This is a genomic window from Undibacterium umbellatum (assembly GCF_014284125.1).
In the GTDB taxonomy this organism is placed as follows: Bacteria; Pseudomonadota; Gammaproteobacteria; order Burkholderiales; family Burkholderiaceae_D; genus Undibacterium; species Undibacterium umbellatum.
In genome coordinates, this window is sequence record NZ_JACOFX010000002.1 from 1 (window position 1) to 57,671 (window position 57,671).

The following is a 57,671-nucleotide window of genomic DNA, read 5'->3' on the forward strand; positions in this document are numbered from 1 at the left end:
GGATATTCGCAAAAAGCTCCAATTCTGCACCTCGACGTTCAAATCGAGACCAGATAAAAACATCAATTTGTGCAAACAAATCATTGACTTACGAACCCCTGATGTGAAAACGTTGGGACACTAGTGATGTGGACTATGTCTTCAATTGCAGAGATTGTGGCACAGTGCAAATATGGACAGCCAAGCAACAGAAGTGGTGGTACGAGATTATGCAAGGCAATATCAATAGCGTCGCTGTACGATGTCGATCTTGTCGCAAGACAGAGCAACAAAGAAAGAAGCAAGCCCGGGACATTCATTTGAGTGGCCTGGCAGAAAAACACAAACAATAGAGTTTTCAGGCGAATGCTCGTGAACGTGCAACGGTCCTAAGGTGGTGAACAGATGCAATATGGCCTGGTGTAGCCTGGGTACTGACTCTGACAAGAGTCTCCCGGCCGTCAGTTTCACGAACCCTTGTCGCCGCAAGTAATTGTAAATGAAGGAGTTTGTGTTGTGAGTAAAAGTTCAGGCGAATGCTGGTGAAATTACATCACTTTTAATGAGGCTGTCGCGGGTTCGAAGCCCGTCACGAAATCTCGGTTTCGTGTAGCTCAGTTGGTAGAGCACCTGTGGGTAACCACATACATTTCACCGAATATTGTCGCCACCCCAAAATGGCAAGTCGTAAAGTAAGAGAAGTAAGGCAGCAGTTAATAACTTTGCGGTAAAAAAGTTTAGGCGAATGCGGATGAAACTACATCGCTAAGGACGAAGAGGTCGTGGGTTCGATCCCCACCACGGGGTCATCTGGCACCGTGTAGCTCAGTGGGAGAGCGCTTGTGGGTAACCACAGATGTTTCATCAACCCTTGTCGCCACCAAAGAATTTAATAATAAAGAGAAAATATGAAGCACGAAGATTATGATGTAATACAGTACAAAGATGGTCGTCCTATCAAGATGTGGACCAAAGGTGTTCCTGTTGAAGAAGAAGCCAAGCAGCAGTTGGCGAATACCTCTCGTTTGCCTTTCATCTACAAACATATTGCCGTGATGCCAGACGTGCATCTGGGTAAAGGTTCTACCATCGGTAGCGTGATACCTACCCTGGGTGCAGTGATCCCGGCTGCGGTCGGTGTGGATATCGGTTGCGGGATGATGGCTGCCAAGACCACTTTGTTTGCTCATGATTTGCCTGATAACCTGGGTCCTTTGCGTACTGCGATAGAAAAAGCCATACCGCATGGTATGTCACCAAAGACCCGTAGCTTCAAAGGCCGTGATAAGGGTTCATGGGAAACACCACCATCTGCTGTGGATAATGCCTGGGCAGAATTGAAAGTTGGTTTCGATGAAATTTGCTTGAAGACACCGCGTTTAAAAAACACCAATAACTATCGTCATCTGGGGACTTTGGGTGGTGGTAACCACTTCGTTGAAGTATGCCTGGATGAAGCCAATGCAGTATGGTTCATGTTGCATTCCGGTTCACGTGGAGTAGGTAATGCAATTGGTAGCCATTTCATCGAACTGGCCAAGCAGGATATGCGTACCCATTTCATTAACTTGCCAGATCAGGATTTGTCCTATCTGCCAGAAGGTACCGAACATTACAAGGACTATATCCAGGCAGTGGGGTGGGCGCAGAAGTTTGCCCGCTTGAACCGTGAAGTGATGATGCAGAACTTGATTGCTGCCGTGCGTACTGTGATCAGCAAACCGTTTGAGACCCATGTTGAGGCGGTTAATTGTCATCATAACTATGTGCAGAAAGAACATCACTTCGGTAAAGATGTATTGGTAACCCGTAAAGGTGCAGTATCTGCGCGTGCCGGTGAATTGGGGATTATCCCTGGTTCCATGGGCGCGAAAAGCTTCATCGTGCGTGGTAAAGGAAATGAAGAAAGCTTCAATAGCTGCAGCCACGGTGCAGGACGTACCATGAGCCGTACCGCCGCGAAAAAGCTATACACCGTCGCCGATCAGATCGCCGCAACCGAGGGTGTGGAATGCCGTAAAGATGCCGATGTTATTGATGAAATCCCTATGGCATATAAAGACATCGACGCCGTAATGCTGGCCCAAAGTGCGCTTGTAGATGTGGTGCACGTTTTGAAGCAGGTAGTGTGCGTTAAGGGTTGATTTTTAAATTCAAGACATCTCAACACAGAGGCACAGAGACACAGAGGAAAAGCAAGAGGGATCTCTTTTTCATAAAATTCGAGACAGTCAAATTTCCAAAAGATTTTTTCCTGCCTTTCTCTGTGTCTCCGTGCCTCTGTGGTTAATGGTCTTGAACTTGTTTGAATTGAAAATAAAAATAATGAATAAGAAAATGATAGAGCTGGATGGCTCTTTGGGTGAGGGTGGTGGACAGATATTGCGTACGTCTTTGAGTCTGTCCATGATTACCGGGCAACCGTTTCGTATCATCAATATCCGTGCTGGCCGCGCCAAGCCTGGTTTGCTGCGCCAGCATCTGGTGGCAGTGCAATCAGCTGCTGCCGTCAGCAGTGCGCAGGTTACTGGCGCAGAACTGGGTTCGACTACGCTGGAGTTTATTCCATCGGGCATCTATGGCGGCACTTACCAGTTCGCCATAGGTAGTGCCGGTAGTTGTACCCTGGTGTTGCAGACCCTGATACCTGCCTTGCTTTATGCCGACAAACCATCGACCATCAAGATCACTGGCGGTACTCACAATGACATGGCACCGCCTGCACAGTTCTTGCAAAAGGCCTATGGCCGTGTATTGCAGCAAATGGGGGCAGATGTCAGTTTTGAATTGAAGCGTTACGGCTTCGTCCCTGCTGGTGGTGGTGAAGTTATCGCCCAAATACACCCATGCAAGCAGTTGAAGCAACTGGACTTGCTGGAACGTGGCGAAAGAATCAAAGGCTACGCCGAAAGCTTTGTCGCTGGTGTACCTGTCGATGTCGCCAAACGTGAACTTGAATGCGTAGGCGCAGGCATGGGCTGGACTGCCGATCAATTACTGGTACGTGGCCTGAGCAATGACCAGGGGCCAGGCAATGTACTGTTGATTACTCTGGAGCATGAACATATTACCGAAGTATTTTGCGGTTTTGGTGAAAAAGCCGTCAAGGCAGAAAATGTCGCCAAACGTACTGTGCAGGAATTGCGTGAGTATGTCGCATCTGGTGCAGCACTGGGCGAGCACCTGGCAGACCAGGTCATGTTGCCCTTTGCCCTGGCGGGTGGGGGAAGTTTTACATGCAGCGTCATATCGCAACATGCGAAGACTAATGCGGATGTGATTGGACGGTTCTTGCCTGTGAGTACAGAGTTTACACCACAGGATAAGCGCTTCGTCTGCACGATGAAGCAAAATTAAAAAGGAGAACAAGATGAAGCTTGCAGAAGCCTTGTTATTGCGAGGCGATTTACAGAAAAAACTGGCATCCATGCGTGAACGCATAGTGCGCAATGGACTGGTACAAGAAGGCAATACGCCACAGGAAGATCCTGAGGCTCTATTGCTGGAAGCCTATGCCGTGACCACAGAGCTGGAAAAACTGGTATTGGCGATTAATGCCGCGAACATGAGCAACAAGTTGCCGGATGGCCGTATCCTGACAGCCGCCATCGCCGAGCGCGATAGTTTGATACAGCGCCATGGCTTGTTGCAGGCAGCCATAGGATCAACACAGAAAGAACCAGATCGCTATAGTGCTCGTGAAATAAAATGGGTGTCCGTATTTGATGTGAAGAAATTGCAGAAGCAGTCAGAAGACCTGGCCAAGAAATTGCGCGAATTGAATGCGAAGATTCAGGAAAGTAACTGGCAGGTAGTGTTGTAGCTGAGCTTGTAAAGTTTTCGGAACATAGGGTGAGCGTGGAACCCCGGCCCGATGACAGGGGGTGGAAAATATACTGGGATCGCTAACCGAGCGCGATGGGCAGCGCCAACAAATGACAACTCAGCCCATCACATCGCACTGTTGAAATTGCATACTGCAAACTTAACCACCACACGCTGGCTATGTTCCATTTTATTTTTTTTATTTACGATGCCTTGAATCGAGCGTCAAAAGTACTTATACGTATATTTCTCTCAACATGAAAATAACTGTCGAACCAAAATCTAAATCGTATTCAGGAAAAGTGTTCACTGGCGTTAGTGAGTTATCGCTCGGCGCTACTGGTCTTCGCATTGTTGTTGCTGCTACTGATGAGACTAATGAGAAGCGTACCTTGATAGAAATTCATTTTGAGGAGGCGAGAGGTTTTCGAGTTCTTGACGAAGGCGATCTTATTCCTTATTGGCAAAGTAAAGTATTTGAGTCTGGATACTGCCTGTTTGAAATCAAGTCTGGTGGTTGGCTAGAACAAGAAAGGCAATTTCCAGGGATGTTGGCAATTACAGAAGCGGTAGGCGATTTCAGGGAATGGTTTATTTGCACTGAATACAATTGCGTTAATGTTCTAGCTGTGAATCCACCATTGATCAGAGAATTTTCTTGATGCGATGCGCGTCTGATATTTATCTATAATCCCTGATAGCCAAGCTTTTGCTGAACTGAGTGTCAATTTTTTTTTGAATTCTATTGACACAGTAATTTAATCTCGTGCAGAATCGAGTCTCTCCGATATGCAGCAATTTAAAAATTCTCTGCAATTCGATTTTTTCATCAACACCCAATTCAAGAAAGGAACGGCCATGCCACGGAATACGGCTAGTAAGAACAATCAATACTTTTAGCCCCGTGCACGACGCTCGGGGTTAAGGCAAATCGCCAACCCGAGCCGGTCTTTTTTTTCGAAAACCCCGGTGAGGAAACTCGTCGGGGTTTTTACTTTTCAGCCGCTGATTTTTTGTTGGAACGCCAGAACTTGCATTGCCTTGCGCCATGCGGGCAGGGATGGTGTTCGCCAAAAAAATGCGCAGCCTTATTTGCAAAGAAAAGCAGCAAGATGTGCCTCATGCCAGCAGCACGATTTGCTGACGTGGCGAAAGCAACTCGCAGAAAAAACACCGGCATGACAAGAAGGAAAATTGTATGCCTATAGCTCAAAGTTTGCACAAGGCCAAAGTGCCAGTGCATATATTTACCGATGATGTTGATCACACTGCGATACAGCAGTTGCTCAATATCGCTAATTTAAACATCGTCCATCCTCACGTAGCGGCCATGCCTGATGTGCATGCGGGTGTGGGTGCTACGGTAGGTAGTGTGATACCTACCCGTGCTGCCATCATCCCTGGTGCTGTAGGTGTGGACATAGGCTGTGGCATGAATGCTGTGCGCACGACCTTGACGGCCAGCCAGTTGCCTGACAACCTTGCGAAACTGCGCAGTGCTTTGGAAGCTGAGATACCTGTCGGTTTTAGCCAGCATGCCTGGAACAGAATGCGCGGGTCTGCGCTGGTCAGGGTGGGCAAACCCTTGAATGACAGGCTGGACAAGATCGTCGCCAAGCACAAGAGCATCATGAAAATGCTGCCGAAGTTTTACCAGACCTGGATATGCCAGTTGGGTACCCTGGGTGGTGGTAATCATTTCATTGAAGTGTGTATTGATGAAGAGCAGCGCGTCTGGATCATGTTGCATTCTGGTTCGCGTGGTGTGGGCAATGTCATCGGCAAGCATTTTATCTGGGCTGCCAGGAAAGAAATGTGGCGGCACCAGATACATTTGCCGGACAAGGACTTGTCTTACTTCACTGAAGGCTCGGAACTGTTTGATGATTATGTCGAAGCAGTACAGTGGGCGCAGGATTATGCGCTGGCTAACCGGAGTGAAATGATGCGTCGGGCACTGGCTGTGCTGGAAAAAGAAGTCACCAGCTTCAAGCTTGATGGGGAAGCCATCAATTGCCATCACAATTATGTGTCGCAAGAAACGCATAATAATGAAAATCTCTTTATTACCCGCAAGGGAGCAATTTCTGCCCGCATGGGTGAGATGGGGATTATTCCTGGCAGCATGGGCGCACGTAGTTATATCGTCAGGGGCAAGGGTAATCCTGAATCATTCTGTTCCTGCTCTCACGGTGCAGGGCGCAGGATGAGCCGGGGTGAGGCCAGGGAGACATATGATGCTGATGACCTGGCAGCACAGACTCAGGGTATAGAATGTCGCAAGGATAAGGGCGTGGTCGATGAAATTCCGGCTGCCTATAAGGATATCGATGCAGTCATGGCGCATCAGCGTGATCTGGTCGAGATCGTCCATACCTTGCGCCAGGTTGTTTGTGTAAAAGGATAAAGAATGAAGATCAATATCAAATTACCCAAACCGCGCAACCCGCTGGCTGTGCTGGTCAAACAGCGCAATGCCGGTGTCCATGGCGCACTCAATCCCAAGCGTACTGAGCGCAGGCAGGAGAAGCAACGCCTGCAGCAACTCAAGGGCGGGCGACTCAAGGATGAAGAGTAAGCACGGAAATTGTTTTAATCCAGGCGCTCATTTGGCAACAAATGGGCGCTTTTTTATTTCCCTGGCTTGAAATGCTTTGCTGCCAGCAGCGGGTGCTGGATAGAATTGGTGCATTAAAATAAAACTGCGCCTGGTCGCAGATGGGGATACACCATGATGCGGCAAAACCGGCTACAAGCCATAGACCTCTTGCGTGGTCTGGTCATCGTGCTGATGGCACTGGATCATACCCGCGACTTTTTTGCTGTCACTCCATTCGATCCTCTGGATTTACAACAAGGCTCGCCAGGCTGGTTCTGGACGCGCTGGATTACGCATTTATGTGCACCGATCTTTGTGACCCTGGCTGGCATGTCTGCTTTCTTGCGCTCGCAGCAGCGTGATAAAAGGGATATGACGCGCTATCTGCTTAGCCGCGGTGCTTTGCTGGTGTTGTTGGAATGCACCTGGGTCAGCTTCAGTTGGCAATTTGGTTTCAATGTGTTCATCTTGCAGGTGATCTGGTCGATAGGGATGGCGATGATGGCGCTGGGCTTGCTGATCTGGTTGCCGCACTGGTCGATCGCACTGGCCGCCGCTGCCTTAATATTGCCGCATAACCTGCTCGATGGCATGCATGCCAAAGGTAGCCATGTCTTGTTCATGGCCTGGCATCAGGGTGGTTATTATCCCCTGACTGACAAATTGGGCATCGTCTTTGCCTACCCGCTCATGCCATGGATAGGTTTGATGGCGGCTGGTTATGCGCTGGGGCCGGTGATGTTGTGGGACGCTGACAAGCGCCAGCGTTTCATGCTATCAGCGGCGGCCATCCTGTTTGTGAGTTTCGTGATTTTGCGCAGCGGAAATTATTATGGCGACCCTGATTTTTGGTCGGCACAGGGCAAGGGCTGGTTTTATGACCTCATGTCTTTCGTCAAGGTGCATAAGTATCCGCCTTCTTTGCTCTATCTGTGCATCACGCTCAGCATAGGTTTGAGCACGCTGGCCTTGATGGATAAATATGTGCAAAAACCTTTGCCGCTATTGATGTTGTTTGGCAAGACACCGATGTTTTTTTATCTGGTGCATATCGCGCTCATCCATGCGCTGGGCTGGATTTATATGCAACTGCGTTACGGTCAGATCGTTGATTTTCGCAAACCAGAGGCGACGCCAGCGTATGAGGCTTCGCTCCTAGTCTGCTATTTGGCCTGGTTGTTTGCTTTGACTTTGATGTGGGGACTGACCAAACTGTGGCTGGCACACAAGCCGCGAGCAGTGGTGACATCAGACACGGCCTAGGGCTGCATTTTTTTTCTGGTCGATGGATGCAATATAAGTCCCAGCAAGCTGATACATGCAAAAACGGCACCAGCATAAAAGGTAAAGGCAGATCCAAACTCCTGCCATAGCAAGCCTGCGACGACGCTTGCCAGTAAAAGACTGACACCACTGGCGAGATTGAAAAAACCAAAGGCCGTGCCACGTAAATCAGCCGGGGCACTGCCGGCAACCATGCTGGACAACAAACCCTGGGTCATTCCCATGTGAACGCCCCATAGGGCAATTCCCGCTGCCAGGCCATACCAGTTCTGGCTATACCCCAGTACTACATCCGAGGCGATCAGTACCAGCAAGCCACAGGCAAGTAATAGAGGGTGCGATACCCTGTCAGACAGTTTGCCGAAAGGGTAGGCTGTCGCTGCATACACCAGGTTCATCGTAACCATGATGAGGGGTACATAAGCTATGGGTATCTGCATTTGCTGGGCGCGCAGTATCAAAAAAGCTTCGCTGAAACGGGCCAGGGTAAATATGCTGCCCAGTGCCACCACCCACCAGTAAGCCGTACCCATGCGGCGCAGATTATGCATGCTGATCGGGTTGCCGGGTCTCAGCGCAGTTTTGTTATCCGGCTCTTTTACGCCGACGAAGAGCAAGACCATTGCAGCCAGGCCGGGGATCACGGCTAGCCAGAATATGCGCCGGTAATCATTCATCCACAGCAGCATCAGGGCGGTTGCCAGCAAGGGGCCAACCACGGCACCTATGGTATCCAGAGATTGCCGCAGACCGAAAGCCGCACCGCGTATTTCGGCTGGTGTAATGTCTGTGATCAGGGCGTCACGCGGTGCGCCGCGTATGCCTTTACCTATCCTGTCCATCATGCGGGCTGTCAACAGCATGCCCATGCCCTGGGCGATGGCAAACAGGGGTTTGGTGAAGGCACTCAAGCCATAGCCAAACACAGCCAGGGCCTTGCGCTTGCCCAGGCGGTCACTGAGTGCGCCTGAAAATACCTTGACGATGAGGGTGGTTGATTCGGCGATGCCATCGATCAGGCCAACGGCAAACACGCTGATACCCAGCGTGCCGACCATGAACATGGGCAGCAGGCTATGTATCATTTCAGAAGAAATATCCATGAGCATGCTGACAAAGCCAAGTACCCAGATACTTTTAGGCAGTGCAGGTTTGCTCATGTGGGCATCTTCCCGTGAAGGTAATGATGGGAGTGTGCCCTAATTTGTGGATTGTGGGAATGCTGTCTTGCTTGTTGCAGCGCAAGGCTGCTTCGGGAATGACCCGAAGCAGGTTTTATGTAGATATTATTTGCCAGCGTCTTGGGCAATCTGGCGCAGGGTTTGCAGTGTTGCACCTGGCGTGATCAGGTTGCCGTCATAACGCAGTTCTATCAGGGTTGGCAGATTGTGCTGGCGGCTGTGTGCCAATGCTCTCTCCAGCGCGGGTGCAAATTCTGCCGTGGTATTGACGACCTCACCACTACCACCAAAGGCGCGGGCCAGGGCGGCAAAGTCAGGGTTGTGTAATTCTGTACCAGATACACGCGCCGGGAATTCTCTCTCCTGATGCATGCGTATGGTGCCATACATGCCATTATTGAAGACGATGATGACCACGCCTGCCTTGTATTGCACGGCAGTTGCGAGTTCCTGGCCATTCATCAGGTATTCACCGTCGCCAGCGAAAGTAATGACGGTGCGCTCAGGGTCTATGATCTTGGCAGCAACACCAGATGGCACGCTATAGCCCATGGCACCGGAGGTAGGCGCCAACTGGGTGCGCATGCCGCCGTAAGGGAAGTAACGGTGCGCCCAGGTCGCGTAATTGCCTGCACCATTGGTGATGATGGTGTCTTTTGGCGCCAGGCGTTTGATGTCCTGTACTACTTGCCACAAGTTTAAGGGAGCGTTCTCCTTGGCAAAAATCGCTGGTTCGGTTTGCCAGGCCAGCAAGTCAGCTTTGGCTTCACTGACAGTTGCCTGCCATTTGGTGGCTGCATCCAGGCCTTCCATTTCAGCCAGTGCTTCGGCAATTTCCTTCATGCCGCTATTGATCATCAGTTCAGCCTGATAGACACGGCCCAATTCCAGTGCATCGCTGTGGATGTGTACCAGCTTCTGTTTAGGTATCGGCGCTTCCAGCACGCTATAGCCGCTAGTGGTCATTTCACCCAGGCGCGGGCCGATGGCGATGATCAGGTCGGCATCTTTTAGCCTTTGCGCGAGTTTGGGGTTGATGCCTATGCCTACGTCACCTATGTAGTTGGGATGGGTATTGTCCATCAAATCCTGGAAGCGGAAGGCGCAAGCTACAGGCAGGTGGTTGCTGGTGGCGAATTCGCTGATGTGCTGGCAAGCTGTCTGATCCCAGCCGCTGCCGCCCAGCAACAATACTGGGCGTTGTGACACAGCCAGCATATTACGCAGTTGTGCCAGTTGTTGCGGCGAGGCCGATGCCTGTACAGGTGTGTAGTGACGGGTATCAGCGACTTCTGCCACCTGGGCCAGCATGTCTTCTGGTAATGCCAGCACGACCGGGCCTGGGCGGCCGCTGGTGGCGACCTGGAAGGCGCGGGCGATGTATTCAGGCACACGGTCGGCGCGGTCTATCTGGGCTACCCATTTCGCCATCTGGCCAAACATGCGGCGATAGTCAATCTCTTGAAAGGCTTCGCGTTCGACAAAATCATTGCCGACCTGCCCAATGAACAGGATCATTGGTGTCGAGTCCTGATAAGCCGTATGTACTCCGATAGAGGCATTGGTGGCACCAGGGCCACGGGTGACGAAGCAAATGCCAGGTTTGCCTGTCATCTTGCCATAGGCGTCTGCCATGAAAGCTGCGCCGCCTTCCTGGCGGTTGATGATGAAGCGTATGGGACTATCATGCAGCGCATCCAGGACGGGCAAGTAGCTTTCGCCAGGGACACCGAAAATGGTGTCGACACCGTGGACTTGCAAGGCATCCACAATCAACTGGCCGCCAGAACGTGATTTAAGCATGATAGACAATGATAAAAAAGTAAAAGCAGTACGCTACCAGAAAGCCTGCTTAATTTGCACCGTATTTGAGCCTCTTGCACGGAATTATCATTGAATAGGTTAGATTAACTAACCCCGAATGAGGTAGAATAGCGCCCGAAGCAGGCCAGACAATCGCTGGTTGCCTTGAGTAATCAAGGTGACGGGAGGAAGGTCCGGACTCCATAGAGCAGGGTGACGGCTAACGGCCGTACGTTGAAAGCCAGGGCGAAAGCTTTGGTATAAGACGAGGAATAGGGCCACAGAGACGAGCGTATTAAGTTACGGTGAAACGCGGTAACCTCCACCTGGAGCAATTTCAAATAGGCACGCGTTGATGTTGCTCGCGGAGCGTGCGGGTAGAAAGCTTGAGCGGCGGAGCAATCCGTCGCCTAGAGGAATGATTGTCATAGCAGACGGCAGCAATGTCTATGCCGTAACAAAATCCGGCCTATCGGCCTGCTTCAATTTATTTAGATTTGCACAAAATCGCCTTAGTTGTGCTCAGTTCACTATTTAACTCCCCCTTTACCTTTCCTTGTACAAAATACTGTCTTGGCCGCTAAGGTGGAGTCGGGGTTTCAGACAATAGATTGTCTGCCGACGTAACGAACCGCCCTTACTGTGCGGTTTCCTCAAGCACGGCCTTGCTGGGACAATTTTGTGTAAGTCCTACTATTTAATTTGCACATTTCTTTGGTTCCGTCCCAAACGTCCTCTCAATATGCCGCAGTCTGTGTCAGATTGTCGCCGTCAAGCATCATTCCTTGAAAGCAAGTCCTTGTTCTGAAAATACCAGTGGTACACTGGTGCAATGAGTTCTCATCGACGCTGTATCTACAACATTGCAAACGCATGGAGACTGGCGGTCTGAAAAAAGAGCGCGATTTGCCACTGATGGCTCTCGCATTTTGCATCTGCCTGATTGCAGCAGCGATCATAGGGCAGAGCTGGTGGTCTATAGCCCAAGATAAGACGTTGACCATCAATGCTGCGCAAGAGCATAATTTCCTGGCGGTACGCATACTCGACGAGCATGTCAGTGAGGTGGTGCGCGGCACCTTGCAGGTGATGAGTGTTGCTGGTGAAGAAGTGCTCTCGGAAACCAGGCTGGCATCCAGCGAGGAAAAACAACTGCAACAGATCCTGGCAATGCAAAGGCAGGATTCTGAATTCATTTATGCACTTTCGCTATTCAATCTCAAGGGTGAACGACAGGCTTCCAGCCTGTCCATGAATACCGGACCTGGGCAGATACAAGATCAGCAACACATCAAATTCTTGCTGGACCGCCCTGACGACAGCAAAGTCGTGCTGGGCCAGGCTTATCAATTGCCACGGACCGGGCAGTGGATTTTGCCTGTGGCCAGGAATTTTTTTGATCAGGATGGTCGGCGCGCTGGCTTGATACAGGCTGACATACAACTGCGCTATCTTTATGATTTCTATGAGCGCATCGCCCTTGGTAGTGGTGCCAGTATTGCCTTGTACGATGAAGCTGGTAAAAAACTGGCCGGGGCGCAGGCCGGAGTGGTACAGAACGAGCGTGAATTCACGCGGTCTGTGGTCGATAGCATCGTGCGTAATAAATCGGATGAGGGTGCTTTACGCGATGAGCGTGGGGATGGTAAAGGCTGGTTGATCAGCTATCGCCGTATCAATGGCTTGCCACTGATTCTGGTGTATGCCAGGGAAACCAACGCCATACTCGCAGACTGGAATATCAGGGTTGCGCAAAAAATCATGGTCACAGCAGTGACTGCCGGCCTTATTATTATTTTGGCATTATTGCTACTATGGCAAATTCGTCATTTGCGCGATTCCAAAAATCGTCTGGAAGCCAGTGAGAGCCGTTATCGGCTCTTGTATCAGGGTGCGCAAGATGCCATCCTGCTCATTAGTCGTGATTATATCTATGTAGATTGCAACCCTGCCGCAGTCGCTTTTTTTGGCGTCACTAGCCAGGATGAAGTCATAGGCCGCAAGGTTGGCAGCTTTTCTCCCAGTGTGCAGACTGTTGCCGGTTATGCCACGCAGGACAAGGATGTGCTGGTGGCCACCCTGATAGATCAGGCTTTCAAGGGGCAGGCGCAGCGCTTTGAATGGGTCACCATGCGCAACGACCAGATACAGCACAGTGAGATATCGCTGAGCCGGGTCGAGGTCGAGGGCGAAATGCTCTTGTTTTGCGTAGAACGTGATATCAATGCGCGCAAATACTCTGAGTTGTTGATCGCCGGACAAAATCGTCTGTTGAAACTCATCGGTGGCGATGATGACTTGTCTTCGATACTGGAAGCGATCAGCAAATTTGTTGAAAATCTCTGTCCTCACTGGCGCTGCGGAATACAGTTGCTGGCCGAAGACAAGCGTAGCTTTGCCCAGGCTACGGGTATTCACTTCCCCGAAATCCTGCTGGCCCAGATACCGGGCATGACAGTCACGCATGGTAGTGGTATCTGGTCCGAGGCGGTACTTGGCATGCAGCAAGTCTGGCTGAATGATTTCTTGCGTGCACCCGCCATGCAATTTGTGAATGGTGTAGAAACCTTGACCGAATTTTCTTCTTGCGCTGCCTGGCCTATCATAGGCAAGAATGGTCAGTTGCTGGGTAGCTTCAGCCTGTTTTCTTATAGTCGCGAACCACTCAGTGAAAAAGACCAGGGTTTGATCAGGATCACTGTGGATATTGCCGGGATTGCCATCGAGGGCCGTCGTTCTGAAAAGAAAATCATGCAGCTCGCCCATTACGATGAGCTGACTGGTTTGCCTAACCGCTTTTTGTATAACCAGCATCTGGCCCGTTCACTCGCCATTGCGGAGCGTAACCGCAGCCAGCTCGCGGTGCTTTTCCTCGATTTGGACCGCTTCAAGAATATCAACGACACCTTTGGTCATGATGAGGGTGATCATGTCTTGCGCACGGTGGCGCGCAGTTTCCGGCAGTGTTTGCGCGAATCCGACATTATCGCCAGGATAGGTGGTGATGAATTCATATTGCTGATCGACCAGTTCAGCGAAGCGCGTGATCTCGGCGATGTGGCTGACAAGCTTTTATATGCTGCTGCCCAGCCTTTTGAAATAAACGGGCAGGAATGCCAGCTCAGTGCCAGCATTGGTATTGCCACTTTCCCCGCCGATGGCAGGGATGCCCAGACCCTACTGAAGAATGCCGACATCGCCATGTACAAGGCGAAAAACAAGGGTAAGGATAATTACCAGTTCTATGCTTCCGAGATGAATACCCACACCGTGGAAAGACTGGCCTTTGAGGCGAGGCTGCGCAGGGCGCTGGAAAGACGGGAATTCGTCGTCCACTACCAGCCCAAACTGGACGTGATGACTGAGCGCATCGTGGGTGCCGAGGCTCTGGTGCGCTGGAACCATCCTGAGCGCGGCTTGTTGTCACCAGTAGAGTTCATCTCTCTGGCCGAAGAAGCTGGGCTGATAGCCCGTCTGGGGATGTTGGTGCTGGACATTGCCTGCCGTGACATCCTGAGTTTTCGCAATGTCGACAAAAACTTTGGGCGTGTGGCCATCAATTTGTCTGGCGCCCAGTTCAATGATGTACATATGTTGGAAGAAGTAAAAAGCGTCGTGGATTTTTGGCGTGTCCCATCCAATTCCATTGAATTTGAGATTACCGAAAGCATGGTCATGCATAACCGCGAGCAGGCAATCTTGCTCATGGATGGCCTCAAGGAAGCTGGATTTACACTGTCCATCGATGATTTTGGTACTGGTTATTCATCGCTGGCCTACCTGAAACGTTTTCCTGTCGATAGTGTCAAGGTTGATCGTTCCTTCATCAGGGACATACCTGATGACCCGAATGACACTGCCATCGTATTGGCCATCGTTGCCATGGCACACACGCTGGGTATCAAGGTGATTGCCGAGGGTGTCGATTCAGCCACGCAACTGGAAACCTTGCGTGAATGCAAGTGTGACGAGTTTCAGGGTTTTTACTTCAGCAAGGCCGTCGCTGATAAGGAGTTTTTGCAATTATTGCAGCGCCAGAACAGAGGGGCTTGACTTCTTCATATCGTCAGGCAGCGTGGTCCATGAATTGTGCCGAAAAATCGCCTGAGTAGCTATAAATTCAGCGATAATCAGGCCCCTTGTCTATTTTCCTCAGCACATCAACGTTTATTAATTGTCACTTCAGCGGCTAAAAAGCGGCGAACTTCTCTTTCCTGCAGGCATTTCTCCTAAGTTTCCCATCCCAAAACGCAACATCAGGGATAAACACATGGTTATATGTAAGGCGCTACTTTCACTATGGTGCGTAAGTGCCTAATTTATCAGGATAAATTGTTGGGAGTTGTCCGCGCTCAACCTCAAGTGTTCGCGCTAAGTCATTGACTTCATTAGAAATTTTCCAAATTTACCGAGCAAATACGCTTGACCACGCTCAAGTCATCCTCTAAAGTGGGCATTAGTGTGAAAAAGTGTAATTTTGTGGAACAGAATAAGCAAATTCGCTTACATTCCATGCTTGGTCGGACATACAGATTTTCAGGAAGAAGGTAGATAGCGTGTTTCAGGGGGCGTCCTCACTTAATCTCGATGCAAAAGGCAGGATGTCCATTCCTGCCCGGCACCGTGACGCGCTCAATGTACAGTGCGAAGGCCGGATTACCCTGACCCGTCACCCTGACGGTTGCCTATTACTGTTTCCGCGTCCTACCTGGGAATCCCATCGTGAACAAATCGCAGCCTGGCCGATACAGGCGCGCGACTGGAAACGTATTTTTCTGGGCAACGCTTTTGATGTGGAAATGGATAGCGCCGGCCGTATTCTGGTTGCGCCTGAATTGCGTAGTGCTGTAGGCATGCAGCGCGATGTCATGTTGCTTGGAATGGGCAGCCATTTTGAGATATGGGATGCTGCCAAACTGGCGGAAAACGAAGCGAAAGCCATTGCTGGCGGCGCTCCTGATGTATTAAACAATTTTTCTTTCTGATCGCGGGCAATGGGCATTCAGCAAGCGGCAGATTTTACGCACCAGACTGTGCTATTGCATGAGGCTGTAGACGCTCTCGGCATCACTGATCAGCGTGCCAGCGGGATTTATGTAGACGGCACCTTTGGCCGTGGCGGACATAGTCGCCTGCTTTTGTCGCAACTGGGCAGCAATGGCCGCCTGATTGCTTTTGACAAGGACACCCAGGCAATCGCCAGTGCAGCAGAAATACAAGACCCGCGTTTTCATATCGTACATGACAGTTTTGCCGCTATCGGTGAAGCCTTGCCTGAGCTTGGCGTGAGCAAGGTTGATGGCATCTTGATGGATTTAGGTATTTCATCCCCGCAAGTGGATGATGCCAGTCGGGGTTTCAGCTTCAGGTCGGATGGCCCGCTTGACATGCGCATGGATACCACGCGTGGCATTTCTGCAGCCGAATGGCTGGCAACTGCCGAAGAAGAACAAATTACGGAGGTTATAAAAAATTATGGGGAAGAACGGTTTGCTTTTCAGATTGCAAAGGCGATTGTTGCTCGCAGGAAAACAGACGCCATTCGTGGAACACGACAGCTCGCAGAAATCGTCGCACACGCCGTCAAAACTCGCGAGAAGGGTAAAGACCCGGCAACTCGCACCTTTCAGGCTATACGGATTTTCATCAATAAGGAGCTTGAAGATCTCGAAATAGGTCTGGCGGCAGCATATCAGGCCCTGGCTCCATATGGGCGCATGTCGGTGATCAGTTTTCACTCTCTGGAAGACCGTATTGTGAAGCAGTTCTTTGCTTCCAAGGTCAAGGTCGAGCAGCCTGATCGTCGCCTGCCGATACGTCATATTGATTTGCCGCAGCCGCAGATGCGCTTGTTGAACCGCATCAAGCCTTCCGAGGCTGAGGTCAGTGCCAATCCGCGTTCGCGCTCGGCAATCCTGCGGGTGGCAGAGCGTTTGCCTGGAGGGGGGGCATGAGTACCCGTCTCAATATTACGCTGGTGGTTGCCTTGGTGGCCTGTGCCTTGTCGCTGATAAATTCTCAGTACCAGGCACGTCGCCTGTTTATAGAGCTGGAGCGTGAGCAAAGTTTAAGCAAGCAGTATGAATTGCAATGGACGCAACTGAAACTCGATCAATCCACTTTTGGCAAGCATGCACGCATAGAAACAACTGCTGAACGCGAATTGAATATGGTGGCGGTGACGCCTGATCGTACCCAGTATCTCAAGGCAGCGGAGACAAAATGAGCAGATCAGCCAGTACATCCCGTACCGCCGCTGCACGCGGTGTCGCCTTTTCTTCCAGCCCTGTGCTGGACGTGAAGCTGCCTGCCTGGCGTTCGCGCTTCGTGCTGTTTTTATTGTTTGCCGCTTTTATCGCACTGATTGCGAAAGCACTTTATTTGCAGGGATTTAGTACGAAGTTTTTGATTGGGCAGGGAGAGAATCGCTATGCCCGCACCCTGGAATTACCGGCCACCCGCGGCAAGATCACTGACCGCAATGGTCAGGTGCTGGCCTCATCCGTACCTGTGAAAGCCATCTGGGCTATTCCTGATGACGTGCTGGAAGCACCCAAAGAAAAAATACAGCAACTGGCTAAATTGCTGGGCATGACAGAGGCTGAATTGCGCAAGAAGCTCGACTCTGACCGTCAGTTTGTGTATCTGAAACGTCAGGTCGAGCCTGCCATTTCGGATCAGGTCGTTGCTCTTGGCATCCCCGGAATTGAAACCCGGAAAGAATACAAACGCTATTATCCTGAAGGTGAAGTCATGGCCCATGTGGTCGGCTTTACCAATGTTGAAGATGTAGGGCAAGAAGGCATAGAGCTGGCATCGGAAAAAAACCTGGCGGGTAAGACCGGGAGTCGCCGTGTCATCAAGGACAGGCTGGGCCACATTGTGGAAGACTTGCAAGCCGTGCGTCCGCCGCATGATGGCAAAGACTTGACCCTGTCGATAGACAGCAAGATTCAATACATCGCATTCACGCACCTGAAAGAAGCACTCGAAAAGCATAAGGCCAAGGCTGGCGGTGCAGTCGTGCTGGATGTGCAAACTGGTGAAGTGCTGGCCCTGGTGAATCTGCCGACTTACAACCCGAATGACCGCTCAGTCTTGACCGGAGCGCAATTGCGCAACCGTGTGATGACCGACACCTTTGAGCCTGGGTCCACCATGAAACCGGTGACCGTGGCACTGGCTCTGGAAACTGGCAGGGTCACACCTGACACTGTATTTCACACTGCGCCTGGTGTCATGTCAATTGGTCCGGCACTCATACATGATGCGCACAAACAAGGTTCTTTAACCGTTGCGCAAGTTATACAAAAATCATCGAATATAGGTACAGTGAAAATGGCATTGCAAATGCCGCCACAAGAAATGTGGGAAATGTTCACCACCTTAGGGTTCGGTCAGCAGCCCAAATTCGGTTTTCCTGGCGCAGTTGCCGGGCGTTTGCGTAATTACAAAAACTGGCGTCCTGTCGAACAGGCAACCATGAGCTACGGCCACGGTATCTCGGTATCGCTGATACAGATGGCGCGTGCCTATATGATTTTCGCCAGGAATGGTGACCTGATACCTCTTACTTTCCAAAAATCGGCTGAACTGCCGCATGGCACACATGTGATTTCTGAAAAGACCGCAAAACAAATGCGCCTGATGATGGAGTCTGTGACTGAGCCAGGCGGCACTGCCACGCAGGCACGTATTGCTGGTTATCGCGTGGCTGGCAAAACCGGGACTGCCCACAAGCTTGAGGGTGGCCGTTATGTTAATAAATATCTGGTTGACTTCATAGGCTTCGCGCCTGTTTCAAACCCGCGTGTCATCGTGGCTGTGATGGTAGATGAACCAACAGCCGGAGGCCACTTTGCCGGACCTGTAGCAGCACCGGTTTTTGCTTCGATTATGGCGAATGTCTTGCGTTCACTGAATGTGCCACCGGACTCTTCCGTCACCAGCATTATTCCTGAGGAAAGTATACAGGAAAGCTTGTAATGACAAAGAAAAATACAACTATGATAGAAATCCTGGACTGGCTGAAGCTGCATGCGCCGAATGCGCAATTGCGCTCAGATTCCCGCTCCATACAGACCGGAGATGTCTTTTTCGCCTTGCTCACTTCTATCACCGATAGTCGTGCGCATATAGCCCATGCCATTGCCAATGGCGCAGTCGCTATCGTGTATGAGGCCGATAATTTTGTTTGGGATGAGACACTAAACACCCCTCATCTGGCGGTGCCAGATTTGCAGGAAGTGGCTGGTCACGTCGCTCATGCATGGCATGGCCAGCCTGATCAAGGCTGGTTCAATGTTGCCGTGACCGGTACGAATGGCAAGACTTCCTGCACGCAATGGATAGCCAAAGCCCTGTCGCTGAGTGGCACACCTGCTGCCGTCATCGGCACGCTGGGGATAGGCCAGTACCGCAATGGCATACTAGGGCAATTGGCAGAAACTGGTTACACCACACCAGACGCAATAGGCTTGCAGCAAAAACTGGCAGACTTACAGCGCGGTGGCGCGCAGGCGCTGGCGATAGAAGCTTCTTCCATAGGTTTGCATCAAGGGCGTTTGAATGGCCTGCATTTTGATGTCGCGGTGCTGACCAATCTGACGCGTGATCATCTGGATTATCACGGTGATATGCAGGGCTATGCTGCGGCGAAAACCAAACTATTTGATTGGCAGGGTTTGGGCGCGGCTGTCATCAATCTGGATGATTCCTATGGGCTGGAATTGGTGAAGCATCTGCAAGCCAGTCAGCCCAATACAAAACTGCTGGGCTATAGTCTGGAAAAAGCCATCATGCCTGAGATAGCTGCGCTGGTTGCCAGCAATCTGAAAACGAGCCATATTGGTACCAGCTTCCATCTTGAATCTCCATTTGGTGCGGCACAAGTCAAGACCCAGTTGATAGGCAAGTTCAATGTCAGCAATATCCTGGCGGTGCTCGCCGTGTTGCTGAGCAAGGGCATTGCGCTGAACAAGGCTGTGGGCATCATAGAAAAGCTGACGCCTGTTCCTGGTCGCATGCAATTGCTGGGTACTGCTGGTCATGTCATGGTCGTCATTGATTATGCGCATACCCCTGATGCCCTTGAAAAAACCCTGGAGGCCTTGCAGCAAGTAGCGCAAGAAAGAGCAGGGGCTTTGTGGTGTGTGTTCGGTTGCGGCGGTGACCGCGACCCAGGCAAACGTCCACAAATGGGCAAGATTGCTGAACTGGCGCAACATGTCGTTGTCACCAGCGATAATCCACGTAGCGAGAACCCTAACCAGATTATTCAGGATATCCTGAAAGGCATGACGACTACGCCGCAAGTCATCGAAGACCGCGCCAATGCGATCTTGTATGCGATCAAGCATGCCGGTCATCATGATGTGGTTTTGCTGGCTGGCAAAGGCCATGAAACCTATCAGGACATCAACGGCAAGAAATGGCCTTTCTCTGACGAAGAACATGCCGCGCTTTCTCTCGCTACTGTCGCAACCAGCGGCAATATAAAGAGGGGAAGTTGATGAAATTTTCTCTTCAGGAATTGCAGGCTGCTCTGCCTGCGGCGTCACTGACTGGCGATACTGGGTCCACCATCCATATAACTGGACTGACCACTGATAGCCGCAAAGTCGGTGCTGGCGATGTATTCGTCGCCCTGCGTGGCGAAAACTTTGATGCCCACGACTTTTTGTCGCAAGTAGCGGCTGCCGGTGCAGCCGCAGTAATCGCCGAACGTTTGCCAGCAGATTTCAAGTTACCTGCATTGGTGGTCACAGACAGCAAACTGGCCCTGGCACAAGTTGGCAGATTCTGGCGTCAAAAATTTGACCTGCCTGTCATCGGTGTGACAGGCAGTAATGGCAAGACCACCGTCAAGGAAATGATTTCTTCGATCTTGGCTGCAGCCTATGGTGCAGAAGATCGTCTGGCGACTGCTGGTAATCTGAATAATGAAATCGGCGTACCCCTGACCATCATGCAATTGCATGCTGGGCACAAGGCGGCTGTCATAGAAATGGGCATGAACCATCCTGGCGAAATCGCCTTGCTGGCATCTGCTGCCATGCCTACAGTGGCACTGGTCAATAATGCCCAGCGAGAACACCAGGAATTCATGCAAAGCGTGGAAGCCGTTGCGCGCGAAAACGGTGTGGCGATACAGTATCTGCCTGATGATGGCGTAGCTGTATTTCCTGCCAACGATACTTACAGTTCCTTATGGCAATCCTTTGCGTCTGAACGCGGTCAGCGTAAAACCCTGACTTTTGGCTTAACGCCTGATGCCGATGTGCATGCCACTTACCTGCCTAGTGTGTTTGGCAGTGACCTGCAAATCAACCTGGCTGGCCAGGTCTTGTCAGTACGCTTGAATGCCGCAGGTCAGCACAATGTCTTGAATGCACTTGCCGCTGCAGCTTGCTGCCATGCGGCTGGTGTCAGCAAAGAATCCATCGTTGCGGGCCTGGAAAATTTCGCCCCCGTCAATGGCCGGCTGCAACGCAAGCAAGCCAAATGTGGTGCGACTGTCATTGATGACAGCTACAACGCTAATCCAGATTCAGTTCGTGCTGCCATTGATGTGCTGGCACAAATTGGTGGCGACACCACGCTGGTGCTTGGTGACATGGGTGAGGTTGGTGAAAACGGCGCTCAGTTCCACCATGAAATTGGTGAATATGCGCAGCAGCGCGGCGTCAAAAAGCTTTTCTTACTGGGTGAGTTGGTTGCCCATGCGGCGCAAGGCTATGGCGCAGGTGCGCAGCATTTCGCCAGTGTGGAAAACCTTTGCCAGAACCTCGATGCGCAAACTGCGGCTGGTACGGTAGTGCTGGTCAAGGGCTCACGTTTCATGAAAATGGAAAGAGTCGTCGCCCATCTGCTGGCAGCAGACGATAAAGAAATAAATACATTACAACAAAAAATAATAGGGAATCACTAGTATGTTGCTCTGGTTGGCTGAAATGTTAAAGCAGGATATAGGCTGGCTGCGCGTATTCGGGTTTATTACCTTCCGCGCAGTATTTGCCACGATGACGGCCATCTCCATCGGTATTTTTGCAGGTCCAGCGGTCATACGCATGCTGACCCGGCTCAAGGTAGGCCAGGCTGTGCGCAGCTATGGCATGGAAACACATCTTGTCAAATCCGGCACACCTACCATGGGTGGCGTGCTGGTCTTGATCTCCATTGGTATTTCCACTTTGTTGTGGGGTGATCTGAGTAACCGCTTTATCTGGGTCGTGATGATAGTCACCCTTGGATTTGGTGCAGTGGGCTGGGTCGATGATTATCGCAAGGTGGTTTATAAAGACCCAGAAGGCATGCGTTCCAGGGAAAAATATTTCTGGCAATCGTTGATCGGTTTGATTGCTGCTTTTTATCTGGCATTTTCTGTTTCGGCGCCGAGTAACTCAAAAGTGCTGGAGTTGTTTATTGCCTGGGTACAGTCCGGTTTCAATATGGATCTGCCACCCAAGGCAGATTTGCTCGTGCCTTTCTTTAAAAGTATCAGCTATCCCCTTGGTGTCTGGGGATTTATTGCTTTGACTTATTGTGTCATCGTCGGTACCAGCAATGCCGTGAATTTTACTGATGGCCTGGATGGCCTGGCCATCATGCCTACCATCATGGTCGGTTCTGCTCTGGGTCTGTTTGCGTACCTGACGGGTAATGTGGGTTATTCCAAATATCTGCTGATACCGCATATACCAGGTGCCGGTGAATTGCTGATTTTCTGTGGTGCGATGGCGGGTGCTGGCCTGGCTTTCCTCTGGTTCAATGCCCACCCTGCGCAGGTGTTCATGGGTGACGTAGGTGCGCTGGCCTTGGGTGGTGCGCTGGGTACGGTGGCTGTCATCGTCAGGCAAGAGATAGTGTTGTTCATCATGGGCGGTATTTTTGTGGCAGAGACTGTGTCGGTCATGCTGCAAGTCACTTACTTCAAGTACACCAAGAGAAAATATGGCGAAGGCCGCCGCTTGTTGTTGATGGCACCTTTGCATCATCACTTTGAGAAAAAAGGCTGGAAAGAAACCCAGGTTGTCGTGCGTTTCTGGATCATCACTATGTTGCTGGTGCTGATAGGTTTGTCTTCACTGAAGTTACGTTAAAAAGATAGATATAGAGTTTATGGATTTTTCTGGCAAACATGTACTGGTTCTTGGCCTGGGTGAAACCGGGCTGGCGATGGCGCAATGGCTGTTGCGCGCCGGTGCGCGCCTGCGTGTTGCCGATACTCGCGAAGTGCCAGATAGATTGCCGCAATTGCAGGCAGTGTCAGATCAGGTGGAATTTGTAGGTGGAGCTTTCACACAGGCTTTGCTGGATGATATCGAGTTGATGGCAGTTAGCCCTGGTTTGTCTCCACTGCGCGAATTGCAGGAACTGTTACCTGTTGCGGCTGAAAAAAATATCCCGGTCTGGGGCGAGATAGAATTATTTGCACAAGCTCTGCTAGCTTTGAAAGCTGAGCGCGAATATCAACCCAAAGTCATCGCCATCACTGGCACGAACGGAAAAACCACGGTCACAAGCCTGGTTGGTTTGCTGGTAGAACGCGCCGGTTTGACAGTTAAAGTTGCAGGCAATATCAGCCCGGCAGTGCTTGATGTATTGCGTGAATGTCTGGAGCAAGACAGCCTGCCGCAAGTCTGGGTGCTGGAATTATCCAGCTTCCAGTTGCATACCACACATAGCCTGCAGGCAGATGTGGCAACGGTATTGAATATCACCCAGGATCATCTGGACTGGCATGGCAGCCTGCAAGCATATTGCGCTGACAAGGCAAGGATTTTTGGCGAACAGACTTTGCAAGTCTTGAACCGCGATGATTCGCTCGTCATGTCCATGGCAAAGCCACTTGGCAATGCGGTCAGCTTTGGTGTCGATGCGCCTAAACATTTGGCTGATCTGGGTTTGCTGAATGAACATGGCATGGGTTGGCTGGTGGTAGCAAATCCAGCAGAAGATGCACCAGTCGTCACGAATAGCCGTCGCAAGAAAAAAGAAGTGGAAGAAATGCCGGTCATCGTCAGTCGTCTGATGCCGACCGACGCCCTGCAAATCCGTGGCCAGCATAATGCCACTAATGCACTGGCTGCGTTGGCTTTGTGCCGTGGCATAGGTTTGTCATTCGCCCCATTACTGCATGGCTTGCGTGATTACAAGGGTGAGCCGCACAGGGTAGAGCAGGTTGCTAATATAGCCGGGGTTGATTACATCGACGACAGCAAAGGTACGAATGTTGGTGCCACGGTCGCCGCTTTGAAGGGGCTGGGGCAACAGTCTGATGCATTGCACAAGCGGATTATTTTGATTGCTGGTGGCGAAGGCAAGGGACAGGATTTTTTTCCGCTGGCTGATCCGGTGGAACGGTATACCAAGGCCGTCATCCTCATCGGTAAAGCCAAAGAAGAATTGCAACAAGCACTGAGCATTTCGGGTGTGCCGCTGCACGACTTGGCAACACTGGAAACGGCAGTACAGGCCGCCGCTGAATTGGCAGCAGACGGCGATATCGTTTTGCTGTCGCCGGCTTGCGCCAGTCTGGACATGTTCCGTAATTATGCGCATCGCGCCCAGGTGTTTGTAGATGCGGTACGTGAAGTTGCCTTGGCACGCGGGGAGATTTGCTGATGCGTCAGCTCCTGCTCCCACTGCAGAGATGGTCTCCATTTGGCAAGCCGCCAGTGGATACCAATCTGGTGAGCAGGTCCAAGATGATGGATTATGACCAGCACTTGGTATGGGTCACAGTCATTCTGATGCTGTTTGGCATGGTCATGGTGTATTCGGCATCGATCTCTTTGCCAGATTCGCCCAAGTATGCCAACTACAAGAATTCGCATTTTCTCATGCGCCAGGCCATGTTTGTAGTGGTCTCCCTGACTGCTGGTGCCATCGTATTTCGCATACCTGTGGCGATCTTGCAAAAGTATGCGCCTTACTTGTTTGTGGCGACTCTGGTATTGCTGGTGGCTGTGCTGATACCAGGTCTGGGTAAAGGCGTGAATGGTGCCAAGCGCTGGTTGTCTTTCAAGGGCCTGAATTTGCAACCATCAGAATTGATGAAGTTGTTCATGGTTTTGTATGCTGCTGACTATACCGTGCGCAAGCAGGAATACATGCATAAACTGACCAAGGGTTTTGTACCCATGCTGGCAGCGGTTGGCATGGTGGGCTTGTTGCTCTTGCTGGAGCCTGACCTGGGTGCTTTTGGTGTCATCGTTTGTATCGCTATGGGCATCCTGTTTTTGGGTGGCATCAATGGCGTCTGGTTCGGTGGAATTGCAGCAACCCTGATTGGTATTTTTACTGCTGTGATTTTGGCATCGCCGTGGCGGCGTGAGCGTATTTTTGCTTACTTGAATCCATTCGAAGAGGATCATGCGCTGGGCAAGGCTTACCAGTTGACGCATTCCCTGATTGCCTTTGGCCGTGGTGAGTTATTTGGCGTAGGTCTGGGTGCCAGCGTACAAAAACTGCATTATTTGCCAGAAGCACATACAGATTTTTTGCTGGCTGTCATCGGAGAAGAGCTGGGCTTCGTTGGTGTCATGGTGGTAGTGCTTTTATTTTACTGGTTGCTGAAACGTGCTTTCGAAATTGGCAGACAAGCGATAGCACTGGATCAAACCTTTGCCGGTTTGCTGGCCAAGGGCATAGGTATCTGGATAGGTGTACAGGCGTTTATTAATATGGGGGTTAACCTGGGCTTATTGCCAACTAAAGGTTTGACCCTGCCTTTGATGAGTTATGGTGGTTCTGGTGTCATGATTAATTGTGTAGGTTTAGCGATCTTGTTGCGTGTCGATTATGAAAACCGCATGTTGATGCGTGGGGGGCGCCCATGAGCCAGGATATTCAGAAAATGCCAAGGAAATTGCTGATCATGGCAGCTGGTACAGGTGGGCATATTTTCCCTGGCCTGGCAATTGCCGACATCATGCGTGAACGCGGCTGGCAAGTCAGCTGGCTGGGCACGCAGATAGGCATGGAAGGGCAAATCGTGCCCAAGCACAATATCGCCATGGACAATATTGATTTCTCTGGCCTGCGTGGCAAGGGTTGGCAACATACGGTCAGCGGTACTTTCAAGCTGGTGAAGAGTTTCTTTAGCTGCTTTAGTATTATTGGCCGTCGTCAGCCTGATGTGGTCCTGGGCATGGGCGGTTATGTGACTGTACCTGGCGGCATCATGGCTGCCTTGCGTGGTAAGCCGGTGGTCTTGATGAATGCCGATGCGGCATTGTTGTTGTCGAACAAGGCTTTGCGTCCTTTTGCCAGTAAATTGCTGTTTGGCCTGCCATCGGCAACAGTGACTGCGGATAGCAAAACGACTGTCATCGGCAACCCGATACGCAAAGAAATTTGCGAACTGCCCGCGCCAGCAACACGTTATGCAGCACGCACTGGCCCTTTGCGCATACTGGTGGTGGGTGGCAGTTTGGGTGCAAAAGTATTGAATGATGCGGTACCTCAAGCTGTGGCTTTGTTGCCAGAAGCCCAGCGTCCACTGATTACGCACCAGTCTGGCAAACAGCATATAGAAGCCTTGCGCCAGAGTTATGCGCAGGCAGGTGTGCAGGCAGAGGTACTGGATTTTATCGACGACATGCCACGTCGCTATGCCGAGGCTGATCTGGTGATTTGCCGCGCCGGTGCGATTACGGTCTCTGAATTAACTGCTGCTGGTGTGGCCAGCATACTCGTGCCTTTCATGGCGTCGAGTACTTCACACCAAAAAGAAAACGCCATCTGGATGGCAGGGCAAACAGCCGCCATCCATTTGCCACAAACTGAATTAAGTCCAGCCTTGCTGGCAGAGAAATTAAAAGTACTGGACAGAGCGCAATGCCTGGCGATGGCTGAAACAGCCTACGTCCTGGGGCAGCGCGAAGCCAGTGCCAACATCGCCCATATTCTGGAAGCATTAGCATGAAACACAAAGTCAAACACATCCATTTTGTAGGCATAGGCGGCTCAGGCATGAGCGGCATCGCCGAAGTCTTGCTGAACCTGGGATACACCATATCAGGTTCAGACCTTGGCAGCAATGCCGCCTCAAAACGCCTGGCGCAACTGGGCGCAAACGTCATGCTGGGTCATGCCGCTGAAAATATCGCAGGTGCAGATGCCGTCGTGACTTCGACCGCTGTAAAAGGCGACAACCCGGAAGTCATCGCTGCCCGCGCCAAGCATATCCCCATCGTGCCACGCGCAATGATGCTGGCAGAACTCATGCGCCTGAAAAGCGGTATCGCGATTGCTGGAACGCATGGCAAGACCACCACTACCAGCCTGGTCGCCAGTGTTTTGGCGCAGGGTGGTCTGGACCCGACTTTCGTGATTGGCGGTTTGCTCAATAGTGCAGGTGCCAACGCCAAACTGGGCAGTGGCGATTTCATCGTGGCAGAAGCCGATGAATCAGATGCTTCTTTCCTCAATCTTTTGCCAGTGATCGAAGTCATCACCAATATCGATGCCGACCATATGGAAACCTATGGTCATGACTTCGCCCGCCTGAAGCAGGCTTTCATCGAATTTACCCAGCGCCTGCCATTCTACGGTGTTGCAGTCTTGTGCCTGGATGATGCGAATGTGCGTGAAATAATGCCCTTTGTTTCCAAGCCCATCGTTACCTATGGCTTCCATGCAGATGCCGATGTACGCGCAGTTGATGCTACAGCCGCTAATGGCAAGATGCATTTCACGGTAGTGCAAGATGGCTATGAGAATATGCAGGTCAGCCTGAACCAGCCTGGCATGCACAATGTACAAAATGCCTGCGCAGCGATTGCGATTGCGCGTGAAGTTGGTGTCAGTGATGAGGCGACTCAAAAAGCCCTGAGCGAATTCAATGGCGTGGGGCGCCGCTTCACCCGTTATGGCGAAATCGCCCTGGCAAATGGTGGAACTTTCGCCCTGGTTGATGATTATGGTCATCACCCTGTTGAAATGGCCGCCACCCTGGCAGCGGCTCGCGGTGCTTATCCAGGTCGCCGATTGGTATTGGCTTTCCAGCCGCATCGCTATACCCGCACCCGCGATTTGTTTGAAGATTTTGTACGTGTGATTTCTGATGCCGATGCAGTCGTGCTGGCAGAAGTGTATGCCGCAGGTGAAGCACCAATACTGGCAGCAGATGGCCGGTCCCTGTCCCGCGCCTTGCGCGTCATGGGCAAGGTCGAGCCAGTATTTGTCGAAGACATACTGGAAATGCCCGACAGCATCGTGCGGATATTGAAAGATGGCGATGTGGTCATCGTCATGGGCGCTGGTTCCATCAATGCTGTGCCGGCAAAACTGGCGCAGTCAGTGTAAATGTAGAAAACAAGTGATCAGATCATCATGAGCGAATTGAATTTGAAATCTCTGGGCAAAGTAGGTGTGCTGTTTGGCGGGCGTTCTGCTGAACGTGAAATCTCCCTTATGTCTGGCAAAGGTGTCTTGCAAGCATTGTTGAGCAAGGGCGTAGATGCCCATCCTTTCGACACAGCAGAACGTAGCGTCGCAGAACTGGCAGCAGAAAAATTTGATCGCGTCTTCATCGCCCTGCACGGTCGCTATGGTGAAGATGGCAGTCTGCAAGGTGTGCTGGAGCAATTGAATATTCCGTACACCGGCAGTGGTGTTATGGCATCGGCAATCGCCATGGACAAGATTTTTACCAAGCGCATCTGGCAGACTTACGGCCTGACGACCCCGGCTTATGCCGTACTGACTGCGCAGACTGAATTGCGCCGCGTTCCAGATGAACTGGGTTTGCCGCTTATCATCAAGCCGCCACATGAAGGTTCTACAATTGGCATCACCAAAGTAGTTGGTTATTCCGACATGCAGGAAGCTTATGCTCTGGCAGCCCAGTTTGATGAAGTGGTGCTGGCAGAAGAATTTATCGAAGGTCGTGAATTGACCGTGGCGATCCTGGGGAAAGGCGAACAGGCATATGCCTTGCCGATTACCGAGATCGTTGCTCCAGATGGTAATTATGATTACCAGAACAAGTATTTTACTGATGACACCAAATACATATGTCCGGCCGTTCTGGAAGAGGATTTGACCGATAGCATTCGCAAAATGGCAGTCGACGCCTATCGTGCACTCGATTGCGAAGGTTGGGCCAGGGTCGATGTCTTGTTGCGCAAGTCAGATAACAAACCGTTCTTAATAGAGATTAATACTTCACCAGGCATGACCGGGCACTCTCTGGTGCCGATGGCAGCCAAGGCAGTAGGCATCAGTTATGAAGATTTATGTGTGGAAATCTTAAAGACGGCAAGTTTGAAAATTAGATCTGAACAAAAGAAGTAAACAGTTAAGAGAAAAAAATGTGGCATGACAGCAAGCTGATGAACAATACCGCGAATGCCCTGTTTGGGCTGGTGCTGTTTTCCTTGTTGTTATCCGCTGTGTGGTGGGTCATTCAAAGGCCGTTGTTCACTTTGCAGGTGATACGGGTAGAGGCAGGAAGTGCGGCGGGTAGTGCAGGCCTGCGGCATGTGAACACACTGACGATCAGGAATACAGCCTTACCCAAGATCAGGGGTAATTTTTTTACCGCGAACCTGGATGCAGTGCGGTCCGCCTTTGAAACCGTGCCCTGGGTGCGCAAGGCCAGTGTACAAAGAGAATGGCCCAACAAGCTTGTCGTCACTTTGGAAGAACATGTGGCGCTGGGCACCTGGGGTGAAAACGGTCAGTTGATTTCTGCTAAGGGCGACGTGTTTACCGCCAACCTGGCAGAAGCGGAAGATGATGCAGATCTGGTTGCTCTGACTGGGCCGGATGGTAGTGAAAAAGAAGTACTGGCACAGTATGTGGAATTTAAAAACTGGTTTGCCAAAATTAACCTGGCGCCAGAATCGGTGAATTATTCCAGCCGCTATGCCTGGAGTCTGAAGCTGAATAATGGCATGCAGGTGCAATTGGGCAGGGTGCAGGACGCAACAACGCTCAAGAGCAGGGTGGATAAACTGATGACAGTTTACCCACAACTGCTGGCCAGTTTGCAGGACAGTATTGAAAGTGTGGACATGCGTTATCCGAATGGCCTGGCGCTCAAATCGAGCCATAGCAATCTCGGATCAAAAAAGCAAACAAAAGCAAGTGGAAAGACATGACAAAAGACGCTAAAAATCTGATCGTTGGTCTCGATATCGGCACCTCAAAAATTGTGGCTGTCGTGGCGGAAGTCATGCCTGACGGCAGGCATGAAGTCATAGGCCTGGGCCAGCACGAATCCAAGGGCTTGAAAAAAGGTGTAGTCGTCAATATCGAGGCGACAGTCGAATCCATACAGCGCGCTTTGGAAGAAGCCGAGTTGATGGCCGACTGCAAGATACGTAATGTGTATACCGGTATCGCTGGCAGCCATATCCGCAGTTTTAATTCCAGCGGCATGGTAGCGATCAAGGACAAAGAGGTCACCGCAGCTGACGTTTCGCGTGTGATAGAAACTGCCAAGGCCGTCAACATACCGACAGATCAGCAATTGCTGCATACCTTGCCGCAAGAATTTATCGTCGATAGCCAGGATGATGTGCGCGAACCGATAGGCATGAGCGGCATACGTCTGGAAGTCAAAGTGCATATCGTCACTGGTGCTGTGTCTGCGGTTCAGAATATCGTCAAGTGTGTACGGCGCTGCGGCCTGGAAGTATCTGACCTGATTTTGCAACCGATGGCATCGGCGGAAGCTGTGCTGACCAAGGATGAAAAGGAACTGGGCGTGGTACTCATCGATATCGGTGGTGGCACGACTGACGTGGCAGTATTTAGCGAAGGCGCGATACGTCATACCGCAGTGATACCGATTGCTGGCGATCAGATCACCAATGATATCGCGATGGCTTTGCGCACCCCGACCTCAGAAGCAGAAGAAATCAAGGTGCGTTTTGGTGTCGCCAAGCAGGTATTGGCTGACCCGTCCGATACGTTGGAAGTACCTGGTCTGGGTGACCGTGGTCCGCGCTCCTTGTCGCGCCAGGCATTGGCCGCCGTCATCGAGCCGCGCGTAGAAGAATTGTTTGCGCTCGTGCATCAGGTGGTGCGTGAATCTGGTTATGAAGATGTGCTCTCATCCGGCATCGTTTTGACAGGCGGATCTGCTGCCATGCCGGGCATGGTGGAGATGGCAGAAGACATCTTTTTGAAACCGACCAGATTAGGCATGCCGGCGTACAGCGGGCAGTTGGCAGATGTCGTGCGCAGCCTCCGTTATGCCACGGTTTTAGGGTTGTTGTTGGAAGCGAAGAAGCAGTATTTGCGCGGTCATCTGGTCACTCGGCAAGAAGGTTCAGCCAAAGCGGTCTGGCAACGCATGAAAGAGTGGTTTTTAGGGAATTTTTAGCTTGTATTTTGTATCTAATTTAGTGTAGTCATTTTATAATAGTTCGATATACAGTTATTAGTCGCTAGTCGTCACATTCCGGTGATGCCTAGCGACTGATAACTGCCTACCTGGAGGAGTCATGATGGAGTTCGATATGGTTGATAACGCCACACAAGGCACCGTAATCAAGGTTGTCGGCGTAGGTGGCGCAGGCGGCAATGCGGTTCAGCACATGATCAACAAAGGCGTGTCCGGCGTTGAGTTCATAGCAGCAAACACAGATGCGCAAGCACTGTTGCAGTCGAAAGCAAACAATGTGATACAGATCGGTGAAACTGGTCTGGGTGCAGGCATGAAACCCGAAGTCGGCCGCAAGCTGGCGGAAGAGTCCCGTGCGCGCATTGAAGATGCATTGCGCGGCGCGCACATGGTATTTATCGCTGCAGGTATGGGCGGTGGTACTGGTACAGGTGCTGCGCCCGTAGTTGCACAAGTCGCCAAAGAATTGGGTGCACTGACCGTTGCGGTGGTTTCCAAACCATTTTCTTACGAAGGTCAGAAATGCATGGACATCGCCGATGAAGGTCTGGAAGCCTTGTCTCAACACGTCGATTCACTGATCATCATTCTCAACGAAAAACTCGAAGAGATTTATGAAGACGACAGCATGATCGAATGGCTGCAACATGCAGATGATGTCCTGAACAATGCCGTCGCCGGTATTGCCGAGATCATCAATGTGCCTGGCCATATCAATGTCGACTTCAATGACGTGAAAACGATCATGGGCGAACAAGGCAAGGCCATGATGGGTACAGCAACTGCTTCTGGCGTTGACCGTGCACGCATCGCTGCTGAACAGGCAGTCGCATCACCACTGCTGGACGGTATCGATTTGTCTGGTGCCCGCGGTGTGTTGGTGAATGTCACAGCCAGCCGTGGCCTGAAAGGTAAAGAGATCAAGGAAGTCATGTCCACTGTGCGCGCTTTTGCTGCGCCAGACGCATCGATTGCTCAGGGTATCGCTTACGACGACAACATGGGTGACGATATCCGTGTAACGGTAGTTGCAACTGGCCTTGGCCGTGGCAAGAAAAATATTCAGCTGGTGCAAACACCTATGCTGCGTACCGGTACACACAATGAAACCGTGATGGCCAGCCCTGTCATGACTTCTGCCACCATCAGCACTGGTTCCGTAACCGGATCAGCAGGCTTCGATGGCTTGAGCAAACCTGCAGTATGGCGCCGTGAATCTGCGTCAGAAACTGTACGTGCCCTGGAGAAAAATGGCATGGAAACTTACGATATCCCAGCTTTCCTGCGCAAACAGGCCGACTGATTTATCTGGTTTTCTGCAGAACGCCAGCTTCGGAAGAGGCTGGCGTTTTTATTTGGTAGATCGAAAAGCCAGACCGACAAGCTCACCACAGAGACACAAAGGCACAGAGAAAGGCAAGAGAAATGCTGTGTTTGGTTAGGTATCAGACTTATCGTAAAGATTCTATTTCTGGTGAAGACAATACTTTAAAACACTATTGGTTCAGCGTGGCGCGATATCAAGCACTTATTCCGATTGTTTTTCTCTTGCTCTTCTCTGTGTATCTTTGCCTCTGTGTTGAGAGGACTTTCCTTTAACCTCTGCAAGAAAATTCTAGCTCAGGCATACTTGCGTCCTTCACTGTCGGTGTTGATATGGCTCAAACTTCCTGCTTTTGGCGGAGGCGGCATACAGCAAGGCTTTGAATATCCGAATACTTATCTAGGGAGCATAAAATGACAATCAAGATTGGCGATACCCTGCCTGAAGGCAGCCTGGCAGAATTTATTGAAGTGGAATCTGAAGGATGTTCACTCGGACCAAATACCTTCAAAGTCGCAGACCTGACCAAAGGTAAAACCATTGCGATTTTTGGCCTGCCTGGCGCGTACACGCCAACTTGCTCAGCTAAGCATGTGCCTGGCTATGTTGCACTGGCAGCAGATTTGAAAGCCAAGGGCGTTGATGAAATCTGGTGCATCTCCGTGAATGATGCATTCGTCATGGGCGCATGGGGCCGTGACCAAAAATCCACAGGCATCGTCCGCATGATGGCTGACGGCAATGCAGATTTCAGCAAAGCATTGGGTCTGGATGCAGATTTCAGCAAATTCGGTATGGGTACACGTTCCCAGCGTTACTCCTTGCTGGCGGTTGACGGTGTCGTCAAGCAACTGAATATCGAAGAAGGCGGCAAGTTTGAAGTGTCAAACGCAGAAACTCTGCTGGCACAATTAAGCTAATCAGGGCTTCTGACTCGCATAAAAAATGGCGCTCAGTTTTTGAACTGAGCGCCATTTTTATACTATGCGATATTTTTATTCAAGCGACTTGCTCATGATGTGTGACTGCACGCCATAACCCTGAGCTGCATAAAAATTCATGGCATTGCGGTTGAAGTCAAAGACTTCCAGCCTGATCTCCACTGCATCATGCTCGAGCGCCCAACTCGTCGCACCATCCATCAATAATTTTCCTATCCCCAGTTTTTGATGCGCATCAGAAACCACGATCGTGCCTAAGCGGCAGATACGACGACGGTACAAGAAGGGAATAGTCGTGTTTTCATTCCAGCTCATGGTGATAAAACCCAGGACTTGCTCACCATCGCAAGCCAGCAATGCACAGCCCGCAGGGTTTTCAAAAGTGCTGTGCCAGAATTGGCGGTCAAGTTCGCGATTTGTTTTTTGTACGAAAACATCGGGGGCAGCGGCGTGGTGTTGGGCATTGATTTGATCGCTGAGATCGCACATGGCATCCAGATCAGTGACGGTAGCGCGGCAAATTTGAATTGTTGTTTTTGTATTCATTTTTAAGATGTGAAACGGCTAATTTTCCTCGTGCCTGCATGGGAAATTGCCTGAAACGCTATAATAGCGCGATGTTAAAGCAAAGAACCATCAAACAAGTCGTGAAGACCGTTGGAGTTGGCCTGCATTCAGGCACCAAGGTTGAACTCGTCATGCGCCCGGCACCAGTAGATACCGGCATTATTTTCACGCGTACCGATTTGAATCCACCAGTGGTATTGCCCGCCCAGGCTTTGGCCGTGGGTGATACCCGCATGGCTTCGACCTTGTCGAATGAGCATGGCAAAGTATCAACGGTAGAGCATTTGCTGTCTGCCTGCGCAGGCCTGGGTATAGATAATCTGTACATTGATGTCAGTGCAGAAGAAATCCCCATCATGGATGGTTCGGCCTCATCTTTCGTGTATTTATTGCAGCAGGCGGGCATGCAGGAACAAAACGCGGCCAAGAAATTTATTCGTGTCTTGAAACCGGTAGAAATCCGAGAAGGTAGCGGCAAGTCTGAGAAATGGGCCAGGCTGGAGCCCTTTAATGGTTTCAAGCTGCATTTCTTTATTGAGTTCAATCATCCTGCCGTCGATGGTACGGTGCAAACGGCAGAAGTTGATTTTGCCAGCGCCACCTTTGTGCAGGACGTTGCCAGGGCGCGCACTTTTGGCTTTATGCAGGATGTGGAAATGCTCAGGGGCATAGGGCTGGCGCGTGGTGGCTCCATGGAAAATGCCATCGTCATGGATGAATACCGTATCCTGAATTCAGACGGTCTGCGCTTTGATGATGAATTCGTCCGCCACAAAATCCTGGATGCGATTGGCGATTTATACCTGATCGGCCATCCTTTCCTGGCCAGTTATACGGCCCACAAGTCTGGACATGGTTTGAATAATCAGTTATTGCGTGCCTTGCTGGCCCAACCCGATGCTTATGAAATCGTCAGCTTTGACGATCTGGGCACTGCACCACCGACTTATGCTACGCAAGTGGATAGAGAGTGGGCGCTCGCTTGAGGCTGGATTTAGCCCAGTGGCCGTCTCTGCTGATATCAGCCGCCAGAACGATGACGCTCTATCAAACGGCTTAGTGCTGCGCGCAAATCAGCATTCTGGGGAGTGTCTTCCAGTGCATGTTCCAATTGATCAAAAGCCTGCAAGGCCTTGCCTGAAAAAGCTATTTGCTTAACGGCAATAGGTTTCTCCACGACACGCCTGACTTGTACTTTGATGCGGATTGCGTTAATCTGCCATCCCCGTTCTTGTAAAAAAGCTTGCAGTTTCGGACATTGCTGTTTCAATTTGGTCGCCAGTGCGGCATTTGGCGCAGAGAGCGTCAACTGACCTTCCGTTACTTGCATGACCTCACATGAGGCAAATATCGGCGGCAGTATGAGTCCACAGTCTTTTTGCAGCTTCAGATTGCGCTGTACTGTGGGCAGTAGTTGCGAGATTTTCTCGTTACTGCGCAAAAAGTCAGCGGCTTCGCTGGCACCAGGCACTTTGCGACCGCGTTTAATGTTAATAGGATAGGTAGGGCGTGAGAATGTGGACATGCGCATTACCTTACCACAAACACGACTGTCCGGCTGTCGCAAAGACTACCGTCCAGTCTATTGTTTTCAGAGGAGCATATTGATGCAAATCATTTTGATGCACTCCCGTTTTACCCAGGCAAAGTCAGTGACTTTGTCTTCCCGTCATGTCATTCTTGGCGCATTTGCTTTCCTGCTTGTCATCACTTTCTGTGCCGCCCTGATGGCAGCCATGACTCTCAAGCTGGCCAGTGCCGACTTGCCGTTTTTGCGCGATCTGGTGCCAGTGGCTGCTACTAGTGATGCAGGTAATAAAGATAAGTTCATGAAAGAAAATCTGGCTGCGATGGCCGCCAAGTTGGGTGAAATGCAGGCGCAACTGATACGCCTGGATGCCCTCGGTGAGAGGGTGCAGGGTCTGGCTGGCGTCAAGCCGGAAGAATTCAATTTCAAGGAATTGCCGGGCCGCGGTGGTCCTGAAGTATCCACCCAGCCTGCCCAGGAGTTGAACCTGGCGGAATTCCAGGCGGCACTGGCAGCGATGTCAGTAGATATAGAACACCGCTCAGATTATATGAATGTGGTGGAAACCAAGCTCATGGGTTTCAAGGTGCAATCCAAGCTCTTGCCCACGATACAACCCGTTAATGTTGCTTATAATGCATCTGGTTTTGGCTGGCGACTAGACCCTTTCTCTGGTCGTAGTGCTTTTCACGAAGGAATAGATTTCTCAGGTCCCAGCGGCACCCCTATTGTTGCGGCGGCAGGTGGCGTGGTGGTGGTGGCAGAATATCATCCGCAATTTGGCAATATGGTAGAAATCGATCATGGTGGTGAAATCATGACACGCTATGCTCACTCTTCCAGGATCCATGTCAAGTTGGGTGATATTGTGAAGCGCGGTCAGCATATCGCTGATATAGGTTCTACCGGCCGTTCCACTGGCGCACATTTGCACTTTGAAGTGCATGTCAAGGGCGTGCCGCAAAATCCCCATAAATTTTTGTCTGCAGGTGCTAATCAAGCCAATCTTGCAGCATTAAATCAAAAATAACTTGAGTTTGCAGATTCAGGCACCAACTGCGACTCTGCATCTGCGATTTGTTTGCCGGATTGTTGATCATTTTTCGCTCGTCCTTGCTTAATTGTCAGGCAAAAACGCGCAATTACTGGTTAATTGAGTGTCGCATGGTAAAATCACAGGTTAGCCTATTGTTGCTGTTAAATTAATCACTTTTCAGCTGCTTTTTTAAGAATTTAACTTTCCGTTCATAGCATGTCATTCCTGACCAAGATATTCGGCAGCCGCAATCAGCGGCTTTTGAAGCAATACCAAAAGACGGTGCGTGAGATCAACGCATTGGAACCCAAGCTGGAAGCCTTGTCGGACGAGGCTTTGCAAGCCAAGACTGCAGAGTTCAAGGCACGCGTTGCGAACGGAGAGACACTTGATGCCATCCTCCCGGAAGCCTTCGCAGTCTGTCGCGAGGCCAGCAAACGCGTTCTGAAAATGCGCCACTTTGACGTGCAAATGATAGGCGGCATGGTTTTGCACTACGGAAAAATCGCTGAAATGGGCACGGGTGAGGGTAAAACCCTGATGGCGACCCTGCCGATTTACCTGAACGCCCTGTCAGGCAAAGGCGTTCACGTTGTTACCGTCAATGATTACCTGGCGCAGCGCGATGCTGAATGGATGGGGCAACTGTATGGTTGGCTGGGCCTGACTACCGGTATCAATCTGTCGCAGCTTGATCATGATGCCAAGCAAGCAGCCTATGGCTCTGACATTACTTACGGCACGAATAACGAATACGGTTTCGATTACCTGCGCGATAACATGGTCTATGAAGCCAAGGACCGTGTGCAGCGCAGCCTGAATTTTGCTGTCGTCGATGAAGTTGATTCCATCCTTATCGATGAGGCACGTACACCTTTGATCATATCCGGCCAGGCTGAAAATCATACTGAGCTGTACTACAAAATCAATGAAGTACCCAAACTGCTGACCCGGCAAATCGGTGAAGAAACACCGGATGGCAAAGGCAAGATCGAAGTGCCAGGTGATTACACCAAGGATGAAAAAGCCCATCAGGTCTTGCTGACTGAAGTTGGTCACGACAAGGTAGAGCGCATCCTGATGCAAATGGGTTTGCTGCCTGAAGGGGCATCTGTGTATGATGCCGCCAATATCACCCTGATCCATCATTTGTATGCTGCCTTGCGCGCGCACGCCCTGTATTTCAAGGATCAGCACTATGTAGTGCAGAACGATGAAATTGTCATCGTTGATGAATTCACTGGCCGCATGATGACAGGTCGCCGCTGGTCTGAAGGTTTGCACCAGGCGATTGAAGCCAAAGAAGGTGTGCGCATCCAGAACGAAAACCAGACACTGGCATCGATCACTTTCCAGAATTACTTCCGTATGTACACCAAACTGTCAGGCATGACAGGTACTGCCGATACTGAAGCTTATGAATTCCAGGAAATCTACGGTCTGGAAACCGTGGTCATTCCGCCAAACCGTCCTTCACAACGTAAGGACAGGCAAGACCAGGTCTACAAGTCTGCGCAGGAAAAATACAATGCCATGCTGGTTGATATCAAGGATTGCTACGAGCGCGGTCAGCCAGTGCTGGTGGGTACGACCTCGATTGAGAATTCTGAACTCTTGTCTGACATACTGGCCAAGGCCGGTCTGCCTCACAATGTCTTGAACGCCAAGCAGCATGCCCGTGAAGCGGAAATCATTGCCCAGGCCGGTCGTCCAAAAGCCATTACCATTGCCACCAATATGGCGGGCCGTGGTACGGATATCGTGCTGGGTGGTAATGTCGCCAAACAAGTGCAAATGATAGAAGCCAATGCAGCTTTGTCTGATGCAGACAAGCAGACGCAATCGCAAAAACTGCGTGATGAATGGCAGTCATTGCATCAGGCCGTCGTGAATGCTGGTGGTTTGCACATCGTCGGTACTGAGCGCCATGAATCCCGCCGCGTTGATAATCAACTGCGTGGCCGTTCTGGCCGTCAGGGTGATCCAGGTTCTTCCCGTTTCTATCTGTCGCTAGACGACACTTTGCTGCGCATTTTTGCTGGTGACCGTGTCCGTGCCATCATGGACAGGCTGAAAATGCCTGAAGGCGAGCCTATCGAAGCAGGCATCGTTTCGCGCTCCATAGAATCAGCACAGCGTAAGGTGGAAGCACGTAACTTTGATATTCGCAAGCAGTTGCTGGAATACGATGACGTCGCCAATGATCAGCGTAAAGTAATTTACCAGCAGCGTAATGAATTGCTGGAAGCACACGACATGGCAGATCTGATTTCTTCCTTGCGTCATGGCATGTTCGAAGATATCGTGCGTGAGTATGTGCCAGCAGAATCAGTCGAAGAGCAGTGGGATATTCCAGGTTTGGAAGCAGTCTTGCGCGATGAGTGGGCGCTGGATTTGCCGCTGACGCAAATTCTCAAAGATGATTCCAACATCACGGATGAAGACATCCTGGTGCGCGTGCAAAAAGCCGCCAATGAAACCTATGAAGCCAAGATCGCCATCGTCGGCAAAGAATCTTTTGCCGGTTTCGAGCGCAGTATCATGTTGCAAAGTATAGACACGCACTGGCGCGAACATTTGGCGGCGCTGGACCACTTGCGTCAAGGCATACATCTGCGCGGTTATGCACAGAAAAATCCTAAGCAGGAATACAAGCGCGAAGCGTTTGAGTTGTTTGGTCAAATGCTGGGAGCCATCAAGAGCGAAGTGGTCAGGACCGTAGTGACAGTGCCCATAAAATCCCGTGAAGAGATCGACGCGGCAGAGGAAAGACTGGCACAGTCCCATATCGAGAACGTCCATTATCAGCACGCCGATTTTGATGCAGATGCGACACCGGAAGAAATGCTGGCACCAGCTACGGACTTTGCTACAGATCAGCCAGAAATCAACTACGCCCTGAAGGTAGGCCGTAACGACCCTTGCCCTTGCGGCAGTGGCAAGAAGTTCAAGCAATGCCATGGCAAACTTGCCTGATCATTGAGTGGCACAGAAACAAAAGGCGACCATAGGTCGCCTTTTGTTTTTCGTCATCCAGCATCAGTTTCTAGATTTCTCATTCCTTCACTTGACGCAAGCAAGGTCCAGGGCTAAAGTGAACGATCGTGCTTATTTGGGCATTCATTCTATATTCTGGAATCGCAAGCTGCGATGATCAGGCCTGAGGGGGGGTTATGGATTTGAACTTTAACGATGCAGAGCTTGGTTTTCGTCAACTGGTCCGTCAATTTCTGCAAACATCATTACCTCGGGCCATCAGCCATAAAGTGCAACATGGCATAGCACTGAAAAAAAACGATTATCAGCAATGGCAAAAGATACTCCACGCCCAAGGCTGGGGAGCTTCATCCTGGCCTGCAGTTCATGGCGGCACTGGCTGGTCTGCTGTCCAGCGCTATATATTTGAAGAAGAGAGTGCAGCTGCTGGTGCGCCCCGCCTGCCACCTTTTGGCATCAAGATGGTGGCGCCCGTCATCATGGAATTTGGCTCGCCTGAGCAACAGCAGAGATTTTTGTCGAAGATACTCTCCGCCGATGAATGGTGGTGCCAGGGGTATTCTGAACCGGGTTCTGGCTCTGACCTGGCTTCCGTCAAGGCCACGGCTGAACGCAGGCGTGACAGCGAAGGCGAATACTATGTGGTGAATGGTCAAAAAACCTGGACCACACTGGCACATTATGCCGACTGGATATTTTGCCTGGTTCGCACAGACCGCGAAGCCAAGGCCCAACGTGGCATTTCATTTTTGCTCATAGACATGAAGTCACCCGGCGTTACCGTTAGGCCCATCATCACCATGGATGGTGCGCATGAGGTCAATGAGGTCTGGCTTGATGACGTCAAAGTGCCGCTTGCCAATCTGGTGGGTGAAGAAAACAAGGGCTGGACTTATGCCAAGTTCTTGCTGGGGCATGAGCGCACAAATATCGCGGGCATAGGCATAGCCAAGCGTGAACTGGCCAGGTTAAAAAGAGTAGCCGCGCGTGAATTCAAGAATGGCAAGCCGCTCGTGGAAGATGCAGTCTTTTCCATGCGTCTGGCGCAAGTAGAGATTGATTTGATGGCGCTGGAAATGACCAATCTGCGCGTCTTGTCTGCAGAAGAGCAAAGCCATGCGCCGGGTCCGGAAGCATCGATACTCAAGATCAAGGGTACGGAAATACAACAGGCAATCACTGAATTGCTGGTAATGGCAGTAGGTGAGCAGGCCTTGCCCCTGCGTGATCGACAGGACACAAGCGAGCTCGCCAGCCCGCTTGCCATCAATTACCTGAACATGCGCAAGCTCTCCATCTATGGTGGCTCAAATGAAATACAAAAAAATATCATTGCACAAATGATCATGGGGCTTTGACTGCGGGCCGTGACAGCAATATGACTGATCTGGCTAATGTGCGCGAAATTTCCTCAGCGCAAACATGCTTCGCAGTGCAACAAAATGCCCTACAATATCGGCTTGATTTCAACGCAAGGAAAAACCATGGCCGTTAATTCCCCCATCCCTGTGGCTGCAGATTTGAAACCCGTAGCTGGCATACGTCTGGGCTATGCCGAAGCTGGCATACGCAAGCCCAATCGCAAAGACGTACTGGTCATGGAACTGGCCCCTACGGCAACTGTATCCGGCGTATTTACGACCAACCGCTTTTGCGCGGCACCCGTGCAAGTTTGCAAGGCCCATCTGGAAGGCTTGCACATGGCATCCAGCCCTATCCGCGCCCTGGTGGTAAACACCGGCAATGCAAACGCCGGTACCGGTGATGCTGGCCTGGCTGCAGCAAATGCAACTTGTGCTGCCCTGGCAGAATTGCTGGGCTGCGAAGCTTCTCAAATTCTGCCATTTTCGACTGGCGTGATCCTCGAACAATTGCCTGTTGACAGGCTGGTCGCCGGATTGCCAGCAGCGATAGCAAACCTGCAAGCCGATAACTGGTTCAATGCCGCGTCTGCCATCATGACGACCGATACCCAGCCCAAGGCGGCATCGGCGACAGTAGAAATTGGCGGCAAAACCGTAACCATGACAGGCATCAGCAAAGGTGCGGGCATGATCAAACCCAATATGGCGACCATGTTGGGTTATTTGGCGATTGATGCCAAGGTTGCGCAAAATGTGCTTGATCATATGGTCAAGCAAGCGGCTGACAAGTCTTTTAATTGCATCACGATAGATGGTGACACTTCCACCAATGATTCCTTCATGCTCATCGCTACTGGTGCGGGTGAAGTTGAAGTCAATGATGTCGAGACACCTGAATATGCAGCGCTGGCAGAAGCCGTGACTGCGCTGTCGCAAAAACTCGCCCACATGATTATCCGTGATGGCGAAGGCGCGACCAAGTTCATGACGATTGCGGTGGAAGAAGGCCGTGATGTAGAAGAATGCCGCAAGATCGCTTACTCTATTGCCCATTCCCCGCTGGTGAAAACCGCTTTCTTTGCCTCTGACCCAAATCTGGGCCGCATCCTAGCAGCCATCGGTTATGCCGGTGTGAATGATTTGGATGTCGGCAAGCTGAACCTGTATCTGGATGATGTCTGGGTTGCCAAAAACGGTGGACGTAATCCTGAGTACCGTGAAGAAGATGGTCAGCGCATCATGAAGCAGAGCGAGATTACCATACGCGTCAAATTGGCACGTGGCGATGCAGAAGCGACGGTCTGGACATGCGACTTGTCGCATGACTATGTATCTATCAATGCCGACTACCGCTCCTGATCTGGATAGACAATGACGCAGCTTGATCAGTTTCTATTGCGTGCCGAGCATTTGCTGGGCAGGCTGGAAAACATATTGCCAGCCAGCACACCTGCACCAGACTGGAATCTGGGTTTTGCCTACCGCTGGCGCAAGCGTGGCGGTGCGGGTTTTTTGCAAGTCGTGCGTCATGCCTCGACTATTGTGATGGATGATTTGCGCAATGTCGCCGCACAAAAAGCGCAGATAGAACAAAACACCAGACAATTCGTCCACGGAAAACCTGCCAATAATGTCTTGCTGACAGGTGCCCGTGGTACAGGAAAATCGTCGTTGATCAAGGCTTGCCTGAACCAGTTTTCGGACCAGGGTTTGCGCCTGATCGAAGTCGATAAAGCTGACCTCGCTGATTTGCCGGATATTGTCGACCTGATCGCAGAACGTCCTGAGCGCTTCATTGTCTTCTGCGACGACCTTTCCTTTGAAGACGGTGAAGCCGGTTACAAGGCGTTGAAAGTGGCGCTCGACGGCAGTATTTCTGCCCAGTCTGACAATGTGCTGATCTACGCGACTTCTAACCGCCGCCATCTGCTGCCTGAGAAGATGTCAGGCAATGCCAGCTATAAATATAGTGATGATGGTGACCTGCATCCGGGCGAAACGGTAGAAGAAAAAATTTCTTTGTCCGAACGCTTTGGTCTCTGGGTATCTTTCTATCCTTTCAAGCAGGACGATTACCTCGACATCGTCGCTTACTGGCTGGGTAGCATGGGCTGTACTGCTGAACAAGTTGAAGAAGCGCGTGGAGATGCCTTGCGCTGGGCTTTGCAGCGCGGCTCACGTTCTGGTCGCGTGGCCTGGCAATTTGCCCGCGACTATGCCGGCAAGCTGGCGGAATCCTGAGATGGCTGCAAAACCTGTAGATGTCGCCGTAGGCATTCTGATGAAAGCCAATGGCGATGTCTTGCTGGGGCAACGTCCTGCTGGCAAACCGTATGAAGGTTATTGGGAATTTCCAGGCGGTAAGGTTGAGCCTGATGAATCCATACTCGATGCACTCAAACGCGAATTTGTCGAAGAACTGGGCATACAAGTGTTGACGGCCGAACCCTGGTGCGGCGTTGAACACATCTACCCGCATGCCCATGTCAGGCTGCACTTCTATATCAGCCGCGATTGGCAGGGCGAACCGCAGAGCCTGGAAGGGCAAGCCTTTGCATGGCAGGGCAGCGTCGGTCTCACGCCTTTATTGCCTGCCACCATACCCTTGCTGGAATGGCTGGATCTTTGGCGCAGCGAAGAGCAAAATCTGTCTGATATTTGAGTACCACAGTGCTCAATGAATGAAGCTCATGGTGTGGAATTTTTCTTTCAAAAATTCGCCATTAATCAATAAGGACTCAGCATTATTCTTATAAATGTCGGTGGCGATTTTTGCCAGTTGGGTTTCCAGTAAATCCAGTTGCTCAATCAGTAATTGCTTGCAGGTCTTGCCATTTTCTATCGCATGCATGCTGGCAAAGGCAGTAGGCAAAAGCACATAGTTTTTTATGGTTTGAGGCAAGTCGCGATTGACAGCATTGATAAGCAAGCTGACATAGTTCATCGCGACCTCGCCAGAGAAAATCCTGGGTGCCAGTTCTTGCAAGGTACTTTGTATCCTGTGCAATTTTACTACTGCTTCATGAGGCAAGCGTGTACTGGACTCTCGTATCAAGGCATCGATACTCTCGGTTAGATTGTTTTGTGAGTTTTTACTCTTGATTTGCAGTTCCAGTTCCTTATCTGCGGGTATCGCCAGCCAGGCCACTGCATACAAACCTGCAACGATAGGTAGCCACCAGTCCGAGATGATGCCAGTAAAAAACATGGCAAGCCCCATGAGGGCCAGGCAACATCCCAGTAAATTCTGGGTGCTGTATAAAAACAGCATTACGCGCATTTTGAAGCTCAGTGACTGCATCATTGGTAACCACGAATTTCTTTAAAGATGGATTGAAGACTGGTTTTGCGACTGTCAAACATTCTACCTCCCGACAGATCGGCCAGATTTTTCAATTCTTCAGGCGCGGCTTCGCCAAACAGAACAGTAAAAATCTTGATACCTTTTTCTTCTTCAGGCAGCGACTTGTACCACTGGGCAAACTGCTGATAGTCCATGCCATTATTATTCAATCCATCAGTCATGACGATGATGGAATAAAAGCGGCCAGGATCTGCACGCTTGCGGGCAAGTGCATCTGTGTATGCATGTTGGGTGGCTGAAAAAATAGCCGTACCACCTTTGGCCCGCAACTCTTGTATGCGTGCATTCAAGGCAGTCAGTGTTGACTGATTTTCTTTTTCCTGATTCCCCATGTCAAAACTTGCCGGAGTTTCAACCACGCCGTTGAAGGGCAGGATGATGATTCGCTCACGATTGCGAAACCTGGCAAACCGGCCACTGATGGATGTATCTGAGCCTGACAGGCCATGCATGGCTGCTTTCAAATCCCTGATCCTGTCGCCTTGCATGGAGCCACTGGTGTCGAGGACAAAACTGCTGTCCGTGGGTAAGCGCAAATGGTTGTCAAAGGCTGTCAGTATGGCATCAACGACACTCAGCTTGGCTGGAAAAGAGAGTTCCACCAGGGCTTGTTTCGGGACGTCAGTGGCGACCACGTCCGGATTGACCGGGCGACGCAAGGTTGAGTCATACATGGCTTGCTGAAACTCTGTCCCGCGCAAATAACTGATTAGTTTGTCGTAGGATGCACGCTTGGCTGGATTAATCAACATCAATGGATAGTCTGCCGTCACGATGCCATCTTGCGGATAGATGAGTATCAGCTTTTCTTTGAGTGAGGGATTGCGGTTCAGTGTTTGTAAGGTGGAGGCATAATTGATGATGCCGTCGACTTTATCTTGTTCTCGTAAAAATGCTTCGGCCAGCCAGCCTGAGCTGCCAGCGGTCAATCTTTGCGCCTGAAAAAAAGAACTCAGGCTCTTTGCGTCGATGTCTTTTTCTTCCAGTGCGTCGCCCTGACCCGAGAGTGCTGCAGCCAGTCCCAGCAAGCCGGAAAAGCCTGTGTTCGAGGATGAGGGGCTAGTCATGCCAAAAGTAAATTTCCCTTTTTTTGCGGCTTCGGCAATCTCTTTCCAGCTGACTTTAGGATTATTATTCCAGGCCAGCTCGTTCGCCTTGCTTTCCTTTAAACCTAGCACCACCGGGGTTAACATGGTTCTCTCGGATGCCAGTATACGTGTCTTGGCGGCAGGTATCAGCATTGCATATTTATTGCTGGACAGCCAGGCGAGATCGGTTTGCTGGCCAGACTGCAATTTCTCTACAGCCTCCAGCGTACCTGTATATTGAAGCTGCAACTGTATGCCGGTGGCCTTGGTAATGGCAGGTAGCAAGGGTTCTATATCCTTGAGTTCAGACCCTGCCATGACAGTTAAGGTATTGGCTGCTGCGGCTGGCGTATTTTTGCTATCCTTGCAGGCAACCATGGACAGGAAAGCCAGCAGTGTGATCCAGGTCGACAAAAATCTCATGTAGCACTCCTAGAGTTTGACGGGGCCATCGCTTGCCACGGTCAGATTGGATGTGCGTACTTGTTCAGCCCGGGTTTTGTCCATGTATTGTTCAGTACGTGCAATTTGCTCTTTCAGCATATGATTGTTCTTCTCCATATTGCCAATCGCTACTGAGCGGAAATTGTCCATCGCATCCATTGCCTTGAAGGTGTTGTCGAACATTTCCTGTATCTTTTGGACGCCTATCAAAGGGTTGGCGGCAAATTCCCCTGTTTTCTCAACATGGCGGCCTAACTGCCGTGATGTTTCAGTGACCAGTTCACCTATGGTTTCACTGACTCCGGTGAGCATTTCCATGACTTGTATTTGATTCCCGGTAGCGCGTGCCACGGTCTGTGCCGTGGCCATTGCTGACATGCCTGTGGTGGCGACGCGATTGCAGCCGTTCATCATTTCCCTTGCAGTTTTCTTCAACAAATCCATGGATAGATAGCCGTTGACGTTGACCGCCATCTGGGTTTGCATGTCTTGCAGATTTTGTCGGGCATAGAACAACACTTCCTGCTCCAAAGCTTTGGCGCGTAGCGGGTCACTGTCTTTGATCGTCACAATGTGAGTGGCCACATGGCCGTCCAGTTGCTCGGCGAAATAGATAGCCCCCTTGAGCTTTTGCATGGCATCCCAGAGTTTGGTCTTTACCATTTCAATTTCATTCGCATCCCGTTGCATGTCGTCACGTGCGGCATACAATTGCGTCATCAGCGCTTGCAACTGCGATCCTGCAGTCTGAAATTTGCGAAAGTAGGCCTGTAGTTTGTTACCAAAAGGGATGAGTCCGAGAATTTTATTCTGGCTTAACAAGTCCCCTTGTTTGCCAGGATTAAGCTCATCTAGCATGCTGCGCATGTCTTGTATTGATTTGAAGGCTGCCGAATCTTCTATGCCAACAAAATTGCGCTCCATGAAGCGGCCAGTCATCAAGGATGCTGCATTTGAAATTTCTTCCTTGCCCAGGCGAAAGGCAGAATCCAGCCTGGCCTGAAAGTCGCTGCTGTGCACATCTTCTTTTAAAATGCTATCTATGTAAGCAAGGACCTGGACATCGATCTTTTCTTGCACTTCAGCTTTCAGTGGCACCATTTCCGGTGCTTTTTTTTCTGCAACCGGGCTCAAGACTTCCGGTGGCGTCAAAGTCATCGTGCTTTCTTGTGTCGTGGTGTCAGTCATTTCTTGTCCTCGATAAGGAAGTGAGCATTACTGGAATTTTTTTTCTATGGCCTGGATCATGCGTTCCAGGATTTCAAAGCTGGGTGGGTCGATGACATCCACCAGGGACGTGGGGGCCAGTAAATTCTTACGCTTCAAGAATTCACCAAAGTGTTCTGTGCTGGCCGTGCGGTAACCATATTCAGCAGCCAGTTTTTGCAATTCCACGTCATTCGCCAGAAACTCACCAAGACGACGGCCGTTTTCATTGAAGGGGACAAGTATGTGCTTGGTGTAGATAGTCGGTTGCGGGTACAACAACACCATGTCGGCATTTGGCTTGGGGCGCTTCGATTGATATTCGAGAAACTGGCTTTCATAGATCATGACCAAAGGTGCCTTGCCCATACCCATGGTTGTGTAGTCTTCAAATGGCCCTGCACTGCTGGATTCCTGCAAGCCCTGGCGCAAAAACAGGGAAGACACAAATGGCAGGATTTTGTTAACTTGCTCATTATTGTCGACCACATTATTGTCGTTGACGACATAGCTGGCCAGTGACAGGTACATCGCTGCGGAATTGGATTTCCTGACATCGGTAGAGCTGATCAGGATACTTTTTCCTGTGGCATAGGCAGCATTGTCCTTTAGTTCGCGCCAGCGCGTGCCTTTTTCGCTGAGGCTGAGCAATTTCTTCATGTCTATGATGAAGTAGGCGTCATTCACTTTTTTGACGATGCCCTCGCTTTCCAGTGTTGGGATCAGTTGCCCCCATGAGGCGATGGTCATGGGTGTAAAGAAAGTCGGGTAGACCTGTTTTGCCCTGGCCTTGTTTTGCAGGGCCAACGCAGCTGGTGCGCCAGCGGGGAAGGCAAAGTCATAGCTGCTGAAATCGCGTGAAATAATTTCTCTTGAGCCCACTTTTTCGACTTTGACGCGAAAGCCTTTTTTTGCCAGGATTTCTATGACCCGGGGATCACTGAAATAAGATTCTTTCTCTGAACCTACCATACCCTTGATGTCGAGTATGGCGGCAGAAGCCAGTTTCGCAGCTTCTACCGCATGGTTTTTTTGATAGGAGGTATAAGTTGCAGCACCTATGCCCAATAGCAAGACCACAGCAAGCAGTGGTCCAAGTACACGTTTAATTTCCATTAGGTAATATTCTCGGCATATTAATTTATTACACTGACATTATGCACATGGATTTATGACAGTTTCAAAACACGAAGGCTTATTTCATCAGTTTTCAACTGTTTTCTATTGCGTAGTTTCCACAATTGCCTGAATTTCTGGGGGCGTTAATTATGCGTCTCTGTTTCGCAAATGATTGCTTGTATTTATTCTGATACAGTGTATTTAAATGAATACACCGTGTCATTTTTTGTACAATACCGAGGCCATACTCTACACTGGCAGTGGGCAGTCGTTCTGATTGTATTGATTTCGATACAGTTATGCGTATTTTCTCTAAGATATCTTTGCAAGTAATTGAATTTATTCAATAATTTTTTTTGGCACAAGGATTGCTTCAACTAATCACGTTAGCGTTTGTGATGGAGTGGTGAAATATGATGCAAGTAGCTGGAAAAGCAGGTGCAGTTCTTCGTATTGATCTTAGGGCAATACAGGATAACTATCGCCTTTTGCAAGAATTATTAGGGACAGTGCAATGTGGTGCGGCTGTCAAGGCAGACGCTTATGGCTTGGGTGTGGTGCCTGTCGCACAGGCATTATTGGCCGCATCTTGCCGGCATTTTTTTGTAGCGCATCTGCAAGAGGCAATTGTCTTGCGGCCACATTTGCCAAAAGATGCCACGATCTACGTTATGCATGGTTCTCCGGTTGGTTATGAAGAAGAATTTCTGGAAAATCAATGCATACCAGTATTAAACAGTCTTGAGCAGATAAAATCCTGGCAGCAACTCGTTGCGAAAGCACAACGTGCCTTGCCCGCCATCTTGCAATTTGACACCGGCATGGCGCGCATGGGCTTGTCTGTTATTGAGTCAGAAGCATTATTTGCCACACCACAGCTTTTGGATGGCATCAATGTGCAATACATGATGAGTCATTTGGTCAGTGCAGAAGACCAGGCAAATCCCTTTAATCAAAAGCAATTAACTACCTTCAACACCTTGCGCGCGCGCATGCCAGCTTGCAAGGCAAGTCTGTCCAATTCTTCCGGCATTTTCCTGGGTAAAGATTTCCATTTTGATCTTGCTCGCCCTGGTGCTGCCTTGTATGGCGTAGCCCCTGTGGCTGGACAAGCCAACCCCATGCGTGCCGTAGCCTATCTGCAAGGCCGCATCATACAAACCCGTGAAATTCCGGCTGGCACTGGTGTTGGCTATGGATCGACCTGGCGCAGCAGCCAAACGACCCGCATAGCCACCGTCGGTGTCGGCTATGCCGATGGCTGGATGCGCAGCCTCAGCAATCGCGGTATTGCTCATATTGCCGGCCAGGCCGTGCCCATGGTGGGCAATGTCTCCATGGATACCATCACACTGGATGTGACTGGCATTGCAGCAGAACATCTGCAGCCAGGCGCACTGGTAGAACTGATTTCTGCTGACAATACAGTGGACCAGGTGGCAGCACGTGCCAACACCATAGGCTATGAAATTCTGACCAGTCTGGGAGGCCGCTATGAGCGTACTTATAGCAATTAAGCCTCCGCATGCCTGGCTACTTGCCTGAGCAAGTAGCCAGAACAAACTAAGAACACAACAGACAAACAGATCAATCCATCAGTGAGCCAGCAGTAAGCCGGGAGAAAAAAATGAAAATAGTTATATTGGGTGCAGGTGTTATCGGAACAGCGTCAGCGTATTACCTCGCCAAAGCAGGCCATGAAGTAACCGTTATTGAGCGTCAGCCTGCCGCTGGCCTGGAAACCAGTTATGCCAATGCAGGCGAAGTTTCGCCTGGTTATTCTGCTCCATGGGCAGGCCCAGGTGTGCCGATGAAGGCCATCAAATGGTTGATGATGCAACACAGCCCGCTGGCAATACGTCCCAGCTTTGACCCGACCATGTGGCGCTGGGTCACGCAAATGCTGATGAACTGCACCAGCAAACGCTATGAAATCAATAAGGGCCGCATGTTGCGCATGGCTGAATACAGCCGCGATGTCTTGCAACAATTGCGCAGCGATACCGGTATCAGCTACGACGAACGTACCCAGGGTACCTTGCAACTGTTCCGCAACCAGCAGCAACTGGACGGTGCAGAGGCCGATATCGCCATCCTCAAACGTTACGATGTGCCTTATGAAAAACTGGACAAGGCCGGTTGCCTGAAAGTGGAACCCGCACTGGTCAACGTGCAGGAAAAATTTGTCGGTGCCTTGCGCCTGCCGGGTGATGAAACCGGCGACTGCTTCAAGTTCACCCAGAGCCTGTCCAGATTCGCGCAAGAGTTGGGTGTCCAGTTCAAGTACGGCGTCACTATACAAAGACTGGTCAAGAGCGGCGATACCATCAGTTCTGTCATCACCTCCGAAGGTGAGATCAAGGCAGACTGTTTCGTATTGGCACTTGGCAGTTACTCCCCGATTCTCTTGAAAGAATTGGGCATCAAGATTCCTGTTTACCCTATCAAGGGCTATTCAATCACCGTCCCAATTACCGACGCACAAAAAGCGCCGGAATCGACGGTCATGGATGAGACCTATAAAGTCGCAATTACCCGCCTGGGCGACCGCATACGTGTCGGTGGTACGGCCGAAATCACCGGCTATAACCTCGACTTGCGTGCAGACCGACGTGCCACACTGGAACATTCCGTGACGGATTTGTTCCCTGGTGGTGGCGACGTCAGCAAAGCCGAATTCTGGACTGGTCTGCGTCCAATGACGCCGGACGGCACCCCTGTCATTGGCCCTACACCTTATCGCAACCTGTACCTGAACACTGGCCACGGCACGCTGGGCTGGACCATGGCTTGTGGTTCTGGTCAGTTTATTGCTGATGTGGTTTCTGGCAAGCGCCCGGCTATTTCTACTGAAGGTTTATTCATGGACCGTTACGGCAGCGTCAACAGTCCAATTTTTATCCATAAGGAGTTGGCATGAATCCAATTGAAGAATTACTGTCATCAACCCAGGTCTTTTCTGATGCCAACCTGAATGCGCGGTTTTACACCGCCATAGAATTACTGGCGCAAATTATGATGGTGATGCCGCGTACTGCGAATATCACCACGCTGGCACAGGCCACAGGCAAGACCCCACGTCTGATACGCTCGATATTGGCAACCCTGAGCAAGGACGCCCTGGTCAGCCGCGACAGCAAGGAAAAAGACGCCTGGCACTGCCGCGACTGCAATGGCATCATCACCCTGGCAGATGTTTATCGCTGCTTCGTGAATGCAGAAGAACGCGCTGCCGCCAAGGCAATCGAAAAAGCGGTTCAGGAAGAAGAGACAGAAGTGCCACAGGAAAGACGCAATACCCGTACTTCCAGCCAGCAAAGCGTGGACTTGTTGATGATGCAAGTTAAAATGACGCTCAATCGTGCAGTCTTGCAGCAACTGGAGCAATTTGACCTTGGCCGTTTGCGTGGCCTGGCTTCCAATAGTGCCTTCCGTCGCCAGCATGCCCGCCCACGTGGTTATATCCCGGAACCGTATTAATCAGGCTTAATTCGGTCTAGTCAGACTTTCATCGTTTCATCACAAAGCAACGCATGCGCATCAATATCCAGTTCAAGGACAGAGTAGGTATTGCCCACGAAATACTGGCAGTATTGGCGCGTCGAGGGCTCAATGTGGTGGCGGTTGAAGTTGATCCACCCAATATCTATATCGACAGCCCTGAACTGCTGGAGTTCATGCTCCCCTCATTGCAGGCAGATTGCCAGTCTGTGCGTGGGGTGGGTGAAATCAAGGTGCTGGATGTCTTGCCCGGCATACGCAGGCGTCTCAATCTCGACACCATGATGGCCGTCATGGAAGACCCGGTGCTGGCGATAGATGCCAGCGGTCATATCGTGATTGCCAATTTCGCGGCTGCTACGGCAGCCCGCATGAGCGAAGCCAGCCTGTGCCAGCGCAGCCTGAATCAGGTGCTTGATGATGCCGGAATACAGGAAGAACTGGTCAGTTGCGGTTTCCGCCTGCCCAGTCGTGAAGTCAGCCTGAACGGCGAGCCTTATTTCATGGATGTGACGCCGGTATCAGAGCCTCAGGGCGTCGATATTGCACATGGCCGCTCGGTAGGTGCTGTGTTGACCTTTCATGCGCCCACCCGCATAGGTGGGCGCCTGCATGCCCTGCAACATTCGGAAGGCAGTGGCTTTCATTTCATCATCGGTGAATCAGAACAAATCCGCAGTCTGAAAACCAGGGCGGCACGTGTGGCTGTGGTCGATGCCCCTTTGTTGATCACTGGCGAAACCGGCACCGGCAAGGAATTGCTGGCACAGGCCTGCCACGGTGTAAGTGGCCGCAGCACTGCCGCCTTCCTGGAGCTGAATTGTGCAGCTTTACCAGAGAGCCTGGCAGAGAGCGAGTTATTCGGTTATATGTCCGGTGCCTTCACAGGTGCTCAGCGGGGCGGCAAACCTGGCCTGTTTGAAATGGCGGATGGTGGCACAGTCTTTCTCGATGAGATAGGCGAGATGTCGCTGTACCTGCAAGCCAAGCTCCTGCGCTTCCTGAATGATGGCAAGTTCCGTCGCATCGGTAGTGATAAAGAGGTCAAGGTGAATGTGCGCATCATTAGCGCCACTCACAGGAACTTGCGCAAGATGGTGCAGGAAGGCAGTTTTCGCGAAGACCTGTTTTACCGCCTGAATGTCTTGCATCTGGAAATGCCAGCCCTGCGCGAGCGGCCTGACGATATTCTGCCGCTGGCCAGGCATTTCATAGAACGCGCCTGTACCCAGGCGCAAAAGCCAGTGTGTCGTTTGAATTCATCAGCCTGTGCGGCTTTGGTGTCTAACCATTGGCCTGGCAATGTCAGGCAATTGCAGAATGTGGTGTTTCGCGCCATTACCATGTCGGATCAGCGGATTTTGGATGCTGTCGACCTTGATTGGGCAGAGGGTAGTATCACGGCAGAGGTGGTGAAGAGCGATACCACCGAGAGTTGGGAAATATCGGTGAACGCTTTCGAGCGCAGTTTGCTGGAAAGCCTGTATCCGCAATATCCGTCCAGCCGCAAACTGGCAACGCGCCTGGCAACTTCTCACTCGATGATTGCCACCAAGCTGCGCAAATACGGTATCCCGCAGAAACGCTGAGTCAAGTCAACTCCCCCAAAGTAATTGGCTTATTCAACCAGTGCTTCTGGGTCTTCAGGTAAATTGACTGCAGGAATAGTGTATTTCTCTTCAGCCCAGGCACCCAAGTCAATTTGCTTGCAGCGTTCAGAGCAAAAAGGACGCCAGCGGTTCGCTTCTTTCCATTCCACCTTGGTTTTGCAGGTGGGACAATCAACAAAAGTAGCCATGTTCAGAAATTACAGAGAGTCAGGTCAAACGGGATATCGTTTTCATAGGCCTTTGGCTTCATGTCGCCATCCTGGGACATAAAACGTATCCACAGCATATATTTATTCGCAGAGATTTCAGGTATGGCACCAAGTTCTTGCAAGACGTTGACGCGTAGCAACTGATAAACCTTGCCTTGCAGCATCTGCTGGTAACTGCCAGCCTGGGCAATGACTTTCGATGTCGAGCCAGATTCGCGCAACAGGCGCAAGACTACATTAATGGCATCAAACAAGGGGGCAATAGGGGCGAACCAGGCACTGATATCGGCGAAGCGTTTTTCTGCCGTATTTTTTTGCCAGGCGTGATAACTGGGCAGATCAAATTCACAGGCCCCACCGGGGATGATGGTGCGGCCGCGTATACTCATCAGCCATTCATTGTCACGCACGTTCTGTCCAGTCTTGCCTGTGCTGGCAACCAGGGCGCTACTGGCGCGATCAACATCGTCCAATACTTTGTCCAGCATCTCTGCCTGCACATTGGGATTGGATTTGAAACTGATGAGTGTATGTCTTTGTCTTTCGAGTTCTTGCAAGAGATCGGATTTGAGGTCGGCACGACCAGCGACTTCCAACATTTCGAAAATGGTGGCAAGGGCAACGTGATGCTGCATGGGGTTAGACTGATGTAAGAAAAACGTGAATTTTTCGTATAAGTCTTCCAGCCGCAATAACGTGCGAATACGCTCGTTAAAAGGGTATTCGTAAACAATCAAAATAGTTTCCCTGTCAAAATTTGGTGCTAATCAAAGCTGCACATGATTCTGAACCATACTGTGTGAAAATACAAACACCGCGTGCAGATTTCCATTATTTTTTTTGTAGGGAATTGTTGCTTTCGGCACGCAAATACTTATTTACTGAAATCAGCAAGCTGCAGATACCGTTGATGCAGACGCAAAACCTCGTCCCGTATCTTTTTCAGATCACCGTCATTGTTAATGACATCGTCGGCAGCTGTCAGTCTGTCTTGCCTGCTGGCCTGATTGCGCATGATGGCTGTTACTTCTTCCCTGTTTAACTGATTGCGCGACATGACGCGACTGATCTGCGTCTCTTCATCGCAATCAACCACCAGAATGCGGTCAACCCGTTGTTTCCAGTTGCCAGATTCAACTAGAAGTGGAACCACGAAAATACGGTAATCACCTTTGGCCTGTGCAGCTTCGCGTTCGGTTTCTGTGCGTATCAGCGGGTGCAGTATGGCTTCCAGTTTATGTTTTTGCTCAGTGTCGGCAAACACCAGTTGACGGATAGCGGCCCTGTCCATTGCACCTTGTGTAGTGATAAATTTAGGACCAAATTGCTCACGGATTGCGGGTATGGCCAATCCACCTGGTATTGTCAGTTGATGGGCAATCAGATCTGTATCAATGAGCGTCGCACCCAGCTCGGCAAACATATTGGCGATAGTGGTTTTTCCACTGCCTATGCCGCCTGTCAGGCCTAGTGAGAAATTGCCAGCCATTGATTTGAGCTTAAATAAATATTCACAATGTCCTTGCCCCAAATCAGCGCAATCAGGCCCGCACCTGTCAAATAAGGGCCAAAAGACATTTCTGAGCTCCAACCCGTTTCTTTGCCCCAACCCATCTTCGAAAACACGATTTGTGTAATCCCTATGGCTGCACCAACGCAGCAAGACAGCATAATAATGACAGGTAGCACCGTCCAGCCCATCCATGCACCCAAGGCTGCCAGTAATTTGAAATCGCCGTAGCCAAATCCTTCTTTGCCCGTCAACAGTTTATAAGCCCAAAATATCGACCATAGCGACAGGTAGCCTGCGCAAGCACCCAAAACCGCATCCTTGAGTGGGACGAAGTTACCATTTAGATTGAGCAGTAAACCTATCCACAGCAAACTCAGGGTCAGGTCGTCAAGTAATAATTTGTGATCCAGGTCAATAAAGGTCATGGCGATCAGGAGCCAGACAAATATTACGGCACCCATGCCAGCCACACCACTGCCAAAATGCCAGATCATGGCTGCTGACAGCAGGGCAGTCAGCGCTTCGACAAGGGGATAGCGGATGGATATTTTTGCCTTGCAACCCGTGCATTTACCACCAATCACGAGGTAGCTGATGACTGGAATGTTTTCCATCGCCGTGATCTGATGGCCGCAATGCGGACAGGCAGATCTGGGTAGCATGAGGTTGAATTTATCCTGATGCGGCAATGTTTCCTTACGTTGCTCAGCAACAAAATTATCTACTTCGCGCAAGTAGATTTTGGGCAAACGATAAATCACTACATTCAAAAAACTGCCTATGAGCAGTCCCAATAGCCCGAAGGCTATTGTGGGCAAATAATCATGCGGCATTGCAAATAGTAGTACGTCCATTATCCCGCAACCGAACCCATTTTGAAGATAGGCAAGTACATGGCAACCACCAGGCCACCAATGACCACACCCAGGATCACCATGATGATAGGTTCCATCAGGCTGGACATGGCCGCTACTGCTTCATCAACTTCGTCTTCATAAAAATCAGCTACTTTGCCTAGCATGGAATCAAGCGCACCAGATTCTTCACCAATGGCGACCATCTGGGTGACCATGGGAGGAAACACATTGGCATTTTGCATTGCCACAGTCAAACTCGTACCAGTACTGACTTCTGTTTGAATTTTGATGGTGGCATCAAGGTAGACAGCATTACCAGATGCGCCGCCTACAGAATCCAGGGACTCAACCAGGGGGACACCAGCAGCAAACATGGTGGCGAGTGTACGAGTCCATCGGGCAATCGTTGCTTTTCTAATCACAGCACCAAAAATAGGCGCTTGTAATAACAATCTATCCATGGCCCGCTGCATACTTAATGAGCGCCTCCATGTCTGGAAAAAGAAGTAAACACTACCAAACGTGATACCAAAGATGAGATACCAGTATTCAACGAAAAAGTCTGAGATGGCCATGACAAAAAGGGTAGGTCCTGGCAATTCTGCACCAAAACTGCTGAAAGCCTGCTTGAATGCAGGAACCACCCAAATCATGATGACGGCGGTAACGAGAAAAGCGATGGACAGAATGGCAATAGGATAAGTCAATGCCGATTTGATCTTGGCCTTGATCGCCTGCGTTTTTTCCTTGTAAATGGCGAGGCGGGTCAGCAACTCTTCCAGAATACCCGCTTGTTCACCAGCACCCACCAGGTTGCAGAATAGCGGGTCGAAATACAGTGGAAATTTACGGAAAGCCGCATTCAGACTGGTACCAGTTTCGACATCTCCACGGATATCCTGCAATAATTTTGAAACAGACGGATTGCTGTGGCCTTTGGAAACGATATCAAAGGATTGCAACAAAGGCACACCGGCCTTCATCATGGTTGCCAGTTGACGGGTAAACAAGGTGATATCCTTGTCCGTAATTTTTTGGCCAGAGGTATAGTTTTTCTTCTTTAACTTGGTAACCAGGATGCCTTGCCTACGCAAGGTGGCGTTGACGATCGCTTCACCACCGGCGCGTGTTTCCCCCCTGACTACTTTGCCGTATTTGTCTTTGCCTTCCCAGGCGTACAGATGTTCTTTGATTTGTCCTGATTTTGCGGATTTTGACAGATTAGTTGCCATATCATTATTCTCTTATTATTCGTTGGTACATCCGAGGACTTCCTCGAGGCTGGTCATTCCCTGTCTGACCTTCATCAATCCGGATTGACGTAAATTTCTGATTCCTTCTTTTTGCGCCTGCTCTTCCAGATCCAGTGCACTGGCGCTGGCAAGTATGAGGCGCTCCAGCGCTTCAGATATAGGCATCAATTGATAGATGCCGACACGACCCTTATAGCCGCCACCGTTGCAACGGTCACAACCGACAGGGCCGTAAGGTTTCCAGGTGCCGTCCAGGTCTTCATCCTTGAAACCGGCTTGCAGCAAGACCTCGTCGAGGATCTCGACAGGTTTTTTACAGGTGCACAGGCGACGTGCCAGCCTTTGTGCCGTAATCAAAATGACAGATGAGGCAATATTGAAAGGTGCCACACCCATGTTCATCAAACGAGTCAAAGTAGCAGGCGCATCATTGGTATGCAGGGTGGAAAACACCATGTGACCAGTTTGCGCAGCCTTGATGGCAATATCGGCAGTTTCCAGGTCACGAATTTCACCCACCATGATGACGTCAGGATCTTGACGCAAGAAAGACTTCAGCGCGGCAGCAAAGGTCAGGCCCGCTTTGTCATTGACATTGACCTGGTTGACACCTGGCAAGTTGATCTCAGCCGGATCTTCGGCCGTAGAAATATTGATGCCAGGTTTATTAATAACGTTGAGGCAAGTGTACAGGGACACCGTTTTACCGGAACCCGT

The 57,671-nt window shown here is 50.7% G+C and carries 50 protein-coding genes and 1 other RNA gene (1 of these 51 running past the window's edge); 37 read left to right on the forward strand and 14 right to left on the reverse strand.

Features of this window, described 5'->3' with window-relative positions; genetic code table 11:
* Nucleotides 1–128: 128 nt before the first annotated feature.
* From H8L47_RS29655 to H8L47_RS04535, 8 genes are all read left to right on the forward strand, one after another.
* The gene (locus H8L47_RS29655) at nt 129–332 is read left to right on the forward strand and encodes a zinc-ribbon domain containing protein (RefSeq protein ID WP_186952047.1); all 204 of its coding nucleotides are present in this window, start codon (nt 129–131) and stop codon (nt 330–332) included.
* A gap of 555 nt (nt 333–887) precedes the next feature.
* Entirely contained in the window at nt 888–2,123 is a 1,236-nt protein-coding gene (locus H8L47_RS04505) for an RtcB family protein (protein ID WP_186952048.1), read from the forward strand.
* Between the two features lie 181 nt (nt 2,124–2,304).
* Nucleotides 2,305–3,336: an RNA 3'-terminal phosphate cyclase gene (gene rtcA / locus H8L47_RS04510; RefSeq protein WP_222616414.1), complete on the forward strand. Its 1,032-nt coding sequence runs from the start codon at nt 2,305–2,307 to the stop codon at nt 3,334–3,336.
* A gap of 13 nt (nt 3,337–3,349) precedes the next feature.
* Nucleotides 3,350–3,802 (forward strand): DIP1984 family protein, encoded by a 453-nt coding sequence (locus H8L47_RS04515; protein WP_186952049.1) that lies wholly within the window; start codon nt 3,350–3,352, stop codon nt 3,800–3,802.
* Between the two features lie 259 nt (nt 3,803–4,061).
* Complete coding sequence (locus H8L47_RS04520; RefSeq protein WP_186952050.1) at nt 4,062–4,466, forward strand: hypothetical protein; 405 nt, start codon at nt 4,062–4,064, stop codon at nt 4,464–4,466.
* Nucleotides 4,467–5,002: 536 nt separating this feature from the next.
* Nucleotides 5,003–6,211: an RtcB family protein gene (locus H8L47_RS04525; protein ID WP_186952051.1), complete on the forward strand. Its 1,209-nt coding sequence runs from the start codon at nt 5,003–5,005 to the stop codon at nt 6,209–6,211.
* A 3-nt stretch (nt 6,212–6,214) separates the two neighbouring features.
* Entirely contained in the window at nt 6,215–6,382 is a 168-nt protein-coding gene (locus tag H8L47_RS04530; RefSeq protein ID WP_186952052.1) for a hypothetical protein, read from the forward strand.
* A 153-nt stretch (nt 6,383–6,535) separates the two neighbouring features.
* Nucleotides 6,536–7,666, forward strand: coding sequence for a DUF1624 domain-containing protein (locus tag H8L47_RS04535; RefSeq protein WP_186952053.1), 1,131 nt, complete (start codon nt 6,536–6,538; stop codon nt 7,664–7,666).
* Here the strand turns inward: H8L47_RS04535 and H8L47_RS04540 are convergent.
* On the reverse strand, nt 7,663–8,847 hold the full coding sequence (locus H8L47_RS04540) for an MFS transporter (RefSeq protein ID WP_186952054.1): 1,185 nt from the start codon (nt 8,845–8,847) through the stop codon (nt 7,663–7,665). The genes H8L47_RS04535 and H8L47_RS04540 overlap by 4 nt on opposite strands.
* 126 nt (nt 8,848–8,973) lie before the next feature.
* Nucleotides 8,974–10,671, reverse strand: coding sequence for a thiamine pyrophosphate-binding protein (locus tag H8L47_RS04545; protein ID WP_186952055.1), 1,698 nt, complete (start codon nt 10,669–10,671; stop codon nt 8,974–8,976).
* A 137-nt stretch (nt 10,672–10,808) separates the two neighbouring features.
* Between H8L47_RS04545 and rnpB the strand changes: the two genes are divergently transcribed.
* The 18 genes from rnpB to H8L47_RS04635 all read left to right on the forward strand — a co-directional run bounded on the left by rnpB (nt 10,809) and on the right by H8L47_RS04635 (nt 33,277).
* Nucleotides 10,809–11,159: RNase P RNA component class A (rnpB, locus tag H8L47_RS04550), an RNA gene on the forward strand.
* A gap of 385 nt (nt 11,160–11,544) precedes the next feature.
* Complete coding sequence (locus H8L47_RS04555) at nt 11,545–14,724, forward strand: EAL domain-containing protein (RefSeq protein ID WP_186952056.1); 3,180 nt, start codon at nt 11,545–11,547, stop codon at nt 14,722–14,724.
* A 503-nt stretch (nt 14,725–15,227) separates the two neighbouring features.
* Nucleotides 15,228–15,656 carry a division/cell wall cluster transcriptional repressor MraZ gene (mraZ, locus tag H8L47_RS04560; RefSeq protein WP_186952057.1) on the forward strand — a complete coding sequence of 143 codons (429 nt, stop codon included), beginning with the start codon at nt 15,228–15,230 and terminating at the stop codon, nt 15,654–15,656.
* Nucleotides 15,657–15,665: 9 nt separating this feature from the next.
* Entirely contained in the window at nt 15,666–16,625 is a 960-nt protein-coding gene (rsmH, locus tag H8L47_RS04565; protein ID WP_186952058.1) for a 16S rRNA (cytosine(1402)-N(4))-methyltransferase RsmH, read from the forward strand.
* Nucleotides 16,622–16,897 (forward strand): cell division protein FtsL, encoded by a 276-nt coding sequence (gene ftsL, locus H8L47_RS04570; protein ID WP_186952059.1) that lies wholly within the window; start codon nt 16,622–16,624, stop codon nt 16,895–16,897. Before rsmH ends, ftsL begins: the two co-directional genes overlap by 4 nt.
* The gene (locus H8L47_RS04575; RefSeq protein WP_186952060.1) at nt 16,894–18,657 is read left to right on the forward strand and encodes a peptidoglycan D,D-transpeptidase FtsI family protein; all 1,764 of its coding nucleotides are present in this window, start codon (nt 16,894–16,896) and stop codon (nt 18,655–18,657) included. The genes ftsL and H8L47_RS04575 overlap by 4 nt, the downstream gene beginning before the upstream one ends.
* Nucleotides 18,657–20,183, forward strand: a complete 1,527-nt coding sequence (locus H8L47_RS04580) for a UDP-N-acetylmuramoyl-L-alanyl-D-glutamate--2,6-diaminopimelate ligase (RefSeq protein ID WP_186952061.1) — start codon at nt 18,657–18,659, stop codon at nt 20,181–20,183. Before H8L47_RS04575 ends, H8L47_RS04580 begins: the two co-directional genes overlap by 1 nt.
* On the forward strand, nt 20,183–21,601 hold the full coding sequence (locus H8L47_RS04585) for a UDP-N-acetylmuramoyl-tripeptide--D-alanyl-D-alanine ligase (protein WP_186952062.1): 1,419 nt from the start codon (nt 20,183–20,185) through the stop codon (nt 21,599–21,601). The genes H8L47_RS04580 and H8L47_RS04585 overlap by 1 nt, the downstream gene beginning before the upstream one ends.
* A 1-nt stretch (nt 21,602) precedes the next feature.
* Nucleotides 21,603–22,772, forward strand: coding sequence for a phospho-N-acetylmuramoyl-pentapeptide-transferase (mraY, locus tag H8L47_RS04590; RefSeq protein ID WP_186952063.1), 1,170 nt, complete (start codon nt 21,603–21,605; stop codon nt 22,770–22,772).
* 19 nt (nt 22,773–22,791) lie between these two features.
* The gene (murD, locus tag H8L47_RS04595) at nt 22,792–24,297 is read left to right on the forward strand and encodes a UDP-N-acetylmuramoyl-L-alanine--D-glutamate ligase (RefSeq protein WP_186952064.1); all 1,506 of its coding nucleotides are present in this window, start codon (nt 22,792–22,794) and stop codon (nt 24,295–24,297) included.
* Nucleotides 24,298–24,380: 83 nt separating this feature from the next.
* The gene (gene ftsW, locus H8L47_RS04600) at nt 24,381–25,514 is read left to right on the forward strand and encodes a putative lipid II flippase FtsW (protein ID WP_370868544.1); all 1,134 of its coding nucleotides are present in this window, start codon (nt 24,381–24,383) and stop codon (nt 25,512–25,514) included.
* A 17-nt stretch (nt 25,515–25,531) separates the two neighbouring features.
* On the forward strand, nt 25,532–26,602 hold the full coding sequence (gene murG / locus H8L47_RS04605; RefSeq protein WP_186953061.1) for an undecaprenyldiphospho-muramoylpentapeptide beta-N-acetylglucosaminyltransferase: 1,071 nt from the start codon (nt 25,532–25,534) through the stop codon (nt 26,600–26,602).
* On the forward strand, nt 26,599–27,984 hold the full coding sequence (gene murC, locus H8L47_RS04610; RefSeq protein WP_186952066.1) for a UDP-N-acetylmuramate--L-alanine ligase: 1,386 nt from the start codon (nt 26,599–26,601) through the stop codon (nt 27,982–27,984). The genes murG and murC overlap by 4 nt, the downstream gene beginning before the upstream one ends.
* Nucleotides 27,985–28,008: 24 nt before the next feature.
* Entirely contained in the window at nt 28,009–28,974 is a 966-nt protein-coding gene (locus H8L47_RS04615; protein ID WP_329605436.1) for a D-alanine--D-alanine ligase, read from the forward strand.
* A gap of 17 nt (nt 28,975–28,991) precedes the next feature.
* The gene (locus H8L47_RS04620) at nt 28,992–29,783 is read left to right on the forward strand and encodes a cell division protein FtsQ/DivIB (protein WP_186952068.1); all 792 of its coding nucleotides are present in this window, start codon (nt 28,992–28,994) and stop codon (nt 29,781–29,783) included.
* The gene (ftsA, locus tag H8L47_RS04625; RefSeq protein ID WP_110255262.1) at nt 29,780–31,012 is read left to right on the forward strand and encodes a cell division protein FtsA; all 1,233 of its coding nucleotides are present in this window, start codon (nt 29,780–29,782) and stop codon (nt 31,010–31,012) included. The genes H8L47_RS04620 and ftsA overlap by 4 nt, the downstream gene beginning before the upstream one ends.
* A gap of 124 nt (nt 31,013–31,136) precedes the next feature.
* On the forward strand, nt 31,137–32,336 hold the full coding sequence (ftsZ, locus tag H8L47_RS04630) for a cell division protein FtsZ (protein WP_186953062.1): 1,200 nt from the start codon (nt 31,137–31,139) through the stop codon (nt 32,334–32,336).
* Between the two features lie 434 nt (nt 32,337–32,770).
* The gene (locus tag H8L47_RS04635) at nt 32,771–33,277 is read left to right on the forward strand and encodes a peroxiredoxin (protein WP_186952069.1); all 507 of its coding nucleotides are present in this window, start codon (nt 32,771–32,773) and stop codon (nt 33,275–33,277) included.
* Between the two features lie 75 nt (nt 33,278–33,352).
* On the opposite strand, the gene H8L47_RS04640 is transcribed toward H8L47_RS04635, so the two are convergent.
* Nucleotides 33,353–33,844 (reverse strand): GNAT family N-acetyltransferase, encoded by a 492-nt coding sequence (locus H8L47_RS04640; protein ID WP_186952070.1) that lies wholly within the window; start codon nt 33,842–33,844, stop codon nt 33,353–33,355.
* Nucleotides 33,845–33,915: 71 nt separating this feature from the next.
* Between H8L47_RS04640 and lpxC the strand changes: the two genes are divergently transcribed.
* Entirely contained in the window at nt 33,916–34,851 is a 936-nt protein-coding gene (gene lpxC / locus H8L47_RS04645; protein WP_186952071.1) for a UDP-3-O-acyl-N-acetylglucosamine deacetylase, read from the forward strand.
* A 35-nt stretch (nt 34,852–34,886) separates the two neighbouring features.
* Here the strand turns inward: lpxC and H8L47_RS04650 are convergent, their stop codons facing one another.
* A complete protein-coding gene (locus tag H8L47_RS04650) occupies nt 34,887–35,390 on the reverse strand; it encodes a DciA family protein (RefSeq protein WP_186952072.1) in 504 nt (167 codons plus the stop codon).
* A gap of 82 nt (nt 35,391–35,472) precedes the next feature.
* On the opposite strand from H8L47_RS04650, the gene H8L47_RS04655 reads away from it, so the two are divergent.
* The 6 genes from H8L47_RS04655 (at nt 35,473) to H8L47_RS04680 (ending at nt 43,452) form a co-directional block, all read left to right on the forward strand.
* Nucleotides 35,473–36,423: a M23 family metallopeptidase gene (locus tag H8L47_RS04655; protein WP_186952073.1), complete on the forward strand. Its 951-nt coding sequence runs from the start codon at nt 35,473–35,475 to the stop codon at nt 36,421–36,423.
* Between the two features lie 222 nt (nt 36,424–36,645).
* The gene (secA, locus tag H8L47_RS04660; RefSeq protein WP_186952074.1) at nt 36,646–39,405 is read left to right on the forward strand and encodes a preprotein translocase subunit SecA; all 2,760 of its coding nucleotides are present in this window, start codon (nt 36,646–36,648) and stop codon (nt 39,403–39,405) included.
* 197 nt (nt 39,406–39,602) lie between these two features.
* On the forward strand, nt 39,603–40,784 hold the full coding sequence (locus tag H8L47_RS04665) for an acyl-CoA dehydrogenase family protein (protein ID WP_186952075.1): 1,182 nt from the start codon (nt 39,603–39,605) through the stop codon (nt 40,782–40,784).
* Nucleotides 40,785–40,910: 126 nt separating this feature from the next.
* Nucleotides 40,911–42,149: a bifunctional glutamate N-acetyltransferase/amino-acid acetyltransferase ArgJ gene (gene argJ, locus H8L47_RS04670; RefSeq protein WP_186952076.1), complete on the forward strand. Its 1,239-nt coding sequence runs from the start codon at nt 40,911–40,913 to the stop codon at nt 42,147–42,149.
* A gap of 12 nt (nt 42,150–42,161) precedes the next feature.
* Entirely contained in the window at nt 42,162–43,031 is an 870-nt protein-coding gene (locus tag H8L47_RS04675; protein ID WP_186952077.1) for an ATP-binding protein, read from the forward strand.
* A 1-nt stretch (nt 43,032) separates the two neighbouring features.
* A complete protein-coding gene (locus H8L47_RS04680; RefSeq protein WP_186952078.1) occupies nt 43,033–43,452 on the forward strand; it encodes an NUDIX domain-containing protein in 420 nt (139 codons plus the stop codon).
* Between the two features lie 12 nt (nt 43,453–43,464).
* Here the strand turns inward: H8L47_RS04680 and H8L47_RS04685 are convergent, their stop codons facing one another.
* From H8L47_RS04685 to H8L47_RS04700, 4 genes are read right to left on the reverse strand one after another with little or no spacing between them, the layout of a single operon-like run.
* The gene (locus tag H8L47_RS04685; protein ID WP_186952079.1) at nt 43,465–44,070 is read right to left on the reverse strand and encodes a hypothetical protein; all 606 of its coding nucleotides are present in this window, start codon (nt 44,068–44,070) and stop codon (nt 43,465–43,467) included.
* A 20-nt stretch (nt 44,071–44,090) separates the two neighbouring features.
* Entirely contained in the window at nt 44,091–45,665 is a 1,575-nt protein-coding gene (locus tag H8L47_RS04690) for a substrate-binding and vWA domain-containing protein (protein ID WP_186952080.1), read from the reverse strand.
* Nucleotides 45,666–45,674: 9 nt separating this feature from the next.
* Nucleotides 45,675–46,874 carry a toxic anion resistance protein gene (locus H8L47_RS04695; RefSeq protein ID WP_230413594.1) on the reverse strand — a complete coding sequence of 400 codons (1,200 nt, stop codon included), beginning with the start codon at nt 46,872–46,874 and terminating at the stop codon, nt 45,675–45,677.
* A 27-nt stretch (nt 46,875–46,901) separates the two neighbouring features.
* The gene (locus H8L47_RS04700; protein WP_186952081.1) at nt 46,902–48,008 is read right to left on the reverse strand and encodes a hypothetical protein; all 1,107 of its coding nucleotides are present in this window, start codon (nt 48,006–48,008) and stop codon (nt 46,902–46,904) included.
* A 416-nt stretch (nt 48,009–48,424) separates the two neighbouring features.
* Here H8L47_RS04700 and alr point away from each other — a divergent pair, with 416 nt between their 5' ends.
* The 4 genes from alr (at nt 48,425) to H8L47_RS04720 (ending at nt 53,101) form a co-directional block, all read left to right on the forward strand.
* Nucleotides 48,425–49,528, forward strand: coding sequence for an alanine racemase (gene alr / locus H8L47_RS04705; protein ID WP_186952082.1), 1,104 nt, complete (start codon nt 48,425–48,427; stop codon nt 49,526–49,528).
* Between the two features lie 110 nt (nt 49,529–49,638).
* Nucleotides 49,639–50,931 carry a D-amino acid dehydrogenase gene (locus H8L47_RS04710; protein WP_186952083.1) on the forward strand — a complete coding sequence of 431 codons (1,293 nt, stop codon included), beginning with the start codon at nt 49,639–49,641 and terminating at the stop codon, nt 50,929–50,931.
* Nucleotides 50,928–51,491: a hypothetical protein gene (locus tag H8L47_RS04715; protein WP_186952084.1), complete on the forward strand. Its 564-nt coding sequence runs from the start codon at nt 50,928–50,930 to the stop codon at nt 51,489–51,491. The genes H8L47_RS04710 and H8L47_RS04715 overlap by 4 nt, the downstream gene beginning before the upstream one ends.
* Nucleotides 51,492–51,544: 53 nt before the next feature.
* On the forward strand, nt 51,545–53,101 hold the full coding sequence (locus tag H8L47_RS04720; protein WP_186952085.1) for a sigma-54-dependent transcriptional regulator: 1,557 nt from the start codon (nt 51,545–51,547) through the stop codon (nt 53,099–53,101).
* Between the two features lie 29 nt (nt 53,102–53,130).
* On the opposite strand, the gene H8L47_RS04725 is transcribed toward H8L47_RS04720, so the two are convergent.
* From H8L47_RS04725 to pilB, 6 genes are all read right to left on the reverse strand, one after another.
* Nucleotides 53,131–53,310, reverse strand: a complete 180-nt coding sequence (locus tag H8L47_RS04725) for a DNA gyrase inhibitor YacG (RefSeq protein WP_186952086.1) — start codon at nt 53,308–53,310, stop codon at nt 53,131–53,133.
* Nucleotides 53,311–53,312: 2 nt separating this feature from the next.
* Nucleotides 53,313–54,068: a cell division protein ZapD gene (zapD, locus tag H8L47_RS04730; protein WP_186952087.1), complete on the reverse strand. Its 756-nt coding sequence runs from the start codon at nt 54,066–54,068 to the stop codon at nt 53,313–53,315.
* A gap of 137 nt (nt 54,069–54,205) precedes the next feature.
* Nucleotides 54,206–54,820, reverse strand: a complete 615-nt coding sequence (coaE, locus tag H8L47_RS04735; protein WP_186952088.1) for a dephospho-CoA kinase — start codon at nt 54,818–54,820, stop codon at nt 54,206–54,208.
* Nucleotides 54,799–55,698 (reverse strand): prepilin peptidase, encoded by a 900-nt coding sequence (locus tag H8L47_RS04740; RefSeq protein ID WP_186952089.1) that lies wholly within the window; start codon nt 55,696–55,698, stop codon nt 54,799–54,801. The genes coaE and H8L47_RS04740 overlap by 22 nt, the downstream gene beginning before the upstream one ends.
* On the reverse strand, nt 55,698–56,933 hold the full coding sequence (locus H8L47_RS04745) for a type II secretion system F family protein (protein WP_186952090.1): 1,236 nt from the start codon (nt 56,931–56,933) through the stop codon (nt 55,698–55,700). Before H8L47_RS04745 ends, H8L47_RS04740 begins: the two co-directional genes overlap by 1 nt.
* A 15-nt stretch (nt 56,934–56,948) precedes the next feature.
* Nucleotides 56,949–57,671, reverse strand: the 3' end of a protein-coding gene (gene pilB, locus H8L47_RS04750) for a type IV-A pilus assembly ATPase PilB (protein ID WP_186952091.1). Its footprint extends 1,008 nt past the window's final position; the window shows 723 of its 1,731 coding nt (coding positions 1,009–1,731); the start codon falls outside the window, past its right edge; it ends in the stop codon at nt 56,949–56,951.

What these genes read in the sequence shown, in the direction of transcription:
- H8L47_RS04505 (WP_186952048.1), top strand. Translation starts at nt 888, where the DNA reads ATGAAGCACGAAGATTATGATGTAATACAGTACAAAGATGGTCGTCCT.
- rtcA (WP_222616414.1), top strand. Translation starts at nt 2,305, where the DNA reads ATGAATAAGAAAATGATAGAGCTGGATGGCTCTTTGGGTGAGGGTGGT.
- H8L47_RS04515 (WP_186952049.1), top strand. Translation starts at nt 3,350, where the DNA reads ATGAAGCTTGCAGAAGCCTTGTTATTGCGAGGCGATTTACAGAAAAAA.
- H8L47_RS04520 (WP_186952050.1), top strand. Translation starts at nt 4,062, where the DNA reads ATGAAAATAACTGTCGAACCAAAATCTAAATCGTATTCAGGAAAAGTG.
- H8L47_RS04525 (WP_186952051.1), top strand. Translation starts at nt 5,003, where the DNA reads ATGCCTATAGCTCAAAGTTTGCACAAGGCCAAAGTGCCAGTGCATATA.
- H8L47_RS04530 (WP_186952052.1), top strand. Translation starts at nt 6,215, where the DNA reads ATGAAGATCAATATCAAATTACCCAAACCGCGCAACCCGCTGGCTGTG.
- H8L47_RS04535 (WP_186952053.1), top strand. Translation starts at nt 6,536, where the DNA reads ATGATGCGGCAAAACCGGCTACAAGCCATAGACCTCTTGCGTGGTCTG.
- H8L47_RS04540 (WP_186952054.1), bottom strand. Translation starts at nt 8,847, where the DNA reads ATGAGCAAACCTGCACTGCCTAAAAGTATCTGGGTACTTGGCTTTGTC.
- H8L47_RS04545 (WP_186952055.1), bottom strand. Translation starts at nt 10,671, where the DNA reads ATGCTTAAATCACGTTCTGGCGGCCAGTTGATTGTGGATGCCTTGCAA.
- H8L47_RS04555 (WP_186952056.1), top strand. Translation starts at nt 11,545, where the DNA reads ATGGAGACTGGCGGTCTGAAAAAAGAGCGCGATTTGCCACTGATGGCT.
- rsmH (WP_186952058.1), top strand. Translation starts at nt 15,666, where the DNA reads ATGGGCATTCAGCAAGCGGCAGATTTTACGCACCAGACTGTGCTATTG.
- ftsL (WP_186952059.1), top strand. Translation starts at nt 16,622, where the DNA reads ATGAGTACCCGTCTCAATATTACGCTGGTGGTTGCCTTGGTGGCCTGT.
- H8L47_RS04575 (WP_186952060.1), top strand. Translation starts at nt 16,894, where the DNA reads ATGAGCAGATCAGCCAGTACATCCCGTACCGCCGCTGCACGCGGTGTC.
- H8L47_RS04580 (WP_186952061.1), top strand. Translation starts at nt 18,657, where the DNA reads ATGACAAAGAAAAATACAACTATGATAGAAATCCTGGACTGGCTGAAG.
- H8L47_RS04585 (WP_186952062.1), top strand. Translation starts at nt 20,183, where the DNA reads ATGAAATTTTCTCTTCAGGAATTGCAGGCTGCTCTGCCTGCGGCGTCA.
- mraY (WP_186952063.1), top strand. Translation starts at nt 21,603, where the DNA reads ATGTTGCTCTGGTTGGCTGAAATGTTAAAGCAGGATATAGGCTGGCTG.
- murD (WP_186952064.1), top strand. Translation starts at nt 22,792, where the DNA reads ATGGATTTTTCTGGCAAACATGTACTGGTTCTTGGCCTGGGTGAAACC.
- ftsW (WP_370868544.1), top strand. Translation starts at nt 24,381, where the DNA reads ATGATGGATTATGACCAGCACTTGGTATGGGTCACAGTCATTCTGATG.
- murG (WP_186953061.1), top strand. Translation starts at nt 25,532, where the DNA reads ATGCCAAGGAAATTGCTGATCATGGCAGCTGGTACAGGTGGGCATATT.
- murC (WP_186952066.1), top strand. Translation starts at nt 26,599, where the DNA reads ATGAAACACAAAGTCAAACACATCCATTTTGTAGGCATAGGCGGCTCA.
- H8L47_RS04620 (WP_186952068.1), top strand. Translation starts at nt 28,992, where the DNA reads ATGTGGCATGACAGCAAGCTGATGAACAATACCGCGAATGCCCTGTTT.
- ftsA (WP_110255262.1), top strand. Translation starts at nt 29,780, where the DNA reads ATGACAAAAGACGCTAAAAATCTGATCGTTGGTCTCGATATCGGCACC.
- ftsZ (WP_186953062.1), top strand. Translation starts at nt 31,137, where the DNA reads ATGGAGTTCGATATGGTTGATAACGCCACACAAGGCACCGTAATCAAG.
- H8L47_RS04635 (WP_186952069.1), top strand. Translation starts at nt 32,771, where the DNA reads ATGACAATCAAGATTGGCGATACCCTGCCTGAAGGCAGCCTGGCAGAA.
- H8L47_RS04640 (WP_186952070.1), bottom strand. Translation starts at nt 33,844, where the DNA reads ATGAATACAAAAACAACAATTCAAATTTGCCGCGCTACCGTCACTGAT.
- lpxC (WP_186952071.1), top strand. Translation starts at nt 33,916, where the DNA reads ATGTTAAAGCAAAGAACCATCAAACAAGTCGTGAAGACCGTTGGAGTT.
- H8L47_RS04650 (WP_186952072.1), bottom strand. Translation starts at nt 35,390, where the DNA reads ATGTCCACATTCTCACGCCCTACCTATCCTATTAACATTAAACGCGGT.
- H8L47_RS04655 (WP_186952073.1), top strand. Translation starts at nt 35,473, where the DNA reads ATGCAAATCATTTTGATGCACTCCCGTTTTACCCAGGCAAAGTCAGTG.
- secA (WP_186952074.1), top strand. Translation starts at nt 36,646, where the DNA reads ATGTCATTCCTGACCAAGATATTCGGCAGCCGCAATCAGCGGCTTTTG.
- H8L47_RS04665 (WP_186952075.1), top strand. Translation starts at nt 39,603, where the DNA reads ATGGATTTGAACTTTAACGATGCAGAGCTTGGTTTTCGTCAACTGGTC.
- argJ (WP_186952076.1), top strand. Translation starts at nt 40,911, where the DNA reads ATGGCCGTTAATTCCCCCATCCCTGTGGCTGCAGATTTGAAACCCGTA.
- H8L47_RS04675 (WP_186952077.1), top strand. Translation starts at nt 42,162, where the DNA reads ATGACGCAGCTTGATCAGTTTCTATTGCGTGCCGAGCATTTGCTGGGC.
- H8L47_RS04680 (WP_186952078.1), top strand. Translation starts at nt 43,033, where the DNA reads ATGGCTGCAAAACCTGTAGATGTCGCCGTAGGCATTCTGATGAAAGCC.
- H8L47_RS04685 (WP_186952079.1), bottom strand. Translation starts at nt 44,070, where the DNA reads ATGCGCGTAATGCTGTTTTTATACAGCACCCAGAATTTACTGGGATGT.
- H8L47_RS04690 (WP_186952080.1), bottom strand. Translation starts at nt 45,665, where the DNA reads ATGAGATTTTTGTCGACCTGGATCACACTGCTGGCTTTCCTGTCCATG.
- H8L47_RS04695 (WP_230413594.1), bottom strand. Translation starts at nt 46,874, where the DNA reads ATGACTGACACCACGACACAAGAAAGCACGATGACTTTGACGCCACCG.
- H8L47_RS04700 (WP_186952081.1), bottom strand. Translation starts at nt 48,008, where the DNA reads ATGGAAATTAAACGTGTACTTGGACCACTGCTTGCTGTGGTCTTGCTA.
- alr (WP_186952082.1), top strand. Translation starts at nt 48,425, where the DNA reads ATGATGCAAGTAGCTGGAAAAGCAGGTGCAGTTCTTCGTATTGATCTT.
- H8L47_RS04710 (WP_186952083.1), top strand. Translation starts at nt 49,639, where the DNA reads ATGAAAATAGTTATATTGGGTGCAGGTGTTATCGGAACAGCGTCAGCG.
- H8L47_RS04715 (WP_186952084.1), top strand. Translation starts at nt 50,928, where the DNA reads ATGAATCCAATTGAAGAATTACTGTCATCAACCCAGGTCTTTTCTGAT.
- H8L47_RS04720 (WP_186952085.1), top strand. Translation starts at nt 51,545, where the DNA reads ATGCGCATCAATATCCAGTTCAAGGACAGAGTAGGTATTGCCCACGAA.
- H8L47_RS04725 (WP_186952086.1), bottom strand. Translation starts at nt 53,310, where the DNA reads ATGGCTACTTTTGTTGATTGTCCCACCTGCAAAACCAAGGTGGAATGG.
- coaE (WP_186952088.1), bottom strand. Translation starts at nt 54,820, where the DNA reads ATGGCTGGCAATTTCTCACTAGGCCTGACAGGCGGCATAGGCAGTGGA.
- H8L47_RS04740 (WP_186952089.1), bottom strand. Translation starts at nt 55,698, where the DNA reads ATGGACGTACTACTATTTGCAATGCCGCATGATTATTTGCCCACAATA.
- H8L47_RS04745 (WP_186952090.1), bottom strand. Translation starts at nt 56,933, where the DNA reads ATGGCAACTAATCTGTCAAAATCCGCAAAATCAGGACAAATCAAAGAA.